This is a genomic window from Halocatena salina (genome assembly GCF_023115355.1).
GTDB classification, from domain to species: domain Archaea; phylum Halobacteriota; class Halobacteria; order Halobacteriales; family Haloarculaceae; genus Halocatena; species Halocatena salina.
On record NZ_CP096021.1, the window covers coordinates 287,360 to 345,030 of the forward strand.

51 protein-coding genes and 4 pseudogenes (1 of these 55 cut by a window edge) are annotated in these 57,671 nt (G+C 54.5%); 19 read left to right on the forward strand and 36 right to left on the reverse strand.

The window, feature by feature from the left end; genetic code table 11:
- Positions 1-82: 82 nt before the first annotated feature.
- Positions 83-940 carry a potassium transporter TrkG gene (locus MW046_RS16550; RefSeq protein ID WP_282190250.1) on the forward strand — a complete coding sequence of 286 codons (858 nt, stop codon included), beginning with the start codon at positions 83-85 and terminating at the stop codon, positions 938-940.
- Between the two features lie 718 nt (positions 941-1,658).
- Here MW046_RS16550 and MW046_RS16555 read toward each other — a convergent pair.
- The 4 genes from MW046_RS16555 to MW046_RS16570 all read right to left on the reverse strand — a co-directional run bounded on the left by MW046_RS16555 (position 1,659) and on the right by MW046_RS16570 (position 5,731).
- Entirely contained in the window at positions 1,659-2,153 is a 495-nt protein-coding gene (locus tag MW046_RS16555; RefSeq protein ID WP_247995303.1) for a YciE/YciF ferroxidase family protein, read from the reverse strand.
- A 290-nt stretch (positions 2,154-2,443) separates the two neighbouring features.
- Positions 2,444-2,782, reverse strand: coding sequence for a hypothetical protein (locus MW046_RS16560; RefSeq protein ID WP_247995304.1), 339 nt, complete (start codon positions 2,780-2,782; stop codon positions 2,444-2,446).
- Between the two features lie 1,397 nt (positions 2,783-4,179).
- Positions 4,180-4,356: a hypothetical protein gene (locus MW046_RS16565; protein ID WP_247995305.1), complete on the reverse strand. Its 177-nt coding sequence runs from the start codon at positions 4,354-4,356 to the stop codon at positions 4,180-4,182.
- 559 nt (positions 4,357-4,915) lie between these two features.
- Positions 4,916-5,731 (reverse strand): manganese catalase family protein, encoded by an 816-nt coding sequence (locus MW046_RS16570; RefSeq protein ID WP_247995306.1) that lies wholly within the window; start codon positions 5,729-5,731, stop codon positions 4,916-4,918.
- A gap of 202 nt (positions 5,732-5,933) precedes the next feature.
- Between MW046_RS16570 and MW046_RS19630 the strand changes: the two genes are divergently transcribed.
- Together MW046_RS19630 and MW046_RS16575 are read left to right on the forward strand one after the other, a co-directional pair.
- Entirely contained in the window at positions 5,934-6,068 is a 135-nt protein-coding gene (locus tag MW046_RS19630) for an FxLYD domain-containing protein (protein WP_368411443.1), read from the forward strand.
- Positions 6,069-6,821: 753 nt separating this feature from the next.
- The gene (locus MW046_RS16575) at positions 6,822-8,396 is read left to right on the forward strand and encodes an alpha,alpha-trehalose-phosphate synthase (UDP-forming) (RefSeq protein WP_247995307.1); all 1,575 of its coding nucleotides are present in this window, start codon (positions 6,822-6,824) and stop codon (positions 8,394-8,396) included.
- Positions 8,397-8,466: 70 nt separating this feature from the next.
- On the opposite strand, the gene MW046_RS19860 is transcribed toward MW046_RS16575, so the two are convergent.
- Positions 8,467-8,679, reverse strand: a complete 213-nt coding sequence (locus MW046_RS19860) for a DUF7972 family membrane protein (RefSeq protein WP_497007305.1) — start codon at positions 8,677-8,679, stop codon at positions 8,467-8,469.
- A gap of 476 nt (positions 8,680-9,155) precedes the next feature.
- On the opposite strand from MW046_RS19860, the gene MW046_RS16580 reads away from it, so the two are divergent.
- Positions 9,156-9,785: a metallophosphoesterase family protein gene (locus MW046_RS16580; protein ID WP_247995308.1), complete on the forward strand. Its 630-nt coding sequence runs from the start codon at positions 9,156-9,158 to the stop codon at positions 9,783-9,785.
- A gap of 149 nt (positions 9,786-9,934) precedes the next feature.
- Here MW046_RS16580 and MW046_RS16585 read toward each other — a convergent pair whose 3' ends face one another.
- The 4 genes from MW046_RS16585 to MW046_RS16600 all read right to left on the reverse strand — a co-directional run bounded on the left by MW046_RS16585 (position 9,935) and on the right by MW046_RS16600 (position 13,475).
- Positions 9,935-10,231 (reverse strand): hypothetical protein, encoded by a 297-nt coding sequence (locus MW046_RS16585; protein ID WP_247995309.1) that lies wholly within the window; start codon positions 10,229-10,231, stop codon positions 9,935-9,937.
- A 501-nt stretch (positions 10,232-10,732) separates the two neighbouring features.
- On the reverse strand, positions 10,733-11,710 hold the full coding sequence (locus MW046_RS16590) for a transcription initiation factor IIB (protein WP_247995310.1): 978 nt from the start codon (positions 11,708-11,710) through the stop codon (positions 10,733-10,735).
- Between the two features lie 724 nt (positions 11,711-12,434).
- Positions 12,435-13,148 (reverse strand): hypothetical protein, encoded by a 714-nt coding sequence (locus MW046_RS16595; RefSeq protein ID WP_247995311.1) that lies wholly within the window; start codon positions 13,146-13,148, stop codon positions 12,435-12,437.
- A 30-nt stretch (positions 13,149-13,178) separates the two neighbouring features.
- Entirely contained in the window at positions 13,179-13,475 is a 297-nt protein-coding gene (locus MW046_RS16600) for a DUF7968 family protein (RefSeq protein ID WP_247995312.1), read from the reverse strand.
- Between the two features lie 247 nt (positions 13,476-13,722).
- Here MW046_RS16600 and MW046_RS16605 point away from each other — a divergent pair, with 247 nt between their 5' ends.
- Complete coding sequence (locus MW046_RS16605) at positions 13,723-14,640, forward strand: DUF7983 family protein (RefSeq protein WP_247995313.1); 918 nt, start codon at positions 13,723-13,725, stop codon at positions 14,638-14,640.
- Between the two features lie 1,000 nt (positions 14,641-15,640).
- Here the strand turns inward: MW046_RS16605 and MW046_RS19865 are convergent.
- A complete protein-coding gene (locus tag MW046_RS19865; protein ID WP_497007306.1) occupies positions 15,641-15,811 on the reverse strand; it encodes a DUF5789 family protein in 171 nt (56 codons plus the stop codon).
- A 637-nt stretch (positions 15,812-16,448) separates the two neighbouring features.
- Positions 16,449-18,737, reverse strand: coding sequence for an amino acid permease (locus MW046_RS16610; protein ID WP_247995314.1), 2,289 nt, complete (start codon positions 18,735-18,737; stop codon positions 16,449-16,451).
- Positions 18,738-18,982: 245 nt separating this feature from the next.
- Here MW046_RS16610 and MW046_RS19635 point away from each other — a divergent pair.
- The 3 genes and pseudogenes from MW046_RS19635 (at position 18,983) to MW046_RS16625 (ending at position 20,975) form a co-directional block, all read left to right on the forward strand.
- A pseudogene (locus MW046_RS19635) lies at positions 18,983-19,373 on the forward strand (glycosyltransferase family 2 protein).
- 20 nt (positions 19,374-19,393) lie between these two features.
- A complete protein-coding gene (locus MW046_RS16620; RefSeq protein ID WP_247995316.1) occupies positions 19,394-19,687 on the forward strand; it encodes a glycosyltransferase family 2 protein in 294 nt (97 codons plus the stop codon).
- A 304-nt stretch (positions 19,688-19,991) separates the two neighbouring features.
- The gene (locus tag MW046_RS16625; protein ID WP_497007307.1) at positions 19,992-20,975 is read left to right on the forward strand and encodes a DUF7972 family membrane protein; all 984 of its coding nucleotides are present in this window, start codon (positions 19,992-19,994) and stop codon (positions 20,973-20,975) included.
- 841 nt (positions 20,976-21,816) lie between these two features.
- On the opposite strand, the gene MW046_RS16635 is transcribed toward MW046_RS16625, so the two are convergent.
- The 6 genes from MW046_RS16635 to MW046_RS16660 all read right to left on the reverse strand — a co-directional run bounded on the left by MW046_RS16635 (position 21,817) and on the right by MW046_RS16660 (position 29,313).
- The gene (locus MW046_RS16635) at positions 21,817-22,308 is read right to left on the reverse strand and encodes a hypothetical protein (RefSeq protein ID WP_247995318.1); all 492 of its coding nucleotides are present in this window, start codon (positions 22,306-22,308) and stop codon (positions 21,817-21,819) included.
- Between the two features lie 557 nt (positions 22,309-22,865).
- Complete coding sequence (locus tag MW046_RS16640; protein ID WP_247995319.1) at positions 22,866-23,780, reverse strand: DUF726 domain-containing protein; 915 nt, start codon at positions 23,778-23,780, stop codon at positions 22,866-22,868.
- A gap of 424 nt (positions 23,781-24,204) precedes the next feature.
- Positions 24,205-27,819: a tetratricopeptide repeat protein gene (locus tag MW046_RS16645; protein WP_247995320.1), complete on the reverse strand. Its 3,615-nt coding sequence runs from the start codon at positions 27,817-27,819 to the stop codon at positions 24,205-24,207.
- A gap of 518 nt (positions 27,820-28,337) precedes the next feature.
- Positions 28,338-28,475: a hypothetical protein gene (locus MW046_RS16650; RefSeq protein WP_247995321.1), complete on the reverse strand. Its 138-nt coding sequence runs from the start codon at positions 28,473-28,475 to the stop codon at positions 28,338-28,340.
- A 283-nt stretch (positions 28,476-28,758) separates the two neighbouring features.
- The gene (locus MW046_RS16655) at positions 28,759-29,040 is read right to left on the reverse strand and encodes a hypothetical protein (RefSeq protein WP_438268214.1); all 282 of its coding nucleotides are present in this window, start codon (positions 29,038-29,040) and stop codon (positions 28,759-28,761) included.
- 69 nt (positions 29,041-29,109) lie between these two features.
- Positions 29,110-29,313, reverse strand: a complete 204-nt coding sequence (locus MW046_RS16660) for a P-loop NTPase family protein (protein WP_247995322.1) — start codon at positions 29,311-29,313, stop codon at positions 29,110-29,112.
- Between the two features lie 153 nt (positions 29,314-29,466).
- Between MW046_RS16660 and MW046_RS16665 the strand changes: the two genes are divergently transcribed.
- On the forward strand, positions 29,467-29,706 hold the full coding sequence (locus tag MW046_RS16665; RefSeq protein ID WP_247995323.1) for a hypothetical protein: 240 nt from the start codon (positions 29,467-29,469) through the stop codon (positions 29,704-29,706).
- Between the two features lie 165 nt (positions 29,707-29,871).
- Here the strand turns inward: MW046_RS16665 and MW046_RS16670 are convergent, their stop codons facing one another.
- The 8 genes and pseudogenes from MW046_RS16670 to MW046_RS16705 form a co-directional block, all read right to left on the reverse strand.
- Positions 29,872-30,333 (reverse strand): PTS fructose transporter subunit IIB, encoded by a 462-nt coding sequence (locus tag MW046_RS16670; RefSeq protein WP_247995324.1) that lies wholly within the window; start codon positions 30,331-30,333, stop codon positions 29,872-29,874.
- Positions 30,330-32,030, reverse strand: coding sequence for a phosphoenolpyruvate--protein phosphotransferase (gene ptsP, locus MW046_RS16675; RefSeq protein ID WP_247995325.1), 1,701 nt, complete (start codon positions 32,028-32,030; stop codon positions 30,330-30,332). Before ptsP ends, MW046_RS16670 begins: the two co-directional genes overlap by 4 nt.
- Before the next feature lie 3 nt (positions 32,031-32,033).
- Entirely contained in the window at positions 32,034-32,324 is a 291-nt protein-coding gene (locus tag MW046_RS16680) for an HPr family phosphocarrier protein (protein ID WP_247995326.1), read from the reverse strand.
- Positions 32,321-32,797 carry a PTS sugar transporter subunit IIA gene (locus MW046_RS16685; protein ID WP_247995327.1) on the reverse strand — a complete coding sequence of 159 codons (477 nt, stop codon included), beginning with the start codon at positions 32,795-32,797 and terminating at the stop codon, positions 32,321-32,323. The genes MW046_RS16680 and MW046_RS16685 overlap by 4 nt, the downstream gene beginning before the upstream one ends.
- A 42-nt stretch (positions 32,798-32,839) precedes the next feature.
- A complete protein-coding gene (locus MW046_RS16690; RefSeq protein ID WP_247995328.1) occupies positions 32,840-34,015 on the reverse strand; it encodes a PTS fructose transporter subunit IIC in 1,176 nt (391 codons plus the stop codon).
- Positions 34,016-34,210: 195 nt separating this feature from the next.
- Positions 34,211-35,134, reverse strand: coding sequence for a 1-phosphofructokinase (gene pfkB, locus MW046_RS16695; protein ID WP_247995329.1), 924 nt, complete (start codon positions 35,132-35,134; stop codon positions 34,211-34,213).
- Positions 35,131-35,898: an HTH-type transcriptional regulator GlpR gene (gene glpR, locus MW046_RS16700; RefSeq protein WP_247995330.1), complete on the reverse strand. Its 768-nt coding sequence runs from the start codon at positions 35,896-35,898 to the stop codon at positions 35,131-35,133. Before glpR ends, pfkB begins: the two co-directional genes overlap by 4 nt.
- 513 nt (positions 35,899-36,411) lie before the next feature.
- Positions 36,412-36,738: pseudogene (locus MW046_RS16705) on the reverse strand (IS6 family transposase); the annotation flags it as partial.
- Positions 36,739-36,909: 171 nt separating this feature from the next.
- Between MW046_RS16705 and MW046_RS16710 the strand changes: the two are divergent.
- The 5 genes from MW046_RS16710 to MW046_RS16730 all read left to right on the forward strand — a co-directional run bounded on the left by MW046_RS16710 (position 36,910) and on the right by MW046_RS16730 (position 43,112).
- The gene (locus tag MW046_RS16710; RefSeq protein ID WP_247995331.1) at positions 36,910-37,455 is read left to right on the forward strand and encodes a ribbon-helix-helix protein, CopG family; all 546 of its coding nucleotides are present in this window, start codon (positions 36,910-36,912) and stop codon (positions 37,453-37,455) included.
- 109 nt (positions 37,456-37,564) lie between these two features.
- Entirely contained in the window at positions 37,565-38,773 is a 1,209-nt protein-coding gene (locus MW046_RS16715; protein WP_247995332.1) for an Nramp family divalent metal transporter, read from the forward strand.
- Positions 38,774-40,774, forward strand: a complete 2,001-nt coding sequence (locus tag MW046_RS16720) for a hydantoinase/oxoprolinase family protein (protein WP_247995333.1) — start codon at positions 38,774-38,776, stop codon at positions 40,772-40,774.
- Positions 40,775-40,776: 2 nt separating this feature from the next.
- Positions 40,777-42,426, forward strand: a complete 1,650-nt coding sequence (locus MW046_RS16725) for a hydantoinase B/oxoprolinase family protein (protein ID WP_438268209.1) — start codon at positions 40,777-40,779, stop codon at positions 42,424-42,426.
- The gene (locus MW046_RS16730) at positions 42,426-43,112 is read left to right on the forward strand and encodes a maleate cis-trans isomerase family protein (RefSeq protein WP_247995334.1); all 687 of its coding nucleotides are present in this window, start codon (positions 42,426-42,428) and stop codon (positions 43,110-43,112) included. Before MW046_RS16725 ends, MW046_RS16730 begins: the two co-directional genes overlap by 1 nt.
- Here MW046_RS16730 and MW046_RS16735 read toward each other — a convergent pair.
- Positions 43,107-43,692, reverse strand: a pseudogene (locus MW046_RS16735) (IS6 family transposase); the annotation flags it as partial. The gene MW046_RS16730 and the pseudogene MW046_RS16735 sit on opposite strands and share 6 nt — an antisense overlap.
- Before the next feature lie 167 nt (positions 43,693-43,859).
- Here MW046_RS16735 and MW046_RS16740 point away from each other — a divergent pair.
- Positions 43,860-44,471, forward strand: coding sequence for a hypothetical protein (locus tag MW046_RS16740; RefSeq protein WP_247995335.1), 612 nt, complete (start codon positions 43,860-43,862; stop codon positions 44,469-44,471).
- A 51-nt stretch (positions 44,472-44,522) separates the two neighbouring features.
- On the opposite strand, the gene MW046_RS16745 is transcribed toward MW046_RS16740, so the two are convergent.
- The 4 genes from MW046_RS16745 to MW046_RS16760 all read right to left on the reverse strand — a co-directional run bounded on the left by MW046_RS16745 (position 44,523) and on the right by MW046_RS16760 (position 48,540).
- Positions 44,523-44,759, reverse strand: a complete 237-nt coding sequence (locus tag MW046_RS16745; protein WP_247995336.1) for a hypothetical protein — start codon at positions 44,757-44,759, stop codon at positions 44,523-44,525.
- Positions 44,760-45,056: 297 nt separating this feature from the next.
- A complete protein-coding gene (locus MW046_RS16750) occupies positions 45,057-47,393 on the reverse strand; it encodes a heavy metal translocating P-type ATPase (RefSeq protein ID WP_247995337.1) in 2,337 nt (778 codons plus the stop codon).
- A gap of 73 nt (positions 47,394-47,466) precedes the next feature.
- Positions 47,467-48,216: a helix-turn-helix domain-containing protein gene (locus MW046_RS16755; protein WP_247995338.1), complete on the reverse strand. Its 750-nt coding sequence runs from the start codon at positions 48,214-48,216 to the stop codon at positions 47,467-47,469.
- 48 nt (positions 48,217-48,264) lie between these two features.
- Complete coding sequence (locus MW046_RS16760; protein ID WP_247995339.1) at positions 48,265-48,540, reverse strand: DUF7967 family protein; 276 nt, start codon at positions 48,538-48,540, stop codon at positions 48,265-48,267.
- A gap of 687 nt (positions 48,541-49,227) precedes the next feature.
- Between MW046_RS16760 and MW046_RS16765 the strand changes: the two genes are divergently transcribed.
- Positions 49,228-50,034, forward strand: a complete 807-nt coding sequence (locus MW046_RS16765) for an alpha/beta fold hydrolase (protein ID WP_247995340.1) — start codon at positions 49,228-49,230, stop codon at positions 50,032-50,034.
- Positions 50,035-50,275: 241 nt separating this feature from the next.
- On the opposite strand, the pseudogene MW046_RS16770 reads toward MW046_RS16765, so the two are convergent.
- Together MW046_RS16770 and MW046_RS19640 are read right to left on the reverse strand one after the other, a co-directional pair.
- Positions 50,276-50,618: pseudogene (locus MW046_RS16770) on the reverse strand (class I tRNA ligase family protein).
- 95 nt (positions 50,619-50,713) lie between these two features.
- Positions 50,714-51,361, reverse strand: a complete 648-nt coding sequence (locus tag MW046_RS19640) for a helix-turn-helix domain-containing protein (protein WP_368411444.1) — start codon at positions 51,359-51,361, stop codon at positions 50,714-50,716.
- Positions 51,362-51,552: 191 nt separating this feature from the next.
- Between MW046_RS19640 and MW046_RS16780 the strand changes: the two genes are divergently transcribed.
- The gene (locus tag MW046_RS16780) at positions 51,553-52,512 is read left to right on the forward strand and encodes a nucleoside hydrolase (RefSeq protein ID WP_247995341.1); all 960 of its coding nucleotides are present in this window, start codon (positions 51,553-51,555) and stop codon (positions 52,510-52,512) included.
- 172 nt (positions 52,513-52,684) lie between these two features.
- Here MW046_RS16780 and MW046_RS16785 read toward each other — a convergent pair whose 3' ends face one another.
- The gene (locus tag MW046_RS16785) at positions 52,685-53,191 is read right to left on the reverse strand and encodes a hypothetical protein (protein ID WP_247995342.1); all 507 of its coding nucleotides are present in this window, start codon (positions 53,189-53,191) and stop codon (positions 52,685-52,687) included.
- 151 nt (positions 53,192-53,342) lie between these two features.
- Here MW046_RS16785 and MW046_RS16790 point away from each other — a divergent pair, with 151 nt between their 5' ends.
- Both MW046_RS16790 and MW046_RS16795 read left to right on the forward strand, forming a co-directional pair.
- The gene (locus MW046_RS16790) at positions 53,343-54,347 is read left to right on the forward strand and encodes a hypothetical protein (protein ID WP_247995343.1); all 1,005 of its coding nucleotides are present in this window, start codon (positions 53,343-53,345) and stop codon (positions 54,345-54,347) included.
- Positions 54,347-56,083, forward strand: a complete 1,737-nt coding sequence (locus MW046_RS16795) for a GMC family oxidoreductase N-terminal domain-containing protein (RefSeq protein ID WP_247995344.1) — start codon at positions 54,347-54,349, stop codon at positions 56,081-56,083. Before MW046_RS16790 ends, MW046_RS16795 begins: the two co-directional genes overlap by 1 nt.
- Here MW046_RS16795 and MW046_RS16800 read toward each other — a convergent pair.
- From MW046_RS16800 to MW046_RS16810, 3 genes are all read right to left on the reverse strand, one after another.
- Positions 56,072-56,236, reverse strand: a complete 165-nt coding sequence (locus tag MW046_RS16800) for a hypothetical protein (RefSeq protein WP_247995345.1) — start codon at positions 56,234-56,236, stop codon at positions 56,072-56,074. The two genes, MW046_RS16795 and MW046_RS16800, sit on opposite strands and share 12 nt — an antisense overlap.
- 199 nt (positions 56,237-56,435) lie before the next feature.
- The gene (locus MW046_RS16805; protein WP_247995346.1) at positions 56,436-56,972 is read right to left on the reverse strand and encodes a redoxin domain-containing protein; all 537 of its coding nucleotides are present in this window, start codon (positions 56,970-56,972) and stop codon (positions 56,436-56,438) included.
- 89 nt (positions 56,973-57,061) lie between these two features.
- Positions 57,062-57,671: the 3' portion of a formate/nitrite transporter family protein gene (locus MW046_RS16810; protein WP_247995347.1), read on the reverse strand. Its footprint extends 962 nt past the window's final position; 610 of the gene's 1,572 nt are visible here — the last part of the coding sequence; its start codon lies off the right edge, out of view; the stop codon is at positions 57,062-57,064.

The following is a 57,671-nucleotide window of genomic DNA, read 5'->3' on the forward strand; positions in this document are numbered from 1 at the left end:
TACGACTACATCGTTATCTGGAAATTTTGAGATTAGCCCGCTTGGCTTCGACGCATTAGAAATTCTTCGAGGCTGCCGAAGCATTGGAGACAGTCATCGCCATGCGATGACGGGCGTTGCGACGGGCGGATTCGTCGTTACGGCCGACGGAATCGCGGCGTACAACTCGATGCTGATCGAAGCTGTGGCCATCCCATTCATGCTGCTCGGCGCGATCTCGTTCGCGGTCCACTACTACCTTCTGCAGGGCGACGTCGACCTGCTCTGGGATGACGCCCAGACCCGATGGCTGTTCGCACTTACGGGTGTCGGAACCGTCATCGTCGGAGGAATTCTGCTAGCGACCTATCCGTCACTGGATGCCGCCCGATACGGCGCGTTTCAGTTGATCTCCGCACTGACCTGTACCGGTTTCCAGACAGATACGGGGCTCGGTGATCGATGGCCGGTGGCGGGACAGATCGTCGTCATGTCGGCGATGGTAATCGGTGGTGCAGCTGGTTCGACTGCCGGAGGCATCAAGCTCATTCGCGCAATCTCACTGACGAAGGGAACGCTATACTCGGTCACAGATTACTTTTATGAGGAAGATACTCGGGACTTCGCCATCGCAGATGAGGAGGCCGACGTGACCGCCGGACAGACCTCCACAGAATTCGATCAGGCTGCTGTCATCGGATTCCTGTGGATCGTTCTGCTCGTGGTCGTTGTGCTCGTATCGCTTATTGGGCTACCAACCGGCCAGAAAGGGTACGCGCTCGGAGACGTCCTCTTCGAGGTCGCGAGCGCACAGGGGAACGTCGGCCTGTCGGCGGGAATTACGGATTCAGGTATGCCGTCAAGTGTCAAACTTGCATTCGTGGCAAGCATGTGGATCGGCCGTTTAGAGATCATACCCATACTGGTGATGATGCGGGTGCTCATCCTGGGGTTCGAATGACTATGGATGTCGAGTCACTGCCGATCATCGGCCGAACCTATCAATTCGGCGCAAATCCTATCACGACCACGCTCGTTCTCCTCGGACCGGTCATGCTTGGTGTCATCATCGTCTCCGGGCGCTCGCCGGTAACGATCATTTTGGGTATCGGTATGTACTCTCGCTCCCCGGATCGGTGGCGTATTCTTGGTGGACGGGGACCAGGGAGGTGGACACCAAGGATGAGAGGACAAAGAGGAACCGTGGGTAACATACCGGAGATGACTCGACCTGACTAAACGAATCTTGCTCCACAGTATACTTGAATTGTACATATCGAGTGGCTGCGAACTCGATATCCATCCGACCGACGACCAGTTCTTATACTGACCGACTATCATCGCACTCTGGCTGGACATTACTCCGTCCAAAATATGCGCCCTGGAGTTAGTATGAATCTGTAAACATCATTTATACCCCCATAGAACGCTCACCGGTCAGTAAGCACGTGTAGTGCGCAGTGGATTCACGTGAATAAGGATCTAAAGAAGAGGATTTCAACAGAGCCGATTGTTATTACATCAGGATCCTAAAGTGAGCTGTATACTGTTCCAGTGTTGTTGCTAGTTGGACAGAGTAGGTCGACCGAAGAGACTTTCGTCGCCGCTTAGAAAGCTATTTGCCGTGAACACTGTCTGATGAGGGCGTTATTTCCCTCTCATACTATCTCTCCTATGCTCTACTCCGATGGAAGCTGTCCGTAGTCAAATTCCTCACCAATTGTAGAGAGTTTCTCGAGAGCGTCTTGTTCTTCTCTGAGATTTTGTTCGAGCGTATCGGCAACGTCGTCCATCCCAAGTTGGTCGGCCAGGGGAATGAGATTACCGTACATTGCAATCTCGTAGTGCTCTGATTTCTGTCCGGCCGCGATATTGAATCGGTCAAGGACATTCTGGTCAGGGTCCTGACTGGCAAACTCGTCGTGGTCGTTGATGAGGCCCTCGACCGCGCTATCGGATTTGGTCTCAGGCGATTCACCGATTGCGTCGAAGACTGTTTCGATTCGGTTGACGTGGCCCTGGGTTTCATCGTGGTGTTCCGAGAAAGCCGAGGCGATTTCACCCTCTGAGCTCTGATTCGCCAACTCTTCGGTCGCGTCGACCAGTTGCTGTTCCGTGTAATAGGCGTGTTTCAACCCATCCTTGAACAGGTCGTTGAGGCTGTTTGGACACATAGCGGTTCAGGCAGATTGTCGTCGTGCTGGTCCATAGGGAACGTCCCTGCAAATGAGCATATCGTTCTTCGATATATCAGTGGTAGCGGACGAATGCTAAACGTCTCTTCAACGAGTGGCCACAAAGAACGAGTAGGTGGATAGGTCGCGAGCGTCTGCTGGTGACCGGAAGACTTGTCATCGCATTTCTGGAGTGCTGCTCCATTCAGAACGGAGCGTCGCCCTCCCCGTAGTGTCTGCTAAGCGTTGGATAGTGCCCGTTGGTACCGAAAGCACGCAGTATAGAGGATTCAATCACCGATATCCTCGTCGAACTCCTGCTGTGAGAGGTCTTCGAGGAGATTCTGCACGTCTTGTTTCGTATCGTCAGCAATATCGTCAATCGACTCAACACTATGAGCTCCGCCATGAGCGGCCTGAAGCGCATTCTCATTGAGATCGTCATTCGGATCAACAACCGGGAGTTTGAGATCAGTAAATTCATCTGGTGGAAATCCTGACGAGGAGAGAACAAAGTGACCACCGATCTCAGAGAGGTCGTCAGTATCGAAGTCTTTCTGTTGGGGCGAATTCCAATCAGCTGTGGTTGTCCCTGAGTAGTCTGGATCATGCATGTCGTAGTCAGCCATGGCTCAGGTGATAGTAACGACTGCCATCAGTATAAACCCCAAGTCCAACACCCATTTAGTAACCTATCGAAGACGACTCATCACTGTTTATAGGGAGGGGTACCACGTAGAGAGAACGAACTCAGCCGAAGGCTAGCTATTGCCGTCCATAGTCGTTGTCTCTCCGATTCGTGTATTCTCTTACTTACGATTGGTGTTCGTCAATCTGGCGACGTTCAGAGAAGGATTGAATGGTGAAGAGTGACAGTTTCTGAGCATCTATGCCCGGAAGAGCATCCTCAGCGGAAGTCTGAGTCTTTTCGAGCAGTTCTGACGACTGTCGATATACCTCCTATTGTATAATAGTCTCTATGCTGTGATCCCCAGTGAGAACCTTATCTGGCCCATTTTATGCCCCACATTTTATTGGATAATTAATATATTATGCATCTCATTTAAGGTATCGTAAAACATTAGACGGTTGGCCTAGGTACCGTTTATTACTCATATTCGATGTATTCCGCGAAAATGAGTGACTGAATGCAGGGGGTGGGCTCTCTATTACTCGGTATCTGAATCATCCCCTAGACAAGATACCAGCCGGGAAGTCGCCGGACATTCACGCTAGCTCGCCTGCGAACTCAATACGCCGGGGGAGTGCGTGAGCAACTCCACGAGATGATGTCCTACCGGGCAACCATCGAGGAGACCTTGATAGGGAGACGATGCCCATCACTCCAGTTGCATTTTTGAATGTCCTTCGCGATGGTATTCAACACAATGCTCAAGAGTTAGCCGACGCCTGCACTAGGAATGTCGAGGAGGAATGACTTATCACATCAGATATATTAATGATACCTTGTTCACACAGACAGTGTGGCCAAGCTCTTGGATCGCTCCCAGGAGATAAATTATTCCTACCCACCCAACGAGTTGCATCGGCTTCAAACGGCGTATGAGATGACTTCTCCCCAGAGATCCAAAGACTGGTTAATGAGTTTCAAAAGTGTTAAAGCAGATAGATATCACTCTGAAATATTTCAAGTAGATGTATCTCCAATCAGTACTCGCCAGGTGTCACGGCTCTTGCTCTACCTTGGCCTCCCCGCGATTGGGAGTACACTTCTCAATTCATAGGCTAACGGGCGCGGTCGAGACGTCAATCGGAGGGAACTTACTCGAAGCTGCCGTCGCTATCGCGGTAATAGGTGGGTTCATCCCACTAACCATTCTATTTAATTTGCTCTCCGACTAGCGGTGACCGCCCAACGGTCAGTGGCGATCACCCCGTTCACCACATCAGATTGGAAGTAGGATATCTATCCTCGATAATTATCCGATAAAAATAAATTCCTCCTCTGGGATGTACTACCTTTGGGTGTTGCCGACACAGAATAATAATTATTAATTATTAATTATTAATCCAGGCGTGGACAGTCGTCGATGCCAAAGCTATCAGGAATCGTTTGAAACGGACCATGCTCGTCATCAACGGTTTGGGCAATGTGTTGCCGCATGGCTTGTCCAACCGCGGGTGCGCCACAGTACACGCATTTGCGCAGGGCATTGGAATCGTTTGAGGTATTCGTACCCATAGATGATAATGAACGGGATGATCCAAGAATGTATGTGGGGACCTCAACAGTAGTTAGTTATCTCTCATGACATTGTCCCAGCTTCATTGTCGTCAATATAGTATTATCTCATTGGCTACCGCCACTGTGCCATGGGTGGGAAACCATTCCCTGTGGTATTCCTACGCGGGTAGCTATCGACGACGACATTAAGTATGAATCGGCATACTGGACTGCCAGTGAATGATCGCTCGAAAGCGAGCACTTTTCGTAACCTAGAGCTAGTCAGGGTAAGACAGTCACGCGTGGCATCCAGTGTCGATAGGCTCACATGGCTGCACTCTGCTCAATCCTGCTATAAAGCCATCCATTTCACTCGTTAAGGACTAGAATTCTAGGGTTGGAGTCGTGAAGTTTCAGAAATTCAGTGACACATATGAGAAAGAACACTCGGTTTCCATGGCCAGTTGTGCTGGAAACATTGGTCTATCACGGTGATGCCGGTCATGGCAGCGCCAGCAGTGACGAGAAAGTCTCGACGGGTAGCATGATGTGGATGGTGTGTCGGGGGGTGGCCGTATCAGTTCACTTCATTGTGCATCTCTTCGATGACCGCTTCAAGGTCCGCCGTTCCACCTCTCGGCTGCTCGGACAGGAATGAGAACTCGCCTTTTCCGTCGGGAGATTCACCCTGCGTCCATGGCTGTTCTGGGTCCTCACTTTCCCCACAGAACGTAGACATAAATGCGTAGTTGTACTTCTGATTTTCTTCTTCTTGTGGGAAGCTGCCCGGGATCGGCATGGGTTCCTCGAAGCACTCTTCGAGGACGACGCGCCACTGGTTTTGGTGCATGGTATCCCGGGCAATGAGATACGAGAGCATATCTTTCATCCCGGGATCGTCAGTCATCTCCCACAGGCGGGTTGCCAAGAGGCGCCCCGTCGATTCGGCCATCACGTTCGCGTACATATCGGCGGCCATATTGCCGCTTGCGACGACGTAGTTGCCGCTGAATGGAACGCCGTTACTGTCGACCGGCATCGCATGGAGGCCCGCCGAAAGCGCCTGTCGGGGCTGCCCGCTGTCCATCATGGTGGCGATGATCGGATCTTCTCGCGCGCGATCGCGGTCTTTCTCGGAGGCACCCTCTAAGTTCTTCGCCACGGCGGTTGCGAGCATCTCGATATGTCCGAGCTCTTCGGCAGCAGTCTCCATCAACATCGTCCGGAATTGATGTTTCTTTTTGGGAACTGCAAACGCCTGAAACATGTACTGGAGGGCAACGCGCATCTCTCCCTCGACACCACCGATCGCTTGCTGGAGCATCTTCGCAAACTCCGGATCCGGCTCTTCGACGCGTACCTCATACTGAAGCTCTTTACTGTGGTGGAACATCTGTATCCAATTAATGGTCTCTTACCTACGTTGGTGTGTATTTTGCCTTCATATCCAAGTAATAATTTTATTTTTATATAATATATTGTATATTTATAAATATGATGTGCCTAGAGGCATTTTTGCTCATAGAAACGTCGGAGAAATCCAAACGGTAGTACCCACGGACGAGAGCGCTATGCACGCGGAGCGAGGGCTACTGATGCTCAGCTCGGTCGATATCTCGACAACACAGGACATCGAACCGGGGAGAACATGGCAATTTAACGTAGTCATTCTCGAGTCAGTCGTGGATATCGCTGATCACGATATCACTGTGCTTGGTATTCCAGGGTGAGTTATTGACCGGAAATGAGGAGTTCGAGAAAAGCTTGGTCGATACTAGTAGCCTGTACAATAAACAGTCAATATAAAATCAATTGTGCATTCCACCCATGCATGGATAGTATACGGAACGCGCTACCGTAGTATAACGCAGACTCAATCACCGGGACGGAAGAGGAGATGAATAATATGAATTCTGACGCAGAGTAGACTATCGGACCCGATAATATTTGGAATTGCCTGATGAGACTCAAGGCAGTGAGGGGGATGGCAAGCATCCAGTGTTGTTCGAAAGTATGTCTTTAACTATGTGATCTCGCGCAGATATTGGCCCCAATCACCATATGAATTGTATGTTGATAATCATATATTATATGATATTTGTAGGAGTTGGTACGCTGCAGCGGTGGCTGCACATATCGGCAAGCGAGCGTCACCAGAAGTATCTTTACTATGCACGGCGAATAATCCACCGTGTGGTTCTCATATAAACTAACAGCTACTCTTAGAGGGGAGCGAAACGCTCGGTCCTCAGGTCTTAGAGTGTTTTGTTGGTCTCCAGTATGGTCATCTGATCGCGATTGTGCCGGACGATATCAGAACAAGGGTATCCATCCATTGTCTCGAATGTGGCATCCAGATGGTGCCTCATTGAGAGCGACTGAATTGTCATTAAGATCATCAGCTCGCTCGAATGTGTGGTCGATCGGGTCTGACAATACGGAACAGATATGACAATAAATACGCAGATATCCGAGGGTCAATCATGACTACCTCAAACAACGATGGTCTCCCGGACGACACGGAGGACGATTACACGCTGTCGCTCGGAGAGAACCAGACACTCATCATCGTTTCGAACCGGCAACCGTACAGCCACCAGTACGAAACAGGGGATGAGGGGAACAAGAAGATAACAGTCGATCGGCCTGCAGGTGGACTCACAGCGGGTCTCGACCCGGTGATGCAGCGTGTCAGCGGAACGTGGATCGCATGGGGCGACGGTGAGGCCGACCGCGACGTGACCGACAAGGACGGAACAGTGCAGATGCCACCCGAGGAGAATGCCTACACGCTCAGACGGATTTGGCTCTCCGAGGATGAGGTCGAGGGCTACTATTATGGCTACAGCAACCGTGTGCTCTGGCCGCTCTGTCACGGTGGCATCTGGAAGACCGAGTTTGCCGAGCGGTACTGGCAGCGCTACCGGCAGGTGAACGAAACGTTTGCGAAGGTGATCGACGAGCAAACGACGCCGACCTCGCTGGTTTGGTTTCAAGACTACCATTTCGCACTGGCGCCACGATTGGTTCAGGAGTCGGCTCCTGAATCAACCTTCTTACTGCACTTCTGGCACATCGTCTGGCCAGGCTGGGACACGTTCCGCGCGTGTCCACAGGCGAAGACATTGCTCGACGGACTGCTCGGCAACGATCTGCTTGGCTTCCACATCGACCGATACTGTGAGAATTTTCTTGACTGTGTCGATAAGGAACTGGAAGATGCATTCGTCGATTACGACGACAACCGCGTCAGGTATGACGGGCACACGACGCGTGTCGAGTCATTCCCGATGGGCATCGATGCCGCGACAATCGAGCGAACCGCCGACTCCGTTTCCCCATCGTTCTGGTCGGAGTTCGCCCGCGAGCACGGCTTCGACAGAGAAACGCAAGTCGCCATCGGGGTCGACCGCCTCGACTACACAAAGGGGATTGTCGAGCGTCTCGACGCACTCGAACGACTCTGGGAGATGAATCCGGAATGGCAAGGAGAGCTGACCTATATTCAGAAAGCCGATAAGAGCCGGTCGCGTATCCCCGAGTATCAGAATCTCCAGCAAAACGTCGAGACGGCGGTCGAACGAATCAACGACCGATTCGGAACAGACGATTGGCAGCCAGTCGTCTACATCGACGACTGGCTCACCGACGAAGAACTCCGCGGGCTCTACCGCTACGGCGACGCGATGCTCGTCAGCGCCGTTCGCGACGGGATGAACCTTGTCGCAAAGGAGTACGTCGCGGCACAGGTCGATTGCGATGACCGGGATCAGAATCCAAATCTAGGCGAGGATTGTAGCGAGCAGTCCGGAAACGACATGGAGAGTGCGATCTGCGGCGTTCTCGTGCTCTCAGATCAGACCGGTGCGCACGAGGCACTTGGCGAGCACGCACTTACAGCCAATCCATACGATACGGAGGCATTCGCCGAGACTATCGAACAGGCGGTGACAATGGATGATGCAGAGCGTCGCGAGCGAATGACGGCGTTGCGCGAGCACGTCGCGTCGAACGATATCTATGCGTGGATGGATGACATCTTTGAGGCTACTCAATGACCCAGACGCTTCCAACAGCTTCTCGATCGACTGCTCGAAGCCTGCGTGAATCCGTTCCCGCGTGTATTACTTACAACTTTCCTGTCGTGTTAAGCTCGCGTGTAAGCACGAGCTGGTTGATCGACAGAACGATCGTCAGAAGCGTAATATTACTGGCAGTGATCGCCTGAAACAGATAGAGCATCTCTGTTGTGTGATACACGGCGACTACGTCAGTACTTATGAGAAGCACCACAGCGAGACCGAAGATTCCGTAACGATACTGGCGAGGACGGGCGATCACCCTTGAGGACAACCCACTCGTAGGAACCTTTGTGGGCAGATTGCCATAGATCTTTATCAGGAATCAAAAGGAAAAGTGTTGTCGATGAATATTCTAGCATTCGCCCTGAATGAGTTACGAATACGACTCTCTCTCTACCGAAGACGAAGAAATAGCATGAGAAAAGCTATAATGCCGAAGGGATACATCATCATTGTATAACAATAGCACGCAACAGCGATGATCGTTTTAGGCTATCTGTTGTCCCCGTGGTTTGAGGTGACTGTCGCCCTATCTCTGTGCGATAGGCTTCAGCGTCGGGTCGTATCTATCAGGCAAGGGCGTACCGGATCGACTTGCCGGATGGAGTCCAACTGCTAACTGAAACTCTTCGGTTTTCAGTGATGTCGCCAGACTGCGTCTGGCTGACTTACGAGAGCCATGCTCTCGTGAATGTCGACAGAGGTATTACACCAGTCGCGCACGAAACATCGACGATGTTGGTACTCGGAGATGCACACGCGGCTGACCCGGACAACCGAGCAGCTCTGCTAGACATATACGATGCCACGAACGCCGACGTCGCGCTCCAGGTTGGCGATCTTGAATGGTACGATCTCCCGGTCGAGACGTGGTTCATCGCCGGAAACAACGAGGACTTCGACGTCATCGACGCTCTCCGGGACGACGCGATGCCCGATGTGAACAACGTTCACCTGCTCGCCAGCACAGCGACCGACCTTCAGGGACTACGCGTCGCTGGTCTGTCTGGAAATTACGCGCCGACGAAGTACGACTTACCGCGTAGTGAACTTGAGGGTGACCGACGACGCCATTTCACCCGCGACGATGTCGAACGACTCGCCGCTATCGAGGACATCGACGTGCTTGTGATACACGAAGCGCCGAAAGGCTTGCTGTACTACGGCTACGACCCAGGCTGTGAGCATGTCAATGATCTGCTCGACACGACCGATCCCGAACTCTGTCTCATCGGACACTACCATCGTCACGAAGAAGCCGAAATCCTGGGTTGTCGTGTCGTGAGTCTCGCACCCGCCTGGGAGCGCTATTACACGCTCAATTCAGCAGATCTGACGATTGACGTACACGAAACGCCTGGTTGATACGTGCGAATCTCGATGCCGTCATTCGGTAGTGGTCGAGATGCAACCGGCATAGAGGAGAGTGATATACATACGAGACGATTCTGTAACCTGGCGTCGACGCACAGAACATCATACTGCGACCCAGCTGTCCCTATAGCATCGAACGTTCAGTCCTCACTGCTCACGAACTTATTGAAGTAGCTAGTATCGCCCTCGCTGGTTTCGTCTTGGTAGAGGAACGTGAGATCGTTCTCTTCGAACGTTTCAAAGAACTCGTCCCACGAGATATCGTCGGGGATCCCCTCATCATCGTCCTGATCGGGAAAATCAATACGGAGCAACCTGCTATCGCCGCTTTCGGTGCTCTCGACGTACGCAGGCTGATCACCGCGCTCCTCGACCCACTGGCGTATCTCCTGGTGATCGGTCGTGGTCTGACTTTCGCCTGGATCTGAGTCTGACATGAATGCCACACGATCGTTCGACCACAATTTTCTAGGTGTGCTGTCTTCTTTGGCCAGGTTCGGGCAGAGTGCATTACGTGATACGCAAGGTCAGATGGTGTGTCTACACAGTAGCCGAGTTGGTCTGAGACACCTCCATCTCAAGAGCGTAGTTGTGGGATCTGCCGTCGCGTCGGGTATCATCTCGACAAGTGGTTACCGATCTCGATAGCGACTATCTCGAAGTGGTTCTGAAAGTAACGGCTCGGAAACTCAAATTCGCTGTCTATCTCGGGGAACGGTGTCTCTCCGTTTCGAACGATCTCCCGGATGAAGTTCAGGGATCCTAGTGCTGGTCGAATACAAACGACAGAGATGCTCATCGTTGGTGGAGACAAGCCGGGTCCGACTTTCGATCGTCACAGTATGATGCAGGAACTGCAGCCACATGGAAAAACAGTGGATGGTCGCTACAGGGCATATCGCTTTGACGATCGAACAGGCACTGAACCATACGTGCTGTTACGGTGCTTGAGTTTGTCCATCGGCGTCGAGCAGCTCTTGGTATCGGTTTCGGATGGTGACTTCACTGATGTCCGTTACCTCACTGACCTCGTTTTGGGTGATCTGCTCGTTGGTGAGCAGCGGTGCAGCATACACCGCAGCGGCCGCCAGTCCGACTGGACTCTTACCGATGTGGATGAGCTGCTCCTTACCGGTTTCGAGCAACTCGTGGGCGCGGCGCTCGGCCTCGTCCGAGAGATCGAGCTCCGAAGCGAACTGGGCAACGTAGCTCTCTGGATCCGCGGGCTCGATCTCGAGTTCGAGTTCGCGAACGATATAGCGGTAGGTCCGCTTGAACTCCATCTCGTCGATCCGGCTGACGTTCACGACCGTGTCGATACTGCGGGGCGTTCCTGCCTGTCTGGCCGCACCGTATATGGCAGACGAGGCGACACCTTCGATCGACCGGCCAGGCAGGAGATCCTCGTCGAGTGCACGGCGGTAGATCACCGACGCGGTCTCACGAACGCTTTCTGAGAGTCCGAGCGCACTGCCCATACGCTCGATCTCACCGAGTGCCTGCTTGAGGTTGCGCTCTTGAGAGTCACGGGTGCGAAAGCGCTCGTTCCACGTGCGCAGGCGCTGCATCTTCTGGCGTTGGCTCGCGTTCAGCGAGTTGCCATAGGCGTCCTTATCCTGCCACCCGATGTTCGTCGACAGGCCCTTATCGTGCATGAGATTCGTCGTCGGTGCGCCGACGCGACTCTTCTCGTCTTTTTCCTGGGGATTGAACGCACGCCACTCAGGACCATGATCGATGCTCTCCTCATCGACAACGAGTCCACACGCCTCACAGACGGTCTCACCGTGGACCTCATCAGTGACGAGTGACCCGCCACACTCAGGGCAGACGGTCTCTTCGTATTCGGCGTCCTCTGTTTCCGAAGTCGTTGCTTGGATCTGTTCGTCGTTGGTTCGGATGTGTGTTTCTGACATGGATATTTCACCTGCGGATGAGGGCAGAGTGGAGGGCTGAGGCTACCGGACGGAGATCACCCGAAGAAACCCGGAAGCCACGAACCTAACATTAGGTAAGGCTGAGAAGTATTTAAATGCTTCGCCCCCATTGATGGTTTTATATTCACCGTCGTATCCGGGCAGACTACCGATTAGACGTATCGATCGTCGCAAATAAGACGCCGAACAACACGGTTTGGATCGTTCGGGAGCTGCCAAGTAATGGATTGGTTCATTAGAGGGTGTGAACGTGTGTGGTCGAAAGTTGCCAGCACCGACTGAAGGGCCTACATAGATCAGTACATTGATAACTGTGTCGACGTGGTTCGCGAGCGGACTGGTACGGACGATATCCACCTAGTCGGCTACTCCATGAATGCTCCACCCGTGTCATGTATGCTGCGCTCTATCCGGAGAAGGTTGTGACATTGGAACTAAAAGAATCCGCCATCAACTTTGACGTTAAGAACGAGGGATTCGCCTTCCGGGAGGCGATCGAAGCACATGATCCAAAGGATCTCGTCGCTGTGTTCGGAAATATACCTGCTCTGGTGCTGGTAGGGTTTGTCGCGCGCACGCCGATCGAATACACCGTGATGAACCCACTGCGACTTCGAAACAATCTAGAGAACGAGGAATTCGTCGAGCAAGCGGCGTTACGGACGTGGTGGTTCGTCAGTGGTCCTAGCATGGTTGGCAGTGTCTATTGTTCGGGGCGATCACCGACGAACCGCCATTCGTCATCTTGTGTCTCTACGTCCGACACCGCCTCTAGGCCAGGACTGATAACCTCCTGCCACCAGTCGTCAGGGTCCTCGTATGTAGCCGGGTACTCTGGAAACACGTCCGTTTCGAAATCGTCTCTTTTCGCGCTACTGCGCTTTTGAAGGTAGAGATACGCCGCCCGAAGCGCCTCCCGATTCCGTTCTCGATCGGTGGATGATCCCGGTGGGTCGAACGTTTCGATCTCTTCAATAGTGGGTTCGTCGGTAATCTCCGGTCCTCTCGGTTCCTCGGCGGGCGCTTGGAGGCTTTCTGTCGGATTCTCTTCTTGTCGCGGGGTCGTCTCGGATCCAGTCGCTGCCGTCGCCTGCGCTTCGACGTCAGTTTCGACTTCAGACTCCGAAATAAGGAGATCGTCCTCGACCTCGGATGCAAGTGTCCAGACAGTTCCGCGCGACCTCTCTTCGCTTGTGAGCAGGCCACGCTCGTAGAGATCGTCGAGACGGTCATTGAGAACAGTGTGATGGATTGGCAGCTCGTCTGCAACGTCTGTCACCAGCAGATTCCTATCGCCGCTCCGAGCGAACACCGAAAGGATCTCTTCGTCGCTCACCTGCGGTTCGCGGTTGGGATCTCCCATACTGTGCTCTATGAGTTCTGTCGTGTTGAACCCCCCGCTGTGTGGTGCGCTCATTCGTTCATGAGGCTCGGTGTCGGATAAGGATCATTCGCCCATTTCAGGCCGTGGCGTAAACACGATCTTCGTTTCCTCGCCGATGCAGTCACCGCCTTCGATCGCCGCAACCCGAAGCACTACGTCAGTCGTGCTCCCACAGCCACCACTGACGAACTCCTCCCACTCCTCACCGACAGAGGTCGTCCCTGTCTTCGACATTCGGAGATATCTCCGATACGAGTCGGTTTCAAGGGGAGACCTGATGTGGCCACTAGCTGTTGCTGGATACGTCACTGTGATTCGGTCGGCATCTCCGGTTGATGAGCGTTCCTGACTGTTCGCCATACTGAATGTGAGCGTTGCACGATAGTATGTGTGGCGATGACAGTCCTTACAGAAACGATTACTACTCGACCGAGTAGCCGTGGTGATGGTATAGCGGTACGATCCGGCCGACTTGCTCGACAGTCCTTTCGACGCAGACCGCGACGAAGCAACACACCTCTCGATCGTTTTACTCACTGTCGGTGAGTAAACCATACGGCGATCACATGGCTGGTGCTTTTCTGGAATCATGACGAACAGTTACCCTATGAATGAATTCTGGCATCGCCTGCGCGAGGAGTGTGAGCGTCTTGCTCTCGGGACGGAACTGGTGACGCCTGTCTCAGAGCGCTCGTTCAAGATCGAAGCCACCTTTGAGGATCGAATCGTCATCCAGTTCCAGGACAGTGGTGAGGAGCAGTCGCTCCGCCGCGAGCAATTCATTGTGCTCACCGATTCTCTCGAAGACGATCCGATCTCGTTAGAGAGCGTGCCGCCCGGCGTCGAGCCGTATACAGTCGTCCTGAGCCTTTCGTCCAAACACGTCTCTGAGGACGGAACGCTCTCACGAGCCCCCGATAAAGCAGTCGGTGGGGAGTCCCCCCACCTCGTTCCACCCGAGGAGGCACGGACGCGCCCCGAGCGTATTCACGATGACGCCGTACTGTGTGCCGACTTGCTCGATCGGCTGGACGCAGACGATCCAGCGTCGCTCGACACCGAAGCACTCGCCGACTTGTACGTTCTACTGTCGGACGTCCAGCGTGGTGCCGACCGGGTCAGGAAGACCGTTAGAGAGCCCTTACTCGACCGGCTTGGGCCTGACCAACAGCTGCATGGTCGGTTTGGAACGGTCCAGCAAACCACGCGCGAGCGGCGTCGTCCGAAAGATGAGGAGACGGTGCTGGACGTACTCGACGAGCATGGCATCCCCCATGAGTGGGTGCTCGGCGTTGATTCCAACAAGCTGGATGTCGTACTCGCGGTAACGGATCTGTCCGAAGGAATGGTGTATGACGCCGACGAGCAGGTGTACGTCCAGAAGACGGGAGTCGATGAGAGCGCGAAGTTCGCGCGGCTCCAGGGCCTAGCAAACCGGCTCGACGAGATCGAAGGCGGTGGGGACATTCACGACGATCTCACCAACCTCGAACGACGCCTCAAGGAGGAACTTTCAGATGGATAATGTGATATCGTCGCCAGTACGTTGATCCACAGCTTTCGGAGGATGAGTCGTGATGTTGTCGAACGAGACTACGCCGCTGTATGAGTGTGATCCACATCACGTGTGCTCTCAGCCCTTCGTCATTGCTAAAGAGACACCTCGTAGAGAGCGGTTCAGTCGTCCGTTTCCGTGGTGGTCCTCCGTGCCGCAGGTGAGCGGCTCCAGCCGGACACATTCCGTCCTCCACGTGGCCGCAGTGTCTGGGTGGATATCGATGCCGTACGCTTCCTCAAACGCTGTCGTATTCCATTGTTGATAACTTCTGGTAGCCAGCAAGCTCCCTGGCACCGCCAGATTGACTCCCTTAAAACACAGCAGCCGTTACAAACGTATGCTTGTAATAGAAAGGGTGGTCGTCGTGCCTAATGCAGCCAATACGTGGTACGGATCGACTGAAACACCTACCTGCACCGGTACGATGCTCAGAGGTTGGTTTTCCGGGGTTATAGCGATAGAAGCGATCGTTCGCATTTGCTGTAGTGTGTCCACAGACCGAAGATTCGATTACTCGGTATGAGTGGTAGCCATCGCTTTCCTCATCGATAGACCAGTTTCGTGATACACTAACGATGTCTCTATAGCAAGAGTATCCCGGATCGTCCTGTGGCAACCGTCACGTTCTGTCCCGTCAACGTGGACCACTTCGTGACCCGTGATCGACGGCTGGGAGTGCCGATATCTCAGTCGGGAGATATCGATCGGTGTCCGTGAAAGAACAGTGAGATCGTGATCGCGCTACACAAGCATGGTGCACAGACGTTGCGACGAACCCATCACAGGTCACACAATCTATACGATCGTATCGTTTATCGAATAGTACGTTTCCGTCATAGCTATCGATAGCGTCGAAGTGCGATTCAGAATGATTGGATCGGACGGTCAAGTTTTTCGTTTCGCTGGTCGCCACGGTCACTGTACTGCGGGCGTCCAACAGCGTCCCGCCTGACACCGTTAAGAATTGCTAACGCCAGTATATCCCGTGGTTTATAGGTCTCGTGCCTGACCGTTCGAGGATTGCTCGGAGGGGATCAGAACCACGGGGATACTCGATTTCAACATCGCCGAATTCTTCGAGGATGTCTTCGGTGGTCGTCGGGAACGTTGAGAATTCAAACCGTTTGCTGACCTCCATCACCCTGAGAGATCGTATTTCATCTGTGTCTTGGTCGATATGCTCTATACACCAATTACCGTGATAAATAAGAAAAACCTACAGCCTGTATTTCACTGCTGGTCGAAATTCATCGGACATACTCGGCATATTTACGCTGCAGGTAGCTGTTACAGAGGGATAGTCACCAGCCGGCGCAGACAAACGAGTCTATCGAGAGAAGAACGAAAGGCGGGGTGTGGAGACGGACGCTCTTAGAACAGGAGAACATAAGCGAGGACAGCAGAGCATGACCATCACAACATATGAGAGTATTCAAGCTGTTCTGTGGTTTCCGCTTCCAACGCTCGGCACCGTCGACGGCAACTCCTGATCACTCAGCATCGTATTCGTCTAGCCACGCCGTTACCGACGACTGGAGCGCTGCAGTCGTACTCCCAAGATCCAATAGCTGATAACCGTTCGTGTGTCATACGCTTTCGTTCGTTGGGGTTCAATAAGACTACTGGGTGCAAGCATCTCCTCGAAAAACTATACAGTCTACTGATGAGTCGACGGTAGTGGTCCCGTCGTACGCTGATTCGGCTCTATTTCGTTTCGATCGCTGCTACTAGTGACGCACATTGTCGTACAGCATGATATATTTTCTCCGGCTCTCTCACCTGTAAAAACCCCGGAGGTAACGGTAGATTGGGAATAGGATATCTTCGATTCTGCCAGGGACGCCAGTCGGACTCGTATAGACGATGATCGGAAGATCGGTCTCCTCGGCTCGTCGGATCACGCGGTCGGGCGTCGTACCGAATATCCATCCCTTTAGGTATCGTGTTCGGGATGCGCCGATGATGAGGATCCCACCGTTGTCTGCTGCCGTCGAAACGAGCCCCTCTGCGACGGTAGCAGCAGTCACACGATGGACATCGACTGCCGTCGTGTCGGTGAACACATCTAGAGTCGCTTCCGGTTTCTCCGCTGTTCCACCAGTTCCTATCGGCTCCACGGTGATAATATGTATCTTAGATCCCTGATTCGCTAACTCGTTAGCGAACGGTAAAAACGATCGATGATGGGGTCCGCTGCCGGTACCGACGTTAACCGTCGAGAGATCGATGTGGTCGGAAAACCCCTTGGCGAAGAATACGTCACACGGCGATTCATACTCGACCTTCTCGGTGATTGCTCTGTGTTCTTCCGGATATCCCATAACGATCATGTCGACACCGTCGTCGCGGGCTGTCTGGACGATATCGAATCCGACATCGCGGCAGATGTGTCCCTCGACCGTATAGTCGACGGGAATCTCGCTGTCTGTGAGTGCATCTGTGAGCGCATCTGCTCGCTCTTCGGCGTGTTCGAGAAGCGACTCACTTGGCGTCTGTTCTGGCCGCCGTGTGACGTTGACGACCTGGAGGAGTGGCATATCACTACGGACGGTAGCGAGCTTGGCCGCCAGTCGAACGTACGGAACGGCATTGACTGGCCGTGCCACCGGAACCAGGACGCGGAATCGCTCCTCATCTGCAGGGATTTCGGAAGGCTGTTGCTGACCGTTTCCGTTCGATAGCGGGGAACGCGGTGCGACAGCCCGCTCGAACAACTCGTCAACTTCGGGCGCACCCCCCCAGCTGACGTATGCGAGAACGAGGATAGCTTCGACGATAATTCCGACGATGATACCCGCGGGTGGCAAGCTCGTGATCAGCGCCAGATTAGCGACGATACCGATGATCGGGACGATTGGCGAGAACGGCACTTTGAGAGGGCGATCGAGGTCGGGGAACCGTCGTCGCGAGTAGATGAGTGCGACGTTGACTACCGAGAGCGGTGCAAGAAGATTCAGGGTCGCAAATCCAGTGAGCGCATTGAGTCCGAGATCGATTCCAAAGAGTCCACCCTCAGCAGGAAACACTGCGATGAAAATGAGAATTAGCGCGACAATCGTAAACGTAGTGGTAACGGCACTCCAGAAGGGGGTTCCATACGTGGGATGAATCCGAGAAAATCGTCGAGGGGCTTGCCCCTGTCGTCCCATAAGATTACTAATACCTATTGCGGCGAGAATGCTCGCGTTCGAGGCACTCACCATACTGAAAATCGCGCCAGCGACGATCAGGGTCCGTCCGATGTTTCCAAGGAAGTCCGCGGCGACCTTTCCCATTGCCGTCTCACCCTCTTGAGCGATGACTTCCGCTGGCGTCGGTGCGTTGATCATCGAGATGATGACGAACGTGTAGAGCACTGCAACCGTGATAATGCTCGCAGCGATCGCCTTAGGGACCGTTTCGCGAGGATTGATGATTTCGCCTGCGCTCGCGGCGATCGCTGAGAAGCCGAAGAAGGTGATGAACGCCAACGACGCGATAGTGATAATTCCGACGGGGTCGGCCTCAAACTGAGTGGTAAACGTGCCCACAGTTTGGGCTGGGGGTTTGTATGCGAATGCTCCACCAATGAACGCAAAGAGCACCGCGACCTTCGCGCCAGTAACGATCACTTGAAATGATCCACTCTCCTCGGTTCCACGCACGTTAAGTAGCCCGAGGAGGAGCGCCATGCCGACTGCAGCCGTTCCATGAGGAATTGCCCACGAATGAGGGAGTACGAACTCTTGTACCCACTCGGTCATCGTCGCCAGATAGAAGGCCGTCGTACCGGTGTAGCCGAGAAACAACGAGACACCCTCCGCGTAGAGGAGATACTGGTTTTCGAACGTTCGGGAGGAGAAGAGATATCCGCCACCGTTTTCTGAGTAGATCGACGCGAATTCGGAGTACGATGCTGCGGTAATACCCGCAACAACAGCGGCGATGAGAAACGCGATGACTGCACTGCTGCCGATGGCCGCGATTGCCGTCCCCGAGAGGGAGAAGATACCCGCCGCGATCATCGTTCCTAGTCCCATCGCGAACGCGACGCGGAACCCGAGCGACCGGGTATGTTCTACCATTACCCACTACCATCCGCTCGTCGGGTATAATCGTGCTGCCTTAGTGTCCAAGTGCGAATAGTACGAGCGTCGACGGTACGGCCTGCTCGCGTTGGGCAGCTGCCAGACTCGTCAGCAGGCTGTTGGCGAGCGGTTACTATATGATGCTGATCCAAACGATACTAGTGCGCTTCTAATCTTCATGTGGCGCGTGGATTTATTCGGAAGAGCAGCTAAGCGAATAAGAAATGACGGTGAGCGTCATCATGTCGACGTACAACCGGTCGGCGGTCGTGAGAACCGCCATCGAGAGCATTCTCAGACAAACGTACGAAGACCTCAAATGTATCGTTATCGATGGGGGATCGACCGATGGAACACAACGGGTCGTCGACTCGTTCGACGATCCAATGTCTCCGTCTTTTCCATCGGGACGAATCGGTGGGCGTAGGTGCCGCTCGAAACTGGGGTATCACGGTAGCCGATGGTAGCCTTGTTGCATTCATCGACTCTGATGATCGATGGCATTCGGAGAAACTCGAACGACAGATAGCAGCGCTCCGTGATACTCCACCGTCTTATGGCGTGGCCTACTGCGCTATCGAAAAAGATAGCGGTGAACCGCTACCACGCGATGGAGCGTTGGGGACATGGTGAAGTCGATACGTCACCTCGATATGCCAACATACACGTCAACGCCCCTTGTGCGGCGAGAGACGGTAGCCAACTGTGGTGGCTTCGACGAAAATCTTCCCTGTTTCGAGGATTGGGAGCTGTGTCTCCGTCTAGCGGAGTCGTACAAGTTCATCTATCTCGACAGAGCGCTCGTTACAAAGGGGACCGGAACAGCGAATATTTCTGCGGAGCCGTCACGGCTAGTTGAGGCGATCGAGCGTCTCTGCAAGCAGTACACTCTCCCGCGTGATACGAGGGCGCAGTTGCTGGCAGACGCCGGAGCAAACCCACTGTGAAACGGAAACTGACCATTCCGCCTGCACTCCCTGCTAACAATTACTTCTCTAGGAGTTTCGTAGAGACTGTCAGTCAGACTCCGATCAGCAAGTGGCAGGAGACGCTTCTCGCCAGTCTTGACTGTACGTCGGGTCGTCACTGGTCGGTATCGGATGGAATACCATGATTGGCGGCCACTCTGTTGAAGATACCTCACCTCCGCAACACTGAGATCGCGACGAATTCGACGGTCCTCGTTTCTCACCGCTCGAATGCAGATGCTAGGAAACATCCATAAATGACTGATAGCTGAATATGAGAACGATGGCCGATTCACGAGAGAGATTCGCGCAATGGGTATTGGTGACCGGAGATCGCCACGTAGTAGCTGGCTTGTTCGTATTGATTACATTCTCTTCACTTCTATTACTCACCCATATGGGAATAATTCGCCTTGAAGATCAGGAGGCTGTACGCGGGATCGCCAGTGGGTTCGTGCCGGGGTTGATCGCTTTCCTCTCTATCGTCTTAGCTATAAATCAGCTTGTACTCTCCCAAGAGTTCGGCTCTGCTGGGGAGATACGATCTCGAATTCAAGAAGTAAAGGGATATCGACGTGACGTCGAGCAGATAGCCAGTGCAAAGCCAAGTCCAGTGCTTCCAACCGGATTTCTTTCTCTAGTCGTGCGAATCATCAAAGTCAAAGCTGTAGCGCTCGAAGAGAGCGTCGGACCAGAAACGGATCCGGAGATTCGTGAAACGATCGAGACGTTCGCACGCTCCGTCATCGACGAAACCACTCAAGCGAACGAATCGATCGAACAAGCCCGTCCAGGTCGAATTAATGCGCTGCTTCCAGTCTTGGAGTATAACGATTCCCGCCAATTATTCGAAGCTCGCCAGCTCCAACATGATTCAGACAAGGCACTTCAAACTGAGACACAACAAGCGCTTTCCAGTTTGATCGAAGCACTCGAACTGTTTAGCGTTGCCCGCATACAATTCCGAACGACCTATACCCAGCGCGTGCTTGCCCGTCTGTCCCGCCAGCTCCTCTACGTTGGTCTCCCCGCGCTCGTCGCTGTGATAGTTCTTGGACTATTGGATACATCACTCCCCTCATATATTTCTGGAGAACTTAGCGTGATCATTATAGTCACACTCCTCTCGATCGCGGTTACACCGCTTGCTGTGCTAGCCGTATATTTACTTCGAGTAGCAATTATTTCGGAACGAACTATTGCAGCCGGTCCATTCGTCTCTCGACCAACCACTGTCCAGACCGACCGAAATTCGGACTTTGAATAATAATCTATTAATTTATTATTCAAGTATATTATTAATCTATTATTTTTAGATTAAATATAGATATATTTTCTGGTTTGACTCCTCTAATCATTCTTCGACTGGTGGTACAACAGTCAGTAACCGAGATTTATTTGTCCCGATTGGGTTTGAAACGGAGCATTATACCACTGAGTACCCATCGTTCGTCAGAAAATCCATTGATCGAGGTGACTCGCGAAAGCGTTGCCACTCACTCGGGACGAACCGAGTTGTACGTCAGGCACCCAGTCCTCTGGAATCAGCACTGACGACACTAATTCGACGCACTCACCAGCAGTCAGTATCGGGGCATAGTCCATATTGCCGTTGACGAGCTTTCAGCAGAAAATCCATCACACGCCAGATATCGTAGCGGAGGACGGCAAACAGGAAACAGCACCATCTCGATCGGCACGTGCTCTTTTGTCCGAAGAACGGGGCGGCGGACGACCCAGTGAATCCGATTCGGGGGATTGGCATCCCACGATGAGCCCTCGCGAACCGGTTCGATAACGAGCACCAACGGAATATTCCACTCGACGATCGAAGGCGTGCAAATTTGAACGCTCTTCGGTCTCCGTCTGGAGTTCCGCTCACCATCGGTACTACCTCAACATCGACGTAGTACGGCATCGTCGTGATATCGATCGCTACGGTGACTGGCAACGAAAGGTGGTTCGGATCGGATAACCGAGAGCAGTCGCGCCGTGTCGTCGTCGATGCCGTCGATCAGCGTCGCAGGCTCGAATTGTTTAACGGGGCGAAGGTGGATCGACGACGCGTCCAGCAAGGAGGTAAGAGAGAAACGACTCCTCGGTGGCGACTAGTCTGCGATACTACATTGGAGTGATATCTCTTCCCCATACTGGCCTAGTCGATGCGCATCGATCTCGGTAGCAACGCTCGCTGTCGTGCGGCAGTCATCCAACGTCGGGTATTGTACGAGGAGATTCCACGCGTATCCCCACGGGTCGGCATAGGCATCGTAGACACATGGTGGCTTGATATTGACCTGAGGACCGACAGGCGGGGCAATGTACTCAACACACCCGGATGCTATCGCTTCATTCACTGCTTTTGCTACCGCTGGATCGATCGATTCGTCCTTCTTCTCCGATGAGAACTGGGCCGTTGCAGTCTCCTCTGGGGTAGCTGATTCTGGAGTGGCGTCGCTTGCAGCTGCTGTACCTGTCAGTGCTCCTGCGCCAAAGGTGGCGACACTGGCAGTTCCAATGAGTTTCAAGATATTTCGCCGTGAAGTTCCGTCTATTTTTTCGTTCTGCTCGTTCGCTTGTGCCGGTTCGTTGGTCGTCATGAATTGACAAGTGAGATTATAATCAGATGAATAATAACCTCATCGGCGCGTCTGCAGACGATGGCTTGAATACTCATACATATAGCTTCCCATAACTCCACTTAGGATCGAGGAATGCCTCCTCTATATCGATTATTCCATAATGGCAGTAATAATGTGATTTCAGGTGCACGAAACTATCAATAAGACGTTTGATAAAGCTAGTCCGGCGTGATCACTCCGATCGGAACGTGATGGTACCCACAGCGAAACGAGATGTTACCTCACACTCGAACTTCACATTGGAAACGATAGGATTTCTGTATATCTATCAGAACGAAATATTCAGTACCTCACGAAGCATCCTCGGCTACCTGATGCTGATGTTTAAGTTCTGTGTCGAAGCGGTCGCACTGACGGTCTGGGGAGAAAACCATGAAGAATCGACCGAGAGCCATCGTTGTTGGCGGCGCTCAGTTGCCGATGCGACAGCATCTTCTTCGCTCAGCGTAACCCAATCGCTAATAGCGACTCATCAAACAGAAGAATAGACTTAGATCGTGTTAGCTGGCGACGCTTTATCCGTTGCCGACAACACGTGCTACATCATTTATTACACCATATTCGTAATCCATATATTGACAGTGCTGCTTCATGCCAGTCGGATAGCTAGTCATCTCTATGTTACCAGTGTGTGCTCTCAGTCCGATTGGTTGCGTCCTCTCCCAGGTTACGTAGTATTTTCTGAGAACGGGATCACTCTCACTGTACCAGTTGTGCGTCCAACCGCAGCCATGCTCCAGAGCGGTGTTGTACTCAAATGATACCTCTCCCACATCGACGGCACCGCCTAGAAAATGGATGGTGTCTATAGATTTTTGATACTTCTCGTGGAGTGTCTTAATACACTCTAACGCCACCCTAGCACCGAGAGAGTGACAGATAATGTTGATGTTTTTGCCGTCCTCGTCTGTCCAGCCGCGACCATTTATGAAGTCCCCAAGCCACCTCCCGGCCATGTAGGAGTTGTCCTTGGCACTCCCCCAATCAGTAAACCCGTTACCAGCGGGCCAGACAAAGGAGAAACAAGCATGGTGTGGGTACCCTTCGTCACGTATTTTTCTCCACACTTCGTGTCCAGTATCAACCGCACCCTGTCTCGTACCCAGGAATCCATGAATGTAAATAGACAGTCCGTTGTTAGCATTCGGTAAGTTGTGTTCGGATTGTTCCCATGGTGAAAGATAGCCAAACCAGCTGGGTGCACGGGGGGGGTTGTGATGACACTCTCCCCAATTCCCAGCAGCAGCTGTTCCACTAATCGTAGCTAGCCCGGTCATACCGACGGCTGCCGATGCCGTCCCCTTCAGTAGTGTGCGCCGACTCAGTGACTGGCCAGTCGAGGGAGACGGTTCCGCAATGGAATCACTGTTTGCCGATTCGTCTGAAAGTACTGTACTGTCGGTCACGTCAGCGGGGTCGTCCTGCATCATAGATCGACAACTGAGATCAGGATCAGATGGATAATTATATCATCGATACATTATCAATGAATATTTGAACACTCATACATATATTTTTTGGTTCATTTATGTTGGAATCGAGGTGTCTCCTAAATTCGCAACGAGAACACGGTGGAACTGCCGTTCAGTACTCTTCCGGGCCCGACGTGTACGAGAGACTCATGGAACGTATCCAGTTCCGAGGCGGGGGTGACTCACGACGAAGCAGCACTACCGAGGCGCTCGCCAGCAGATCTATTGCAACAGATTCGCTGACGCTTCGAGACGGATGTCGTGAGTGAAATGGTTCGTCGGGTAACACGAACGCGTCACCCTTGCCTGCTGTGACCTCAGCGAGCGCCGCAAACGATGTTCAGTCGAATTCGAGACATCCTAGAAAACGGCCAATCCGGTCTCAGTCGTCACAATCATCTGTGTCGTCGACCGCCCGATGCTCGCTGATCGACACGGATACATCGAATTCGGCCTCTTGAGCCAGGGTGACTGCCATTTCGTGGTGGGCGCGTATTGTCTCGGTCTCATTTTTGATCTCGGGGATCGCTGTGAGTCGTTCCACGCTCTCGATCGCATCGCGCACAGCACCCATCTCCCGGTATAACGCTATGGCAGTCTCGAAACGCTCACTGGCCCGTGCTACGTTTCCTTGCGCCCGGGCAGTCTCACCCAATTCGATCAGCGTCTTCGCCTCCCCGTAAGGGTGACCATCACGGCAAAGAGACAACGCCTCTGTGAGGTGGGTTGTAGCAGCAGCAAAATCACCGCGTTTGCGCATGATGACACCGAAAAAAAGACGTCCCATTGCCCTGTACTGAATGTTCTCTGTTTCGCTCCAGATGTCCAAACTTCGTTGAATGTGCTCCTCTGCACAGTCTAGGTTGCCATGCTCAAGCGTAATTATCCCGAGATTGAGTAGACCAAGCGCTTTCAAATCGGAGACGCCGGCATCCTGAGCGGCGTCAAGGCCTCGTTTGCAATGTCTCTCGGCGCGGTCGAGGTTGCCACGCCATCGTTCAATGACCGCAAGGCTGTAAAACGCACGTCCCATCCGGAAATGTCCACCGAGGTCGCGACCGATCTCGATACTTTGTTCGAGATACTTCTCTGCGCGGTCGAAATCACCGCGTCGCGAAACAGCTACCCCAAGGTTGTTGAGCGGACAGATCTGATGTTTCCGTGATGCACCGATCTCACGACGGATCGTGAGGCTCCGTTCAAAATATTCCGCTGCGTGCTCAAGATCTCTCTGTGCATACACGACAATGCCGAGATTATTGTGGCAGGTTGCTTCACCCAACCGGTCACCGATTTCACGATAACTGTTGAGCGCACGTCTGTAGAGATCTTCTGCCGCAGCGATTCGACCACGTCGCAAGGCGACTGATCCAAGATGCTTGTGACATAGTGCTTTTACTTTTCTTCCTCGATCAGTATGGCTTATACCGGCGTCATCGACGAGACCGACAGCACGGTTAAGCTCATGCTCAGCCCAATCACGATTTCCTGCTTGGAAATACATGCGACCGCGCAACGCCGCACAGCGTGGTTCCATTTCCGAAGAGCAGGCGGCTGGTAATTCAACAGACGAATGTTCAGTCGTTCCGAACAGTGGAGCAAGCTTCGGACAATTCAATCCGAGGTGAAAGAGTCGCTCGATAGTCGTGTCGGTCCACTCGGTCGGTGCCTCCTCAATCTGATTGATGACGGATTCACCTCTTTCGCCTCCCATTATACATCGTTCACGACGCGCGTCGTCATCGGCCAACGCGAGGAGAGCAGTGATACACCGCCCGACTCGATGACTCGCTGCGTACTCCCCGGCAGTGTCAAGCAGATGGGCGAGAAACAGTTCCGACCACGCCTCATGAACTACCCGGTAGGAATCATCGGTTGCACCCGCCTCTCTTACGAAGATGGACCGGTCTTCAAGTGCCGTCAGCGCGTCATGAACAGCCATGACCTCATCGTCGGTCTCAGCCAGTGCATATACGAGGGCGGGCTGGAGACGGAGATCTGCTGCGTTGAGGAGGTTCACGAGCACGCCAACGTCGAGTACCATATCGCCGTCAGCGCGGAGATATTTGTAAGTTCGTTGAACATCTTCTATGAGTGATGTCGGCGTTTGCGAAGTATCGCCTACGAGCGGGTCGGAATGGAGCGTCAATCGATGCAACACGAGGAGAAGTTCGGCGGGCTGATTCGCTTGATTCTCATATATGAGCCCTTCATTATATTCGTCCTCACTCCCACGGATCAGGTGGGTAGCTGAGATATCAACTCTATGGTCGGTTGTTTCTTGAAAGCGATCAACGAGCCGCTCACACTCTCGTTCGTTGAACGTGGGCATCGTCACCGTTTCGATGGTTTCGGTTCGGTAGGCGTCTAGGCGCGCGTCAGCGGGAAACATCGATGGATCGTTCCACTCGCTTGTGCGGGCATCAACCAGAAAGGATACGCTCTCGTTCTCTTGGAACGCCTTCATCACCCGGAAGATCGTGTTCGCCTCTGCACGCACAGCATCCTCGACGACGACAAGCACGTGACCCTCAGAGACCGCCGCACGAAGTTGTGCACTGAGGATTTCCGGTGAATCGAACGTCATCCCAATGCCGCTTTTCCGGTAGAATACAGTTCCCTCTCCCTGTTCATACCACCGGCATGCGACCGATCGACACACTGTACTTTTTCCGGATCCCGGTAGCCCGATCAGCGCGTGATCAGACCCTCCCTCAAGGCGAGCAACGAGGTCATCGGTGAGTGACTGTCGAGCACCGTTATGCTCTCTCTCTCGGTCGATGGCGTACCCGGCGTGGACGTCAACGAGATCGAACCCGGTGCGCCAGCCGGTCATTGGTGGGGATGGCGCACGCTGAGCGAAGTACTCAGGTGTTAGTTGGATAAACCCCTCACTCTCGAGCGCAATCCGTTCGGTGTCATTGATCGATACGCCTCCCGTCACCATTTCTCTCTTTGCTGGTAGGAGTGCGCGTAACTCATCGGTTACGTCGGCTGCGCCATCACAGATGTATGCATACTTTTCCTCGGCCCATTGGACGGCGTCGGTTGATTCGTTGTGGATAGTTCCATGAATAGTATGATTTTCACCGTACACGATAACCGAGACAGACGTGGTTGTATCAGTCTCGGCGATCATCACTCCGAACGGCAGTAGATCGGGCACTGTGTCTGTAGCAAAGGCAGTGCAATGATTGACAGCAGCCATCGCCCCGAGTGATCCCGGAAATTCTTCGGAGAGCGTCTCTAAGAGGGGTGAGCTGATGAGCAGTTCGAGAGTCATCCCTTCGTGGATCACCTGTTGCTGGCAACAATCCAGAAGCTGTGGTGTGGCAAGAACGGGCAGATAGATGTGCACGCGTTGGGCCGATACGATCCGATCACGCACGCCTGCAGGAAGGTGATACGGAGGGGCGTCTGCAGCATATTCTACAGCAGCGTCAGCGAGCAGAGAGGATGGAATCGGGCAGTCGTAAGGAAGTTCCGAAAGCACCTCGCGCGCAGCGAGGATATCCGAAATCGATTCGACAGTAATACGGTACTGCTTGACAGCCTGTTTTCCCGCCGCTGTCGTTACATATCCCTCTTTCGTCCACGCGATCAATTCGGCCATCTCCAGCTCGCGTAGCGCACGGTCCACCGTTGATCGAGAGACAGTTAGGTCGGCGACCAAATCGCGCTTGTCGTGAGGTGTCTGAGCGCGTTCGAGAACATCGAGCCGGGCGGCAACCAACTGCATTACTTCTTGGCGCTCCACCTCTGTCGGCCACAGCGCGGTGTCTCCTTCGGAGATTCCGATTTTGGCGATACACTGCATAAATGATTCATACCTCTTCCATACGAGGACTACAAACAACGTCGGGACAACACCGTCTGCTGTCGGCTTGAGCAAGCCCATCTCGCAGAGGTTTCGCGTCACTTCATCGACCGTCGATCGGGCGAGTCCAAGATCGTGGCTGAGTGTTTGCTTTGATGGCGGCTCATCACTCTTCACCACAGCACTGATAAATTCGCTACGCTGAGAAACGGTGGTTATCAGGTCCGATGCCGGTATGCTCGGTGCCACTACTTCTCCCCTCTGATACCCCGAGAGACCACAGCATGGTGGATATCTTTACGCCGGTCACCAGATGCTGGAGTGATAGTCAAAGTGACGGCAGCAGTTTGAATGGCTCGTCTATCGTCCTTAGTTTCCCCTAGGGAGACTCGCGGTCGGTTTCGTTTTTCACACCCTCTGGCAGTATTATCAGTAATATATCGTATTGGGTACTCGTTCATCTCGGCTATAGATGAGATATCCTTGCCGTGCACTATCTTCTTGTGGAGGGACACGAGATCGGTAGCCTTCTGTGCCGGATTTCGATTAGTGTGAGAATACTCTGTAGCCACAACTGATCTAAATATTGTCTTCCTATTTTATATTCCTAACGTACTAGAAATTCCCGACGTGATCTATCATGCATAATCTCACCCTGAGATTTAGATGGCCAGTATCAGTGCCATAAAGCTGGGGAGCTAGAACGTCTGCTCGCTGACCGTTGCATTGGCTGCATGGAGATCGACTGTGAGTTGCCCGTATTCGTCGATGTGGACCGTTATCTCGATTTCCTGTTCCCCCGCGCTCACACCCCACTGCGTCGGCCCGAGTGTCATCAAGGTGATCGATCGCGACGGCGGTCAAGCAGCAACGCTTGGGAAGCCTCTTCAGGCGTTCATCTCCGACGACATGACAAGATACTGATAACAGATTCCATATCGATCACTTTCGTCGAATCAGCTTCCGTCCTTTCTTGATGATTCGTCGCTTGACGCTCGATGGTAGCCGGTTCCACAGTCGACGAGCCGTTTTGAATTTACTCATTGTGGTGGTGTCTGTCTTCCAGACACCTACTCTTTGGGCACGGTGACCGTTAGTGTGGTGGCCATCCTCTAACCTCTAACTACTCACCCAACCAGACTTCAATCCGACTTGGATTCGTCTGTCACCGTTCGATAACGAGCGGTGACACCGCAAACGTGCGAACGTTATCGTTCGTCGGTCGAGTTGGCCCTTCTCGACCAGACCTTTGTCGACCGTGTCGAGGTTCGGATACAGCCGACCAGCGTGGATCTCTGTCTCGTAGTAATCCTCAAACTCGTCTTTGATCGCCAGTGTCGTCTCACCTGCTAGCTCGTTGATGAGTGTCCTCACATCTGCCGTCCCCATGGGATCAAGCATTCCGGTTACGCTGTCGAAGATGATAACGTCTGGATCCATCGCAAGCATCGTAGCGATAGCGACCTGCTGTTATTGCCCACCGGATAATTCCCAGGTTCGCTTGTCCACCTGCTCGGTGAGATTTACCGTATCTAACAGTTCACGAGCACGGTCTTCGCTCTCCTCTCTCGAAACGCCGCAGTTGAGGAGCGGGGACATCACTTCACTGAGTACCGTTGGCTGAGTGAGTTGTGCCGTGTAGTCGTCGAAGACCGTTCCGACACGGTACGCCATCGCTTCGTTGGATACCTCGCGTGGGTCGAGTCCACAAACGGTGAGTTCACCCGTCGAACTACCACCCGTAACCTAAGGAATGAAGCCAGCAAGAGCCATACACAACGAGGGGCTCCAGACTCCAACGGATCCAACGATTCCTAGGATCAGCCCGTGAGTGATCGTGTTACCGATGAGGCTCACGAATGCGGCCTCCATCGCTTCTCGTTCAAACGACTGTCCCAACCATACTGTTCAAGCGGACCGATGGCCCATCGAGCGGATCATAGCAATGCTGAATCCTACACCAACATCCTCAACAGTCTCACGTTCCTCACTGGCAAAGGCACCGACCGCGTCGAGTGGTACCGGATGTTCGCGCAATCGACGGTCAATTTCCAAGTCCGCATCTGATCGGAGTCGCCACTGAGGTTTTCTACGGTAATTTTCCCACGAGCCGTCTGCAACTCCTCACGAATCCCAGCAGTTGCTGCTGCGAGCGCGGGGATCGAACGCATAGTAGTCATCGAAACCACCATATATTTACTTCCTATTTGTATTTTGATTTGGATACCCCAATCACGAGAACAATCTTCGGAGACGAGCAAAGAGTCCCTTCGACGGATCCCCTCCGAGCTGTTCGGTCTCAGTATCACTCGATGGGCCTGCAGCAGTCTCTCTGCCGGTCTCCGAACCAGCTTCAGTCTCCCCAACCTCGGTCACACCCGCTTCGCCTGCTTCGGCTTGTTCAACTGCTTGCTTGATCAGTCCTTCAGCGTCGTTAACCGCGTCCTTGACCGTTCCCTCAACGAGCGGCGTTTCGCTGAAGCGATCACGGTCGACTGCGGTGTCTGCGGCGACGATGGCCGCCTGTGCAGAGTCGATATCGTCCGTGACCAGTTCGTTTTCAGCGCCCATCGCACCTTGGACCTCGACTTTGATGTTGTGGCCGCGATCTTGAGCGGTCGTTTCGAGGTTCTCTGCTGCCATCTGGCTATGCGCGATACCGGTCGGGCATGACGTGACTGCTACGAGATTCATTGGTTGCAATTTCCGCTTTGGATTCGTTTGATAACCTGTTCTCTGGTTACTGCCTTAAGCGCATACGACGCGTGCTCGGCCGCCTCGGTAGCGTCGATCGTTTGGACAGCGGCTTTGACGTCTGGCACGGTAACTACACTCATACTGAGTTCGTCGAGTCCTAGCCCGACGAGGAGTTCAGTCAGTTGGGGGTTGCCAGCCATCTCTCCACACATGCCAATCCATGCGTCGTTTTTGTGAGCAGCTCCGACGGTTCGATCGATGGCTCGCAACATGGCAGGCCGGCGTGGATCTCGGAGATCCGCGACGTGCTCGTTCTCGCGTGCTGTGGCCATAATATACTGGGTCAGATCGTTTGTTCCGATACTGAGGAAGTCTACCTGTGCGGCGAGTTCTGGGGCAGTAAACACGGCCCCGGGTGTTTCAATCATAACGCCGAGTTCAGGCACCACATAGTCAACACCCTCCTCTTCAAGCGTGTCTGCAACTGCGCTAACTGTCTCAAGTGCGGTAGTAAGCTCTTCTGGCGTCGCGACGAGCGGAAACATGATTGACAGCTGACCGCTCCCGTCTGCAGCAGCTCGGAGCAGTGCCCGGAGTTGTGTCTCGAAGAGGTCGGTGTCCGGACCGAGCGATCGGCGGATTCCTCGCTCACCGAGGAAGGGGTTTTTCTCGTCAGGGCAGTCCAAGTAGGGAACCGGCTTGTCACCACCGATGTCGAGTGTCCGGACGACAACGCGGCCGTTCGGAAACACATCGAGCGCCTCGACGTACGTTTCATACTGTTCGTCCTCACTGGGTGCTGCCTCACGGTTGAGGAACAGAAACTCTGTCCGGTAGAGGCCGACGCCATCGGCTCCTTGAGATTTCGCGCGCTCAAGTTCGGCATGTTGGCCGACGTTTGCGGCGATTTCGATTTCGATCCCGTCAACGGTCGTTACTGGTTTTTCACGAACATCGACCTCGTTGGGGGTCTGTGTCGCCTCCCAACGCTCATCGCTCGGATCGACGACGAGTTCATCCTCCTCGCTATCGACGACGATCGTCGCATCCTCGGCGATTTCGTACAGTTCATCGCCGACGCCAACGACGGCCGGAAGCGCCAGCGATCGGGCGAAGATCGCCGCGTGCGATGTTCGCCCGCCGGTGACTGTGGCGAAACCGGCGACGCGGTCGGGATCGAGCTGAGCGGTGTCGCTCGGCGTGAGTCGCTCGGCGAGCACCACTGTCCCCTCTGGAAGGCTTCCGAGGTCGACCCGTTCGGTGCCGGTGAGATGTCGAACAAGACGGTCGCGAACGTCGCGAAGGTCGTCGGCTCGCTCGGCCATCCGTCCGTCCATCCCCTCGAACTGCTCAATCGGACCCGCAAACGCTCGCTGAACGGCGTGTTCGGCGGGCAGTTCGTCCTCGATCGCGCTTTCAACGCCGTCCTCGATCTGCGGATCCGATAGGAACTGTAGGTGTGCGTCGAAAACTTCAGCCTCCTGCTCGCCGACGTGTTCGATGGTCTGTGCGCGTTCAGCCTCCAGTTCTGTCCGTGCAGTTTCACACGCGTCTGCGAACCGTTCGCACTCGACGTCAAACTCGACGGCCACGTCGTCGGGGTCGGGCAGTTCGTCGTCTGAACTGTACCATACGACGGTCCCAACGCCGGAACGGGGCGTTACACCAGTTCCGGTAAATGTGCGTTCTGACATCGGTTAGATATCAGTGTCAGTGAGTTGGTCTCCTGAAGCGGTTAGGACGCGCTCAAGTGCGTCCAGCGTCGCTTGCTCGTCGGGCCCGTCCGCGATAAGACGGACATCTTCACCCGACTCAGCCCCAAGGCTTGTTACTGCGATCATGCTACCTGCGGCGGTTAGTTCGTCTGCGTCAGCGTGACCGATCTGCACATCCGACTCGTGGTCGTTAACAGCTTCGACGAACTTTGCGGCCGGTCGAGCGTGCAACCCCGATTCAGGAACGATCGTTACAGTGCGTTCGCTGCTCATGCTACCGCCTCCCTTAGAACGGCCTGCACCTCTTCAGAGGTCTCTGCGTGATAAAGCGCATCCCGAGTCTCATCGTGCATGAGTGCTCGTGAGAGAGAACTCAGAATGGAGAGATGGTCGTCGGCACCGGACTCTGGAACGAGAATCATGAAGATAAGCTGTGCTGGCTCGCCGTCCATCGATCCGAAGTCGATGCCTTCTTCTGAGCGAGTAAACGCCACTGACGGCTCGACAACGGCATCAGTCTGGGCGTGGGGGATCCCGATACCCATACCGACGCCGGTCGTCGTCTCCGATTCGCGCGCGAGCAACGCTTCGAGAGCTGCATTGCGGTCCGTGACGCGTCCTGCGTGGACAAGTAGGTCCAAGAGATACTCGATGCAGGCCCGCTTGTCTGTAGGTGCCGAATCGAGCGTGATGTGGTCAGTCGAGGCGAGCGTATCGATACGGTCTTTATTGAGTGTTTCTGTCATGGTGAATGTGGTGTAAATCGTGAATTGGTACGTGATTGGCCGTCAGTCGTCAGTTTGAGTTGCTGCCTGGGTGTTTGGGCCTGTTTCGGTTTCGATGTCGGCGACGGTTTTCTCAAAGTCCGGTTTGATAGCTGTCGCGACGACCGCAGTTATTATCGTTCCAAACGCGATGCAGCCGAGGAAGACGAACGCGTTGTTCGACAAGAGGAACACGAAGATTCCACCGTGCGGTGCGGGCATAGTGACGCCGAACCATAGCGCAGTCGCGGCCGCAGTTGCGCTGCCAATCATTGCGCTAGGGATCACACGCAGCGGATCAGCTGCAGCGTACGGAATTGCACCTTCAGTAATGAACGAAAGTCCCAGCGGCACTGCGGCCTTGGCGTTTTCGTACATTTCGACAGAATACTTCTGTGGCGCGATGAAGTTCGACAATGCGAGCCCAAGCGGTGGGGTCATGCCAGCGATCATCACCGCAGCCATCGGTCCATAGATTTGGTCTCCAACAAGTGCAACACCGAATACGTACGCGACTTTGTTGATCGGGCCGCCCATATCGGCGGCCATCATCGCTCCGAGAATCGAGCCGAGCAAGAGAGCGTTCGCACCTTTCATTCCTTCGAGGAACGTCGTCAGCGCATCATCAGCGATTGCAATCGGGACACCCAGCCCAACGATTACGACTGGCGCCAACAACGCTGTCGTGAACACTGGAATGATTAGGACCGGCATCATCGGGTCGATAACGGACGGGACCGGCCAACTTTTCATCCAGCGGGCAACGTAACCGGCGAGGAGACCGACAACTAATGCACCGAGGAACCCAGCGACGGCGCCGTCAGCCGAGAAACCGACGAGCAAGCCAGCCGCCTCGATGATGTGTTCTTGCTGGATCGCCCACGAAAGAATAAATCCGGGCGCGAGACCGGGTCTGTCCGCAATCGCGTAAGCAATGTACGCCCCTAGAATGGGGATCATCATCGTTAGGCCGAGATTGCCGACCTCGGCTATGTACCATGCGAGAGTCCCCTCCGCCTCGAATACTGTCTCAGTAGTTGCCGCCGTGAACGGAAGTTCGGCGATCATGAACGCCACAGCCAGGAAAATTCCCCCGATTGTGACGAACGGAATCATGAAAGACACACCGGTCATCACATCCTCTTTGACCGAGGTGACGTGTGAATGTAGTGCGCTTTCTGCTTTGTCTACTGATGTCATGCTCTACTATTGTTCCCATCTATTGTTCAAAATAATCTTCGAACATGATTGATTCTGATTATATAGTGTGAAATAATAGTTAAAGTGTTCACTCACACCCCCATATTTCTCAGCGTGACCACGGTTCAGACGAGCTAGCGTGGGAGAGCCCCGGAATAAAAATCAGTATCGAAGTCAATCACAAACAGTCGCCAACTATCCAGATTTTGCTTCCTGTGTCGAAATGGGAACACGAACGGACATACTCGCTACATTATCGAGCGACGGAATCTCTGTGCCTGGAACTGAAACGACGCGCGAAGCGACTGCCATTCCAGCCTGAAGGGCCTCGCGATCCGACGCTCCACGGTTCAGCGCCGAAAGAATTCCCGCCAGTAGTGAATCACCAGCACCGACCGTATCGACAACCTCGGCATCGAGTGCTTCGGCGTGGAAACATTCATTTGGTGTCGACATGATCGCACCATCATCACCCAACGATGCAACGATCCGATCATACCCCATGTGACGAAGCTGTTCGACTGCAGTAGAACACTCCTTGAGAGAACGGACCGGCTGCCCTGTCGCCGCCGCGAGTTCCTCGCGGTTGGGCTTGCACAACGCGTAGGATGCGTCCAACTCTCTGAGACAATCTCCGCCAACGTCAACGACAGTTTCCCAGTTACCAGCTTGAGCGATCCGATCAATCGCATCCGGACCGAGACCCGGCGGGAGACTACCACCGACGACGACAGTCTCTGGATCGTTGTGCTTGACCGTATCGAGGAGATCATCGATATCGCATTCCGAAACCGTTGGTCCGTTGTGATTGATCTTAAACTCAGCGTCCTCGGTTAGAATCGTCGTATTGAGCCGCGTCTGCCCATCGATTTCGACGAAATCACCGTTGACCTGTCCGTCAGCCAAACTATTGCGAACGAACTCCCCGAGGAAATCGCCAACGACACCTGTAGCAACTGTCTCGGCACCTAATTCGACAAGATACTTCGAGACGTTGATTCCTTTACCACCGGGATCAACGCGCGCATCGTTCGCTCTTGAGATTCGATCAGGTGCAGGGAGGCTATCGACTTCCACCGTGTGATCGACCGCAGGATTGAGCGTTACTGTGAGAATCACTGCTCGACCTCCTGAATAACCTCTACATCAGCGGTTTCGAACGTTTCGTGCTGCTCACTCGATAGTTCCGTGTCAGTTATGAACGTATCTATATCATCTAATGAGGAAAATTTCACAAAACTCTGTTTTCCAAGTTTAGATCCATCGGAAACAAGGACGACACGGCCCGCGTTCTCGATCATGAGTGATTTCAATCGGGCTTCGCCCTCGTTCGGCGTCATCAACCCCTCAGATGGCCCAATTGCGTTCGTTCCTAAAAACAGCAAGTCGAAGTTCGTTCGCTCCATGAACCGCTCCGCGCTCGGCCCGGTGAGGGCACGAGTCTCGTGACGGAGTGATCCGCCCGTGAGTTTCACGTTATCAACTTGTTTGCCCAGCTCAATCGCTAACACCGGTGAGTTAGTCACCGCAAGGAATGACCTGTCATCAGGCGCGTTTTTAGCTACTTGCATCGTCGTCGAACCCGAGTCGAAAAACACGACTTGATTGTCAGTGATCTCTTCTGCTGCTCGCTCCGCAATTCGCATCTTGCCGTTGAGGTTCTGTACTTCCTTCTGACCATAGGTCTGTTCTTTCCCAACGGTCGTCACCGGAACCGCGCCACCATGAGAGCGCTCGATCAGTTGTCTGTCTTCGAGAGCACTGAGATCACGGCGAATCGTTGCCTTTGAACAGTCCATCTCCTCAGCGAGTTCGGCGACGGAGCATTCCCCTTGCTCGGAAACCAACTCAACGATTTCACGTTTTCTAACTGCTGGTAGCATGGAGAGTTACTTACCTCCTGTTAGTGTAGCGGCGTTCATATTTCCACCTGATCATGTTCGTTTTTGATTGATCTTCGTATAGGACCGTGAAAGCGTTCTCTCATCGAGGCGATGCTGGGATAGGAGCCGTCTAGATAACCTCCTGAATCGGTGTTCGTCCATCAAGCGCTTGATGTGGTCGTTGAAAATTGTAGTAATCACACTACAGTTCGATAACGGAGGGGGGTTGATACGATCACACAGAGTTTCGCGTCCGAGAGTGGGACAGACAATAGCAGATCTTTCGTCGGTAACGATCGAACGGAATCGAGACGTACTGTTGAAGCTATTTCAGCACAGATTTCCTCGACATCGCAGATGATAACTGAATCAAGCAGATGGGTCTGGAGGATTTTTCCTGTGGCCTGACAGACAGGTGGGAACTCTTTATGATCCATCTTCGACGAACGCCGGATTGCTGTGCTCTTTGATCTCGCAGCGAACCAAAAATAGCGATCCTGAACAACTCTCCCAAGTTCGTCCGTCCAACACCTGATTCGGTCGATCGTGGTTGTAGTGGTGTCTGAACCGGCGGAGCCAGCGGTGAGCAGTGGCCTGACTGTCCCGCTAGAACGGGTGAAAGCGGCTGATTCGCATCGAAACGGTCTGAAACCATTTTACGATGTGGTTTGTGTCGAAAGAGAACCGTCAGATATCCACTGGTATTGACGAGAGATTCCACCTCCGAAACGTCGTGTTTCTCGGGGAGATGAAGAAACGCCACAGCGGATCGCTTTGAGTTTCCGAAAGTGTATGTATCCAATTCCACACCGCTCCATGAGAGCGGTCGTCACCGAGCAATCAAGTACAGTACAGTGACGACTTCTCCAAGCGACAGCCCGAGAGGAACCACATCCCAGACGAGTATCGCGGTGTGCTCATTCCTGTGAGTGTCATGATCACCATTCACTAACACTCGTGGATGCTCGATGAGAACACTGGTTATAGGTAATTCCCGCCGTGATACGAACTATGCCTGGAGATCGAGTGACTGTCTCCCTCAACGAAGACGCGAAATCTGCGCTCGAACAACTAACCGATCAGACCGAAAAAAGTCGGAGTGAGATAATCCGCAGGGCGGTCTCATTTTATGCGGCGAATTTCGAATCAGCAAACGCGAACAACAGCGACGATTTACAGACGTACTATCAGATGTTAACCACGGGTGAACACGTCCTATTAGACATCGACTTACTCCATGCGTTCTTGAATCAAGTAGATGAACGTGAACAGCGAGATCCTGTGTTTCTCGAGACGGTCGACAGAGTCGCTCGGTATCATTCGCGGGAGTACGCTGAACGGTTCGATTCGTTGGATGAGGTTCTTGATTGGCTTTCTTTTTGCGGATTCCTAACAGTTCGAAACACAGAAGGCGACATTTACCACGTCGTGTTCCCCTCCGAATCCCTCCGTTGGTTCATGATGCGATTCATACAGGGTAGTGTTGAGGAGTTACCCTTCGAGCTTGAGATCAAAGAAAGCGTATCCAAGGTGTTGCTGATCGAATGTGAAGAGTGATCTATTGATGTGCGTTTTCATACCTCTGATGTGGTTGATGCACACATCTCTTAACAATCCTTTTCGTTAATGATGATTAGTATGGCAATGGGTATCAACGTAAATAACTATGAACATTATTCAACGACTCACAGCCATCGGCCCTGGTACGATGGTTGCAGCAGCGTTCATTGGCCCTGGAACGCTTACCACGGCTAGTGTAACGGGCGCGCAGTTTGGGTACGCTCTCCTCTGGACCATCGCGTTTTCGATCATTGCGACGATCGTTCTTCAGGAGATGAGCGCACGGTTGGGTCTCATCTCGGGGGAAGGTCTTGGTGAAGCCCTTCGTGAACGGTTCGATAATCCGATCGTCGAATTTGTGAGTATCTTCCTCGTGTTAGGTGCGATCGGTGTCGGTACAGCGGCCTACGAAGCCGGAAACCTCCTAGGAGGTGCTGCGGGTCTGGCAACCATCACTGGTGTGAGTTCCACTCTGTGGGGTGTCGTCATGGGGCTGGTGGCTGGTCTGTTGCTGTTCACTGGCCAATATAAGGTGATCGAGCGGGCGTTGGTGGGCCTCGTGGTTATTATGGCCATTTCGTTTGTGGCTTCAGCCATCCTGATCGGGCCGGACGTGGGGGCGATCTTCGCGGGATTCGTGCCTGAAATTCCGTCGGGGTCGCTGTATCTCATTACTGGTTTGATCGGCACGACGATCGTTGGTTACAATTTGTTCCTTCACGCGAGCAACGTTCAGGAGCGCTGGTCCGGTCCGGGGGATCTTCCCAAATCCCGTACTGATACGATTCTGTCCATCGTTGTGGGTGGATTCATCACGCTCACGATAATGATTACTGCCGCAGCTGCGTTCGAAACCGGCACGCAGATCAGGGATGTCGGACAAATGGCCGAACAGCTCAAACCCCTCGCCGGTCCCTACGCAGAGCTATTCTTTAGCATCGGCCTATTTGCGGCTGGATTTACGAGTGCGACCACCGCGCCGCTGGCAGGAGCGTGGGCGACGATGGGGGCACTTGGCTGGGACTCGGATATGAAAAGCGTCAAGTTCAGAGCGGTTTGGGGCGGTATCATCACGGTCGGTGTGGTGTCGGTTCTCCGTGGCGGGAGTCCGGTCGAGGTCATCGTCTTCGCTCAGGTCGTAAACGGAATTTTGCTTCCCATCGTTACCGTGTTCCTCATCTACGCGATGAACCAAGACGATCTCCTTGGACAGTATACGAACGGACCCGTCACAAACGCACTCGGTGCCGTCGTTACGGTCATAGTAGTGTGGCTCGGCGTTCGAGCCCTGCTCAGTGTAGTGGGGGTGATATAAATGTCCGATCGAATAGTTGGCGTTGACGTGGGCGGGACGTTTACCGACGTAGCGTTGTTGGTCGGGAGTGAACTCATCACGGCCAAGGTACCGAGCACTGAAGATCAAAGCGAAGGAGTGATAGCTGGCATCGAAAAGGCCTGTGAAGACGCCGGTATCACTCCCGACGAGCTTGAGGCGTTCTCGCATGCGATGACCGTTTCGGTCAACGCGCTCCTCGAAGAAGCGGGTGCAAAAACCGCACTCGTCACCACGGAAGGGTTTCGGGACGTGCTTGAGATCGGTCGCCAGGATCGTCCCTCGTTGTACGATCTGCAAGCGGATAAGCCGATGCCGCTTGTTCCTCGGCGTCGTCGGTACGAAGTGGCCGAGCGGACGACGACAGGGGGAATCGAACAGTCCGTAGACGAAGACGACGTTCGACGGGTGGCCAAAGAGATACACCAAGACGGTGTGGAGGCAGTCGCCGTATCGCTCCTCCATGCGTACGCCCACCCCGAGAACGAACAGCGAGTCGTGCAGACACTCCGAGAGGAACTCGATGTTCCCGTTTCTGCATCACACGAGGTCTTAGCGGAGTTCCGAGAATACGAGCGCACCTCGACGACTGTCGTCGACGCGTACGTCAGACCCTCGATCGATCGGTATATTGGCCATCTTTCCGAGAAGGCATCCGAGACTGGCGTTCCTCATCCCCGGATTATGCAGGCCAATGGGGGAATTACGGACGCGGAAACAGTTCGACAGCACGCCGTTCTAACTGTCCTCTCCGGTCCTGCCGCAGGGGTCGTCGGTGCAAGCGCGATGGCCGATGGGGCAGTCAACAAATCGAAGTCGGGGCTCGTCACGTTTGATATGGGCGGAACGTCGAGTGATGTCAGTCTCGTTCGGGATGGTGACGTCGAGCGAACGACAGAAGGTTCCATCAACGATCGACCGATCAAAACGCCACTAGTCGACATCGAAACCGTCGGTGCGGGCGGTGGGTCGATCGCGTGGATCGACTCTGGCGGCGCTCTCAGAATTGGTCCTCGTTCGGCGGGTGCCGAACCAGGGCCTGCCTGTTATGACCGGGGCGGTACTGAGCCGACAGTTACGGACGCCAATCTCGTCCTCGGATACATCGGATCTACCACCAGCCTCGGGGGAGAATTATCGCTCAACGAGCAGGCAGCCCATGATGCGTTAGCCGACCTTGCCGAGGAAGGGGGTATGGATGGACCAGTCGAAGCAGCTCAGGGTGTGTATCGCGTCGCCAACGCGAACATGAGCCGAGCGATTCGGTCCGTAACTGTCGAGCGTGGGTTCGACCCACGCAAATTCGGACTCGTTGCATTCGGCGGTGCTGGACCGATGCACGCGGTCTCGATCGCCGATACTCTCGATATGGACCGAGTGGTAATTCCCCGTGCTTCGGGGATTCTGTCAGCGTATGGGTTACTCGCTGCTGACGAAAAGCAGGATGCAGTCCGAACCTTCCGACGATCCCTCGATTCGATCGAACCTGACGACGTCGACACGGTTTATTCCGAATTGGAGGATGACGTCCTCACAGAGATCAGTGACAGGGCACGCGCCTCGATCGAATATTTTGCCGATCTCAGGTATGCTGGTCAGAGCTTCGAACTCACCGTTGCTGTCGGCGATTCATTCGATCCCCGAGACGCCAAACGCCGATTCGCGGAGGCCCACGAAGCCACCTATGGGTACCGAATGGACGAACCGATACACCTGATCAACTGTCGCGTTACGGCGACCGTTTCACGAGACGAGCCTGAAATCGAATACCAGGCTAGCGGCGATCCGCTAAAGGGGACTCGAGATGCGACCTTCGGGGACGGCGTGTACGAGACGCCAGTATTTCACCGTGAGAAGTTGTCTCCTGCTCGGACAATCGACGGACCTGCCGTGATCGAACAGGATGAAAGCACCATCGTCGTTCCACCTGCATGGGACATCCGAGTCCGTGACGATGGTTCGCTAGTGTCCGAGGTGAAATGAGAATGAACGACGAAGACACAGCCATGGAATCTGATACGGAAGACGAGACTCACACGCGTAGTACAGACGACATCGATCCCGTCACGCTCGAGATCCTTCGGAATCAGCTAGAGAGCGTCGCAGAGGAGATGGGCCACGTCCTCATTACAGGGGCGTACTCACCGAATATCAAAGAACGCCAAGACTGTTCAACCGCACTCTTCGACAGCGAGGGAAACATGGTAGCGCAAGCCGAGCATATCCCGGTCCATCTAGGAGCGATGCCCGACGCGGTTGATGTGGTGATGGACAAAGATCCGAGGCCGGGAGATGTCTTCATCGTCAACGATCCGTTCGAGGGCGGGACGCATCTCCCTGACATCACACTCGTTTCCACCATCGCGCCAGAGGATGAGGTCATCGGGTTCGCCGTTTCGCGGGCACACCATGCGGACGTCGGTGGGAGTACGCCGGGAAGCATGCCACCAGGAGCCAGAGAAGTTTATGAGGAGGGACTACGACTCCCGGCCGTTCGTCTCGTCGACGGCGGGGAGCCAAACGACGAGGTCCACGAGTTACTCTTGGCCAACGTCAGAACCCCGGACGAGCGACAGGCAGATCTTCGAGCCCAACGAGCTGCGAACGATCGTGCCGAAGAACGGATCGCGGAACTCCTCGACGAACACGGGTCATTGTTGCTAGACGCCTTCGATGCAGTCATCGCCTATTCGCGCGAGCGTATCGAATCCGAACTGGCGGAACTCCCGGATGGCGAGTATCGTGCGAGAGATATACTAGAAAGTGATGGGGTGACGAACAACAAAATTCCCATCGAGGCCACAGTTACTATCGAAGAGAGTTCCATAGCAGTCGATTTCTCCGGAACGGCCGAGCAGGTCCCTGGAAACCTCAATGCCCCTCTGTCCGTGGCAAAGAGCGCGGTGTACTTCGTTGTCCGCGCAGTAACTGATCCCGAGATCCCACCCAATCACGGTTGCTACGAACCAGTAACCGTCTCCGCGCCGGACGGCACCGTTCTCAACCCCTCCCCGCCTGCTGCTGTCGTCGGAGGGAACGTAGAGACCAGCCAACGGGTCACAGACGTCGTCCTGGAAGCACTCGCACACGCGATTCCGGATCGGGTTCCAGCTGGCGGTCAAGGTACAATGAATAACCTGATCATCGGTGATCGAACCGGCGAATTCACCTATTACGAAACGATCGGTGGGGGATTCGGCGCGAGACCTGACAAGGACGGTATGGATGGGGTTCAGGTAGGGATGACCAACACGCTCAATACACCGATCGAAGCGATGGAGATCGAATATCCGTTGCACCTAGAGAAGTATGCGCTCCGGAAATCGAGCGGTGGAGAGGGCCGTTATCGCGGTGGCTTAGGCCTAGAGAGGTCGGTAACCGTCGAGACGGATGCGACCGTATCGTTGCTTACCGAACGACGACGGACTGCACCCGCTGGTGTCGATGGGGGCAACGATGGGGCTACTGGGGAGAATCTCATCGATGGCGAGAGCGTTCCGTCGAAGGCTTCGATCGATGTAAGTGCCGGGACCACAGTGACGATACTCACGCCCGGCGGTGGTGGACACGGAAATCCGGACGAACGTGCTCAGGCGGCGAGAGAGCGAGACCGTCGTGATGGGAAGATGGAGTAATGGCACGGATTGGACTCGTGGTCCCCTCTTCGAACACTACTGCAGAACCCGAGTTCCGTGCAATGGTTCCGCCGGACAGCACCGTCCACGCCGCTCGAATGCCCCTCGAAGACGTTACTGCCGATCAGCTCAGTGAGATGGCAGATGGAGCGGAGAAAGCGGCTGAGCTACTGTCCCACGCAGACATCGACGGTGTGGCATACGCATGTACCACGGGCAGTCTCCTCCACGGGAGAGGCTTCGACGCCGAGTTGGAATCGCGGTTGTCAGAGTTAACGGGAACTCCCGCGGTGGCGACCGCCCTTTCGGTAACGCGAGCACTAACTGCGCTCAATGTGGAAACGTTAGCCGTCGTAACTCCCTACGCATCGGAACTCGATGAATTGGAACGGGCGTATCTCACCGAATCGGGATTCAGTGTGAGATCTATTGATGGGCGGGGACTCGTCGATAACACCGAAATAGGAAGCCTCACTGCTGTCGAGGCGGAACAGCAGGTTCGTTCGTCGCTCTCCGACGAATCCGACGTCGATGGGATTTTCATTTCTTGTACGAATTACCGATCACTTTCGGCATTGGCCACTCTCGAGGGGTATTTCGACATTCCGGTGGTCTCTAGTAATGCAGCAACGATGTGGGATCTCAGTAATCGATTGGGTGTCAGTCTGAAACACTGTCCAGTTTAGTACCTCCTCGACCGGCGTTTTTCCGTCGAGCGATTGGTGCGGTCTTCGCTGGTTGTAGTAGTGTACGAACTGTTCGAACCATTCGCGTGCGCTCAACCGATTGCCGACCCATGAGTTATGGAAGCGGTCGATGCGCATTGTGAGGGTGTGAAACCACGTTTCGATGAGGTTTTGGTCGGTGTAGTCCACCCGACCGTTCAATCTCAATCGAGCAAGGGCAGTCCGATAGCCGAATTGATCGACGAGAAACACAGCATCCGAAAGACCGTGTTTCTCGCGGAGGCCATGCAGAAACGCAGTCACCGATCGGTGCCATGCCATCCGAACAACTGGACGTCGAGAATCAACGTCGTATTGAGATCAATTGTAGCAGACAACCGAGACCGCTTACCGCTGATCGTGATAACAGTTTCGTCGTCGGCGATCCGCTTCGTCTGCGTCTCAGACGGGCCAACACTATCAGATAACCGATGTACTCACTGAAAGATCGCTTGATACGAGCGCTCCACGCCGAACAGCCGAAGAATCCTTTTGGCACCCTAAGCGAACAACCGGTCGAGTGGAGGCGGACGGCGAACGCTCCCAAGCTTCTTCTAAATCCACGTCACAGCACTCGATGAGCAGGTCCGCAATCATCCGAAATGACAGTTCAAGGATCTGTTCGTTTCTCAAACTGGCTTAACTAGACAATACCACTGGGGATTTCATTCCAAAGCTCTTATAGTACCAGTATAGCATGATGCTATCATGGTTGTCCTATCGAACGCAGACGCAACTGTCGTTGCTTCCCTCCGGCACGAGTTCGAGACGATGGGCGAATTCTATCCGGAGGGAGGAAACAGCGCCGTCACTGTGGACCCAGCTGCTGTCATTGAGCGGTCTGCAGACGAGGAGCGTCGTGACTCGATCTTCTACTCGCCGGTGATGGGACGGTTCATGGACTGGGGGTTCAGTCTCTCCTGTCGACTTCTCGATCCGTTTCCACAGGAGGCCGCCCACGTTGTGTCAGAGTTGACGCCGTATGCCACACTGGTCGTCGAGCGATTACTGCAGACGTGGGCCGAGGTGGACTTTGAAAGCTATCATCCTGACGATGACGTATGGGTGTCCGGGAGTGTGACGGATGCTGCTGCTGCCAAACGAGCCCGGGAGCAATACGCGGAATTGTATGGCGAACAACCGCCGGACAGCTATTATTTGAGCCTCATTGAAGCTGACGAAGAAGTCATGGATATCGATATGAAGGTGTATTCGGGGACGTATGATTCGGCGGACGCCTTCCGCCAACGATGTCGAGAGAGGGAGACAGCATTATATCATATCGACACCACTGACCCGGAACTGATACAGCTCTATTGAGTGGCTCATCACTGTTCATGGTGGAGTTTCCCTAAAGGCCACGCGAGTCGCTCACGCATGTACTGTCGGCAGCTGACGACGCCGTTCTGGGGGGAGATACTGTTGTAGCACTACCTCAGCACTCGCGTTGCCCTGTTTTGCAGCGATCTCACTCCCGTCGGCGAGGATCGTCTCCGGGGTGGCTGAGTAGGCATCATACCAGAAGCGTCGGGCCATCTGTGGGATCGGCTTTTGGCCGTCGATCTCCATTGGAAGGTCAGTGCTGTCAGCGAGTTCGTCGAACACCACCTACGCAGCATCCGCCGTTTCGTGGAGTCTACGAGTACGTGACGACTACTCCCTCTCTGGTGAATATCACGTACTATCACGGCGCTAAAACGACTATCACGCCACAGCCGGACTATAAATCTGGATGGTTCAATGTGCAAGAGTCGTTACAAGTCGTTACAATGAGAGGGTGACAGGCTCAGAATCACTCCTCAACGACGCCGATGAGCAGCTTGGAGACAGCGCTGATACTCGTCACTCTCGTACATACCCTATACCTTGAGGGGATACTGTACTGGTCATCAGACGTTCACGGACTCATGCACTTGTCTCCTGGTCAGCGGCACTGCGCATACGTTCAGGAACGATCCGTGAGAGCCGTATCGCGTTCCCGGTGACCCCGAGGCTCATCCCCATATCGCCGACGATGACGGCGATCGCAACACTGACGTAGCCCAGTGGGACGCCGATCGCCAGCAGCGCCTTCGCGCCGAGGCTCGCCCAGATGTTCTGTTGGATAACGGTCCCGGCTTTATGCGACAGGGTGTAGAGATACGGCAGCTTCGAGAGATCGTCGGCCATCAGCGCGATATCGGCCGTTTCGAGTGCGGTATCCGTGCCGGCAGCCCCCATCGCAATACCCACCGTCGCGGTCGCAAGCGCAGGCGCATCATTCACGCCGTCGCCAACCATCGCAACCCCGCCGTACTCCTCACTCACCTCGTCGATGGCGTCGACCTTCTGCTCAGGGAGGAGTTCAGCCCGGTATTCATCGATCCCGACCTGCTCAGCGATCGCTCGGGCTGTTCCCTCGTTATCACCCGTGATCATGATCAGTTGCTCGATGCCCAGCTCGTGCAGTCGGTCGACCGCCGCTTTGGCATCCGGCCGTACTTCGTCTGCAATCGCAATCACACCCATCACCGATATCTCCGTTCCGACGACCACGACCGTCTTTCCGTCGGCTTGGAGGGCAGGGATCGTCTCGTCCGTGAGGTCGACGCAGCTGCCTTGGTCGCACTGGTTCTCGGCGTCGACGAGGACGCCTCCGTCGGTTGCGACGTGGGCGTGTGAGAGATCGGCATCGAGATCACCGAAGAGATCCGGCTTCCCGGCGTAGTAGGTTGTCCCATCGATGTCGGCCTGAATGCCCTTGCCGGTAATACTCTTGAAAGCAGTCACCTCTGCAGGCGTCACATCCGCCTCGGTAGCCTGATCGAGAATGGTGTCCGCGATTGGGTGTTCGCTCCGCTGTTCGAGCCCGCTTGCAGAGCGGAGGAGGTCCGCTTCGCTGTACCCGTTCAACGGCACAACGTCGGTGACGGTGAGTTCACCTTTCGTGAGCGTCCCCGTCTTATCGAAGGCGATGGCCTCGACGTCACCCATCGCCTCGAGATATTTCCCGCCCTTGATGAGGACGCCATTCTTTGCCGCGCTGGTAATGCCGGAGACGACACTTACTGGCGTTGAGATGACGAATGCGCACGGACAGGCGATCACGAGTAATGTAAGACCACGTATAAACCATCTCTGCCATGGCGCAGCGAACGCTAGTGGTGGAACCGCTGCGGTCAAAATTGCGGCCACAACGACAGCTGGTGTATAGTAATCCGCAAATCGGTCCACGAACTGCTCACTTTCCGTTTTCTTTTGCTGGGCGCCTTGGACCATCTCGATGATCCGTGAGAGCGTGTTATCCGATGCCTCTGCCGTCACGGCGAGTTCGAGGTAGCCCTCTTCGTTGATCGTACCCGCGTACACCTCATCCGTCTCTGTTTTATCCGCGGGGACACTCTCGCCAGTGATCGGTGACTCATCGACCGCACTGGCTCCCTCGATGACAGTTCCATCCATCGGGATCTTCTCGCCCGGACGTACAACGACGATATCGCCAATATGAACATCTTCGATGGGAACCGTTTCCTCATTGCCACCGTGACGAACGGTCGCTTCGTCGGGTGAGAGCTCCATCAGCTCACGCAAGGAGTTTCGAGCCCGATCCATCGCGTAGTCTTCGAGGAGTTCCGCGATACTGAACAGGACTGCGAGTGTTGCCGCTTCAACGAAGTAGCCGATCCCCGTGGCAGCGATGATCGCAGTGCCCATCAGCAGATCGATATCGAGGCTCAGATTCCGGGCCGAGTAATACCCGCTGCGGACAACCGGAAGGCCACTACTCGCAATGGCAGCGAGGAGCAAAATGTCCACAAGCAGCACCTCGATGCCGAGAAGATTCCCAACAGTGACGTTCTGTGCTGTGAATAGAAACTTGAACAGGAGGCCGAGCGTCAGGAATCCTCCACCGATCCACGTCTTGACCGCCCGCGCACTCGTCCAGATTGCCGACGGTGCTGCGACACCGCCGGCTGTGGCCTCCGAATCGTCGGCTAACCGCTCGGTGACCTCGTACCCTGCGCCTTCGATTGCCTCGGTGATGGTCTGCTCTGAGGTCGTGTTCGGAGCGTAGCTGACCGTCACCGTTCCCGTGGTGGGCTGGAGATCACGCTCGATGATCCCATCGATCCCCGCCAAACTCTTCTCGACTTTCTGTGCGCAGGAGGGACAATCCATGTTCGGTACGGAGAGTCGGAGTAGCCGGAGCTCCCCCTCGGGATCAGCGTCCGATGACTCACTCGTCTCCGATCGTGTACTCATCACTAGGAGAGATGAATCGATGCCTCATATGGCTTAGTTGGCGCACGCCAACTCTGCGGTAGCGGTGGCTCACTCAGACGGTCGGCGAGAGAGCATCCAGCGGTTGATCGGCCGCGACGAACTGTTTAGCGAATTCGGCTTCAGCGCGCCGGAGGCGATAGGAGAGCGTCGAGCGAGGAATGTTGAGCGTCGCCGCCAACTCGGAGAGGTCGGTTTTCCGTGGCGTCTCGTAATAACCGTGCTCGACCGCGGCGCGGACTGCCTCGCGCTGTTCAGTAGCCAGCATCTCAGTCGCATTCGTCGTCTGTGAGCGGTGGGGAGCGAGTTCGGTCAGTCGCAGCATCTCCATCCCGGCACACTCGCAAACTTCCGTGCGGAGGGCATCGAAAAATGCGTGGATATCGGCCTCGTTCGACAGGATGATTCGCCACGTATAGCGGCGGCCCTCGCGCTGCGTCTCGAACAACAGCCCAGTGCCTAACCACTCAAGGGCAAGATGCGGGACGGAGGTACAGACCGAGGTCCGCTCCCAATAGGTATAGAGCACGAGCGTCTCCTCCGTGCGATCGAGGACCTGCACCTCACAGTCCGCGCCGCAATCCTCGGTTACAAGACAGTCAGAGCAGTACTCCACCTCGAAGTATGCGTCTTCGAGCGCAGTCACTGCCTCCCGCTCACCGGTTGCATGATCGACCCGCCAGAGGCTCTCGGGCGTGACGTGACATGAGAGTGACCGGATCGCAGCATCGGAATACGTAGCGAGGGTATCCGCAACCGGATTACAGCCCGGTTCGTAATCGAGCGCGAAGACGAGTTCTCGCATAGCCGAGGCTACGCAGGCCGTGATGAAAACGTGTGTCGCTTGGCCGTCTCAGATGGTATCGTCTGGGTCGTGTTCATCGGCCATGCGCGTCGCTTCCGTCGCGTACCGATCACGGGTATCGGAATCTTTGACCGGCCCGAGCTGATCTGGCGAGACATCGAGCGCTGCATACGTCGATCGCGACGGTCCGGTGAAACTGGTGAGTGCGCGTTCTTTGCGGAGATACTGCTCACCGTCAGGGGTCGCGTATACGAGAATGATGAGATTCTGTTCGTCATCCGAGTATGTGCGTTCGACCAACCACGTCCGGATTTGCGTTGTCATTGTGGATATAACGGGGAAAGAGGGCGTTAGTAGCTTCGTTCGAGACGCCTCTCGTCCACCTGGGAGGAGGTGGAACCCGATCCCCGACAACGATTGCCTGCCAGAGGGACTTCATCCCCTCCTTACTCCTGCAGTGAGGTACGATCGCCGGTCGAGCGGGCGATGTTACGGCGAGCATGGAACCACCGCTTCAGTGCGCGACAGTGCGCGACGGTACACAGGAGTGTACTGATGTGAATTCACGCGTCATCACAGAACGGACACCACTCCACGATCAGTCAAGACTGAACTGAAGGCCACCGACCTGAAGTGTGATGTTGTACGTGCCGAAATCAAGACCACGCTTTATCAGGTCGTCCCCAAACAGAAATTACGGGAATTGATCGATATCCTCGGCACATGTTAGGATGAGGTCTCACCGACAAACATTGCCAAGAGGTACGTTACGACTGGCGCGGTCAATGCGCGAACTGTACGGACTGTGCAGTTGAAATCAGATATCACTTAATTACCGCCTTGGTTGATACAGAGCATCTGTGTATCGGAGTCTGTCGTCACGTCAGTGAGATCCATAGTAGTAAGCCAGGGAGATTTCCTCATCTTCTCCACTGATGTTACAATATTAGCAAGTGGATACGACTTGCCGGAAGGTACACCCACATTGGCCTCACTGCCGTACGACGGAGTATGCCGCATATTGAGATGGAAGATGGCGTTGAGGTGTTCGTGCGTGATGTAGGCGAGGGAGACCCGATCGTCTTCCTCCACGGTTGGCCTCTCAACCACCGGATGTTCGAGTACCAGTTCAACCATCTCTTAGATGATGGATTCCGATGTATCGGCATCGACCTCCGAGGGTACGGCAAGTCGGACAAGCCCTATGGTGACTACAGTTACGACCAGTTCGCAGACGATGTAAAAGGCGTTCTCGAAGCACTGGACATCGAGAGGACGACTCTGGCAGGCTTCTCGATGGGTGGGGGCACCGCCACCCACTATATGAGCCGTCACGACGAGGCCTACGTCGACAAACTCGCGCTGTTGGCTGCCGCGAGCCCAGTCATCACCGAAAAACCGGACTTCCCGGAGGGGCTCACCGAGTCCGAGGTGAACCCGCTCATAGAGGGCGCTCGAACCGACCGAGCGAAGATGAACGCCGACTTCAGCGAACTGCTGTTCCACACCGACCAGAGCGAGGAGATGTTACACTGGATCTGGCATCTCGGGATGGAAGCCGCCGGACAAGCGACGGTTGCCTCCGCGGAAACCTGGCGGGATGCGGACCTGCGCCCAGATTTAGACGATATCACTGTCCCGACAAGGGTGTACCACGGCGTTCACGACGAGATCACTCCCATCGAAATCACCGGTGAAGTGCTCGCAGAGGGTATCGAGAACGCCGAACTGGTCCGCTTCCAGAACAGCGGCCACGGAGTGACCGCCGACGAAACCGAGCGACTGAACGAGGAACTGGCCGACTTTGCCGGACAATAGTATCGGAGACGAGAACAATGTGGAGAGAGCACTCTTACTTTCCAGTGAGTCAGCCAGGCTCACCTTCTGACCTCAAGGCTGTTGAGACTCGGGGGTTGTGTATTCAATCCCTCCACTGGGAGAACTGCACGGCGTTAGCAGTAGGATAGCCGTGGGAGGATGTTAGACTGATTTGTAGCCATCTTGGGATGCCACTGCCACTGTTGATCTCCATTATGGGACGCCGCCTCATCTCGTCTTTCTACAGAGAGAAGCTCTTCGCTCTCTTCAGTAGACATATCTGTCGCCGTCGATAGAGACAGTACGGACACGTCCCTTCTATGTACCGATCGGGTGACGGCTGGTCGAGTTCAGCATCCCACGCGACATCGAGTTCCATCCCGTAGACGTACCCGCGTTTATCGAGGCTCCTCACGGTCTCCCGTGTGAGTGCTGTGTTCACCACGTCGTGTGTGGCCGTAGTTATCGAACTCGATGTGAAACTGTGGAAACGTGGTCCGATACGTCTCATGCCATCGAAGCGCAAATGATTCGGGAGAGACGCCCTCCTGCTGTGCGTTCACGGCGATTGGTGTACTATGCATATCCGATCTGACGCGAACGCGGTCTGTTGACTGAACGTCCGGAGTGCACGGGCTAGGACGTCCTCTGCCCGACAGCCCAATTAGCTGGCTTCAGATCAAGTCTCGGAACGATTCTGTACAGACTTGACGAATTCCTTGATTATTCGCCCTTCAGCACGGTGCAATACTCCGCTTGCAGCTGAGGAGTTGACCGCAAACGTGTTTGCCAACTCCGTTAGCGTACAACGGCGGGGACTGTCATAGTAGCCACGCTCGACTGCTTCAGTGATGAACTCCCACTGACGCTCCGTGAGTAACTCCTCTGGAGAATGTGATTGGGACAATGATTGGATTGTGAATGGAATGTTAGCAGCTGCTAATCTGTCTGTATACGCTGCCAATCGTTCGTGGGATGCCGTCATCTCTGTGGATAACCATCCGTCTTGCATTCGAGCAGGAAATTGTGGTATATTCCCTGTCGCCCGAAGTGCACGGTACGGTTCCGCCTCTGGAAACTGATACTGGATCAAAACCATCCGTTCATCAGTGTAGACTACCTCATGCGAATCCATCTTCGGTACGTCGTCGAATTGTCGTACGATTTTGGTCTGGTTCTTCGTTGCTATTTCTACGAGTCCGAGCAGGCCATCATCTGTGAGATGGCTCGCCAACACCGTGAACGGAGTATTTGGAAATTCAGCAGATACGTGAGCCAGTGGATCTGCGGACGCTGCTGCATTGAACCGCAATCGAACGGTTGGCATTACACCCGGTGATTGCTGACGCCATATAAATGGATGAATATACTCACGACAGAACTCACCGATATTTCTCCGCTTGTACACACCACGATGGTACTAGCAGTACAAATCGGGAAACACACCACAAGGAGTAAGACGCTGTTTATCGGTACTACAAAGCAAAATATACTACCCTGTTTTATTCGAGTATAAGTATGGGAAGAAAGGTACTTTTGGACGTTGACACAGGTAACGATGACGCGATATTGCTGGCAATGATGCTTGCGGCTGAAGACGTTGACGTTGTCGGTGTTACCACTGTTTCTGGAAACTCAACTCTCAACAATACAACACAGAACACGCTATCAGTCCTGGAACTGTTCGATAGAACAGATGTCCCCGTTGCGAAGGGAGCTGAAAGACCACTAGTTCGAGAGCCTTGTGGTGCGGAATGGGTACATGGCGAGAACGGAATTCGAGGTGATCTACCGGCTTCAACAACCAGTCCGGTAGATCAGACTGCGATGGAATTCATCTGTGATCAGGTGAACAGCCACGGTAAGCACCTCACGATCGCGGCTGTAGGCCCACTCACAAATATCGCACTAGCCATCGCCAATAGACCGACTCTACCTGACGAGATTGATGAATTATATCTAATGGGAGGATCAGCACATACGCACGGAAATACAACACCAGTAGCTGAGTTCAATTTCTGGGAGGACCCAGAGGCCGCTAGTCGAGTGATGCAGGATGGTTTCCCACGGATGGTGGGCTTAGACGTAACGAATCAAGCAACTGTACTCCCTGAATTTGTCGATAAGATAGAGGATGCCTCGCCACCTCTCACTACTGTATCTCAGTGGTTTGATTACCCAGACGAACTGATGAAGATGGAATACGGGGCGAAGGTTCCGGCGATCCATGATGGGGTAGTCGGTGCAGATATCATTGGAAATATATTGGATTATGAATCGTACTATTTGGAAGTAGACACTACAGACGGTCCGTCTCGTGGTGCAGTCATCTGTGATGTCCTAGGAATAATGGATACCGAGATGAACGTCATCTCTGAAGACCGAAATCGTCTCTCGCCCACAGGAAACGTTGCTGAAAACATCGATATTGATCGATTCCGAGAAATAATATCAGAAACTATACTATATTACAACTGAAGTTAGGCAGATGAATTGCACGTACACGAGTGGGCTAGAACTCTATCGATGACGGTACGCGCGGGGGTGAGAAACGATTTTTTCACCCGACTCCTCGACTGTGGGGACGTCTTAGTGCAAGGCTTTTGGAACGTCGGTCGTCATACCCGTAGACGGGTAAGCTTTCGCCTCGCTACCGCAGTAACTCTGGCTGAGCAGAGGGAACGATGGAGTATTCTTGCGTGGAGTTCTTTGTCGATTCCGTTTCCCCGAATAGGCCGAAACCGGCGCTTCCGAGGAGGCCTACGAGTGTTCCTACCTCCGAGTCCGTCGAAGACACCTGAACTGTGGCGATCTTTTGACCGTCGAGCATGACGACAAACCGGTCGCCGAAGCCACCGGTCGGTTCCGTGGGCTCATAGCTGTTGAAGCCATCATAGGACACCGATGCAGGGCCGATGCTGATCGAACCTCCTTTATCGCAGTATCGTTCGCTCGTCTCGCTCTCACTACACTTGACCGTGACAAATCCCCCCACAACCCCTCTGTTAACCGTGAGCGTCGTCCCATTCTCGGTTTCGACGCTCACACCATCGGGAAGCTCTGGAGCACTGATAGCTGTCGCTGGTCCCACGAACACGCCTAGCACGAGGAACACGACGGTTGCTGAGAGCACGATATACGAGTCAAATTCTTCCATGATTCATTTCTTGATATATCTGGGAGATATTTATACAGTCCGGCCTCAACCCGATCACATCAAGAATTATTTTATGATATTATATTACTAATATATTAAGTATATTTTAGTTCCAAAAGAATATTATTCGATGGCTGTTCATGATCATAGTATGTCGCATCACTCCATTTCTCGTCGATCAGTGTTGCAAGCGCTCGTCGCCGTTGGGGGAACCGGATTCCTATCGGCTCCGGCACAGGGACTCTCTGAAAGTGAAGCGTCAATCACTGGTCCTCATACCCGCGCGACGTTCCGGGCTGCCGTCGACGCGGTCGTGCCACGGACACCGGAACTTCGGACGCTTGGAATAGAGCACGTCCCGGGAGGGCTGTCAGCGGGCGTCGACGAATACATCATCACTTATGTCAACGATCTCTTTTCGCTCGGTCTTCCCACACTCGGAAGTCTCAGTGATCTCCGACTCGCTGAGATCCTTTCCGCCGTTCTTGATCTGGGCGCTGTGAAGCTTATTGCTCTCGGTGGGAACGAGTCGGCTCCGAAACTGTCGCGTGCGCTTGCTCTCCTTGATCTCGATGGGCTGGTTGACCCGACGGACGCGCTTGCGGAGGGCCCGTTCGCCAAGCTCTCCCGACAGGATCGGCTCCGTGCGCTCGCAGTGTTCGATGACATTGAGTTCGACACCGCCGAGCTGCCTGGCCCACTCATCGAAGGCGACGGTGGGCTGGTCGCTCAGCTCATGGTGGCGTTCACCGAACTGATCTACTACAGTGAATGGCAAGGCTATACGGACATCACCGCACCGCCAAGCGAGCGCGACTTTACGAACGATCCGAGTGCTGTCCAGAGCTGGCGACAAACCGATTTCCCAGGCGTTGCTGACGGCCACGCCGCGTTCCGAGGCTACTGGGGCACGCCCGACGGTTCGCTTGGGCGGGGCACGACCTGGCAGTCAATCGAAGCTGTCGAACGACCTCTCGAAATCACGTTCAAGTCGGGGCAGTTCCGGGAGAACGACTACGACACTGGGGACTATGAGGAAATCCACCCCGAACGGGGCCGCAGTGACGGAGATCTGTTCCTCAGTGCGGCGCCCGACGCCGTGACCGGCGACGCCGGTGCCGATAAGAACGATGATATCCACAGAGAGGTGCGCTGATGGTTGAGCGGGAGTACGACATCGTGGTTGTCGGGGCGGGCGGTGACGGTCCAGTCGCAGCATGGCGACTCGGTGAAGCCGGGCTGGACGTGTTAGTTCTCGAAGCAGGTCCGTTCCACGGCAATGAGCAGTGGCCGGCGCCTCACGAGAAGTCCGGTGCAGAGAGTTCCTCCCGGGTCGAAGACTTGAGTGGCGAGCTACTTGATGAGCAGTTCACCAAGCGCGAACTCGAAATGACCGAGAAGCTCCTATGGGGACCAGCTGACCACGAGCGCGGCTTCTGGTTCCGGACGTTTCCGGGTGACGGCGTGGTCATCCAGGCCGCTGGCGTCGGCGGGACGACGCTTTTGTATACGAGCAATCACCCACGGGCGTATCCGGCTGCCATCGACGAACAAACCCACTGGCCCGACGCATTCGGCTACGAGGATCTGATCCCCTACTACCAACGGATCGAGGAGATGACCGAGGTTTCCCCAGCGCCCGTCACGGCCAAAGAGGAGCTGTTTTTTCGGGGTGCTGAAGCTGCTGGTTGGGAGCTCATCGACGGGAAGAACGTCACGAGGCCCGGCTACCGGCCACAACCCAATGCCATCCGTCAGCCCGACGAGGCGCTTCACGTCTCTGCGGACTACCAGGGTGATTTTACCTATCCCGAGGTGACCGGTGACACGCTCGCGCTTGCAGAGATCACGGGAAACCCCCATCCGATCGACGCCCCCTTTGAGGAGAAGGCAAAACGCGCGAGCAACGTCGCATTCATTCCGCAAGCGCTTCGAACCGGGAACGTGACGATCCGCCCGAACGCGTTCGTCACCGACGTGCTGACCGAGACCCCGCTGGGCGATACCCCCACCGCGAGGGGCGTGGCGTTCCGCGATACGTGGTCCGGAGAGACACAGCGCGCAATTGCCGACACGGTAGTGCTCGCCGCCGGTGCCGTCGAGACTCCACGGCTGTGGCTCAACGCCGATCTCCCGCGCAATGAGTGGATCGGAAAGGGACTGACGCTTCATTTCGGGGACAGTGTGATGGGCCTGTGGAAAGAGGATGTCCTCAACGACCGCATCGGCACAGACACTGTTGATCAACACCATGGACAGAACATCGCTGCACGGTTCGACTATCCCGGACTCGGGATGCTCCAAACAACCGGTACGGGACCCGGAATCGGAGCGATTCTCGGATTCGGTGCAAGTCGGTCTGGCTTTTCGTTCATGAACGATCCCACAGACGCCCCGTGGGACACGATGGGGCGACTCGCTGGGACACGCCTCAAACGGATGCTCGCTGACTACCGCCGTATGTTACCACTCTTGGTCGTCACGGACGATCGACCGAAGCAACGCAATGGGATCTCGGTTGCCCCCGGTGTGAGTGACGAACACGGACCGGTCCCACGGATCAATTACGTTCCGAGTGACGGTGACATCAAGCGCCGAGACCGGCTTGCAGAGATCGGCGCGGACATTCTTCGCCGGGCCGGGGCGGATCACATCCACCGTTCGGACTCTCCCCCGACTGCGATCCACCTCCACTCGACGATGGCAATGGGGAAGGTTGTCGATACGGGCTGTGAGGCCTACGACGTGGACCGCCTGTTCGTTGCCGATCATAGCGCGCTGGCGAACGGGCTGGGTGGGCCCAACCCGACGAATACAGGACAGGCACTCGCGGCACGAACGGCCGAGACGATCCTTGACCGATACTTTCCGTCGGCCGAGTCACACTCGTAGCTCACATGCGGGATGACCAGTCCGATCACGGGACGATGTCGTCAAATCGCCATGGAACTGGACGTTGACGTTGTCTTGGACGCGTTGGGCATCGACAGCGTCAAGGTCAGCTTTCGTGTCCGCGACCCCCCGCACCCTCAGCTCGGTCGTCAATGTCGCCTTGCCGATCTCGGCGAGGGAGACATGCCCTTCGAGGGGACGACAGCGAGTATCCGCATTCTAACCGTGGAGAAGTATGGTACGGTCTCGATTCGCCTGACTAACGCCAGATCCTCCCGTACTCGCCCAACAGGTGAGTGGCGGCACTGGATTGGGCTACTTCGTTTTAAATAATCTAAAATTATCCACCCATTCATTTCTCGAGCCGTTTTAGGGCATCGAGGATTCCATCTGCACCCGGATTTACATCGACGGACGAGACGTGAGACCAGCGGATCACGCCGGCACTATCGATCACGAAAAGGGCACGCTCGGCAGTTCCATCATCTGATCGATAGACGCCATAGGATCTCGCCACTGCACCTTTGGGTTCGAAATCGGCCAACAGGGGAAACTGAAGGTTTCGGTCATCCGCAAATGCGGTGTGAGACCACACGCTATCGACAGAGATTCCCAGCAGTTGCGCGTCGTAGCGCCGAAATTCCGAGAGCATCTCGTTGTACAGCGCCATCTGATCGCCACACACGGGACTCCAGTCCGCGGGATAGAACGCGAGAATCACGGGCTGACCGCGGAAATCGTGCAACGAAATTCTCTGTTCCGGTGTCGAATACAGGGTGAATTTGGGTGCCTCCGATCCAACCGCAACGATTTCCTCCGTCTGTCGGGGGGCAGCACGATCGATTGGACCACACCTAGTGAAATCCCGTTTATATACTTCTAGCTGCATACGAGTACTGATGATGGCTTCGATAGCGCCGTGTATAGCCATTGTTGTAGAATGGCTACCGCCGACGTTTTGAACGGTAATACCACCGTTCAGTCAGTGGTGTCTTTCTTTTGATCATCAATGGATACGCTACAGCTATCCGTGGCAGTGGTTGGTGTAGCGGTAGTAGAAGAGTCTGCCCGCACTCTCGTCCTAAATAACTCCCACAGACGGGTTCCAAACAGCCACTCGGACCATGGAAGTTCGAGTCTCCGTCGGTCCCGTTCGGGGAAGCGTCGGTTTTCAGTCATACTGAAGTTTACAAGTGCGACGAACACGACGCCTCCAACAGTGTTTCCGAGGACGACCGGAACGAAAAACTCGAAAAAGACGGTCGAGAAGCCTGCTGTGCCGGTGAATGCGAGAAAGAGCACTTCGCAGGCGCCAACAACACAGTGAAACAGATCCGCTGCTGGAATCGTAAACATGATTCCATAGACAATAAGAAGCCGAGAGAGGGTATCTCGTGCTGCATGGACTAACCACACCATCGTTGCGACGAGTCCACCAGCGAATACCCCCTTGTAGAAGAGCCCTGACCACGAAACACTCAGTGCGTGTTCACCGAACTGATGGGCTGTCTCGGTAGCAACTGGATCAAGGATGCTCGTCGTAGCGAGAAGATACGCCATTATTCCTGCACCAATAACGTTCGCAACG

Excerpts from the sequence above, each read along its gene's own strand:
- MW046_RS16565 (WP_247995305.1), bottom strand. The coding sequence starts at position 4,356 with ATGGGTACGAATACCTCAAACGATTCCAATGCCCTGCGCAAATGCGTG.
- MW046_RS16725 (WP_438268209.1), top strand. The coding sequence starts at position 40,777 with ATGAACGACGAAGACACAGCCATGGAATCTGATACGGAAGACGAGACT.
- MW046_RS16755 (WP_247995338.1), bottom strand. The coding sequence starts at position 48,216 with ATGCGAGAACTCGTCTTCGCGCTCGATTACGAACCGGGCTGTAATCCG.
- MW046_RS16625 (WP_497007307.1), top strand. The coding sequence starts at position 19,992 with ATGGCCGATTCACGAGAGAGATTCGCGCAATGGGTATTGGTGACCGGA.
- MW046_RS16790 (WP_247995343.1), top strand. The coding sequence starts at position 53,343 with ATGTCGCATCACTCCATTTCTCGTCGATCAGTGTTGCAAGCGCTCGTC.
- MW046_RS16600 (WP_247995312.1), bottom strand. The coding sequence starts at position 13,475 with ATGGCGAACAGTCAGGAACGCTCATCAACCGGAGATGCCGACCGAATC.
- MW046_RS16685 (WP_247995327.1), bottom strand. The coding sequence starts at position 32,797 with ATGACAGAAACACTCAATAAAGACCGTATCGATACGCTCGCCTCGACT.
- MW046_RS16555 (WP_247995303.1), bottom strand. The coding sequence starts at position 2,153 with ATGTGTCCAAACAGCCTCAACGACCTGTTCAAGGATGGGTTGAAACAC.
- MW046_RS16780 (WP_247995341.1), top strand. The coding sequence starts at position 51,553 with ATGGGAAGAAAGGTACTTTTGGACGTTGACACAGGTAACGATGACGCG.
- MW046_RS16655 (WP_438268214.1), bottom strand. The coding sequence starts at position 29,040 with ATGCTTGATCCCATGGGGACGGCAGATGTGAGGACACTCATCAACGAG.
- MW046_RS16765 (WP_247995340.1), top strand. The coding sequence starts at position 49,228 with ATGCCGCATATTGAGATGGAAGATGGCGTTGAGGTGTTCGTGCGTGAT.
- MW046_RS16590 (WP_247995310.1), bottom strand. The coding sequence starts at position 11,710 with ATGTCAGAAACACACATCCGAACCAACGACGAACAGATCCAAGCAACG.
- MW046_RS16570 (WP_247995306.1), bottom strand. The coding sequence starts at position 5,731 with ATGTTCCACCACAGTAAAGAGCTTCAGTATGAGGTACGCGTCGAAGAG.
- MW046_RS16760 (WP_247995339.1), bottom strand. The coding sequence starts at position 48,540 with ATGACAACGCAAATCCGGACGTGGTTGGTCGAACGCACATACTCGGAT.
- MW046_RS16670 (WP_247995324.1), bottom strand. The coding sequence starts at position 30,333 with ATGAATCTCGTAGCAGTCACGTCATGCCCGACCGGTATCGCGCATAGC.
- MW046_RS16585 (WP_247995309.1), bottom strand. The coding sequence starts at position 10,231 with ATGTCAGACTCAGATCCAGGCGAAAGTCAGACCACGACCGATCACCAG.
- MW046_RS16610 (WP_247995314.1), bottom strand. The coding sequence starts at position 18,737 with ATGGTAGAACATACCCGGTCGCTCGGGTTCCGCGTCGCGTTCGCGATG.
- ptsP (WP_247995325.1), bottom strand. The coding sequence starts at position 32,030 with ATGTCAGAACGCACATTTACCGGAACTGGTGTAACGCCCCGTTCCGGC.
- MW046_RS16740 (WP_247995335.1), top strand. The coding sequence starts at position 43,860 with ATGGTTGTCCTATCGAACGCAGACGCAACTGTCGTTGCTTCCCTCCGG.
- MW046_RS16650 (WP_247995321.1), bottom strand. The coding sequence starts at position 28,475 with ATGACACTCGGGCCGACGCAGTGGGGTGTGAGCGCGGGGGAACAGGAA.
- MW046_RS16605 (WP_247995313.1), top strand. The coding sequence starts at position 13,723 with ATGAATGAATTCTGGCATCGCCTGCGCGAGGAGTGTGAGCGTCTTGCT.
- MW046_RS16560 (WP_247995304.1), bottom strand. The coding sequence starts at position 2,782 with ATGGCTGACTACGACATGCATGATCCAGACTACTCAGGGACAACCACA.
- MW046_RS16805 (WP_247995346.1), bottom strand. The coding sequence starts at position 56,972 with ATGCAGCTAGAAGTATATAAACGGGATTTCACTAGGTGTGGTCCAATC.
- MW046_RS16575 (WP_247995307.1), top strand. The coding sequence starts at position 6,822 with ATGACTACCTCAAACAACGATGGTCTCCCGGACGACACGGAGGACGAT.
- MW046_RS16580 (WP_247995308.1), top strand. The coding sequence starts at position 9,156 with ATGTTGGTACTCGGAGATGCACACGCGGCTGACCCGGACAACCGAGCA.
- MW046_RS16690 (WP_247995328.1), bottom strand. The coding sequence starts at position 34,015 with ATGACATCAGTAGACAAAGCAGAAAGCGCACTACATTCACACGTCACC.
- MW046_RS16795 (WP_247995344.1), top strand. The coding sequence starts at position 54,347 with ATGGTTGAGCGGGAGTACGACATCGTGGTTGTCGGGGCGGGCGGTGAC.
- MW046_RS16620 (WP_247995316.1), top strand. The coding sequence starts at position 19,394 with ATGCCAACATACACGTCAACGCCCCTTGTGCGGCGAGAGACGGTAGCC.
- MW046_RS16785 (WP_247995342.1), bottom strand. The coding sequence starts at position 53,191 with ATGGAAGAATTTGACTCGTATATCGTGCTCTCAGCAACCGTCGTGTTC.
- MW046_RS16640 (WP_247995319.1), bottom strand. The coding sequence starts at position 23,780 with ATGATGCAGGACGACCCCGCTGACGTGACCGACAGTACAGTACTTTCA.
- glpR (WP_247995330.1), bottom strand. The coding sequence starts at position 35,898 with ATGCTACCAGCAGTTAGAAAACGTGAAATCGTTGAGTTGGTTTCCGAG.
- MW046_RS19630 (WP_368411443.1), top strand. The coding sequence starts at position 5,934 with ATGCTCAGCTCGGTCGATATCTCGACAACACAGGACATCGAACCGGGG.
- MW046_RS16730 (WP_247995334.1), top strand. The coding sequence starts at position 42,426 with ATGGCACGGATTGGACTCGTGGTCCCCTCTTCGAACACTACTGCAGAA.
- MW046_RS19865 (WP_497007306.1), bottom strand. The coding sequence starts at position 15,811 with ATGGAGGTCAGCAAACGGTTTGAATTCTCAACGTTCCCGACGACCACC.
- MW046_RS16720 (WP_247995333.1), top strand. The coding sequence starts at position 38,774 with ATGTCCGATCGAATAGTTGGCGTTGACGTGGGCGGGACGTTTACCGAC.
- MW046_RS16750 (WP_247995337.1), bottom strand. The coding sequence starts at position 47,393 with ATGAGTACACGATCGGAGACGAGTGAGTCATCGGACGCTGATCCCGAG.
- MW046_RS16680 (WP_247995326.1), bottom strand. The coding sequence starts at position 32,324 with ATGAGCAGCGAACGCACTGTAACGATCGTTCCTGAATCGGGGTTGCAC.
- MW046_RS19640 (WP_368411444.1), bottom strand. The coding sequence starts at position 51,361 with ATGCCAACCGTTCGATTGCGGTTCAATGCAGCAGCGTCCGCAGATCCA.
- MW046_RS16715 (WP_247995332.1), top strand. The coding sequence starts at position 37,565 with ATGAACATTATTCAACGACTCACAGCCATCGGCCCTGGTACGATGGTT.
- MW046_RS16635 (WP_247995318.1), bottom strand. The coding sequence starts at position 22,308 with ATGACGACCAACGAACCGGCACAAGCGAACGAGCAGAACGAAAAAATA.
- MW046_RS16595 (WP_247995311.1), bottom strand. The coding sequence starts at position 13,148 with ATGAGCGCACCACACAGCGGGGGGTTCAACACGACAGAACTCATAGAG.
- MW046_RS16710 (WP_247995331.1), top strand. The coding sequence starts at position 36,910 with ATGCCTGGAGATCGAGTGACTGTCTCCCTCAACGAAGACGCGAAATCT.
- MW046_RS16660 (WP_247995322.1), bottom strand. The coding sequence starts at position 29,313 with ATGGCGTACCGTGTCGGAACGGTCTTCGACGACTACACGGCACAACTC.